This window comes from Natronorubrum texcoconense, assembly GCF_900100335.1.
GTDB classification, from domain to species: domain Archaea; phylum Halobacteriota; class Halobacteria; order Halobacteriales; family Natrialbaceae; genus Natronorubrum; species Natronorubrum texcoconense.
The window spans coordinates 783,520-839,079 of sequence record NZ_FNFE01000002.1; the positions used below are offsets into that span (position 1 = coordinate 783,520).

The 55,560-nt window shown below is 65.6% G+C and carries 53 protein-coding genes (2 of these 53 cut by a window edge); 28 read left to right on the top strand and 25 right to left on the bottom strand.

The window, feature by feature from the left end; translation table 11 throughout:
* Both icd and BLT08_RS10195 read right to left on the bottom strand, forming a co-directional pair.
* Positions 1 to 515, bottom strand: the 5' portion of a protein-coding gene (icd, locus tag BLT08_RS10190) for an isocitrate dehydrogenase (NADP(+)) (RefSeq protein WP_090305851.1). It extends 748 nt beyond the left edge of the window; only the first 515 of its 1,263 coding nucleotides appear in the window; the start codon lies at positions 513 to 515; its stop codon lies beyond the left edge, outside the window.
* Positions 516 to 755: 240 nt separating this feature from the next.
* The gene (locus BLT08_RS10195) at positions 756 to 1,037 is read right to left on the bottom strand and encodes a hypothetical protein (RefSeq protein ID WP_090305854.1); all 282 of its coding nucleotides are present in this window, start codon (positions 1,035 to 1,037) and stop codon (positions 756 to 758) included.
* Between the two features lie 100 nt (positions 1,038 to 1,137).
* Between BLT08_RS10195 and BLT08_RS10200 the strand changes: the two genes are divergently transcribed.
* The 3 genes from BLT08_RS10200 to map all read left to right on the top strand — a co-directional run bounded on the left by BLT08_RS10200 (position 1,138) and on the right by map (position 3,228).
* The gene (locus BLT08_RS10200; RefSeq protein WP_090305857.1) at positions 1,138 to 2,064 is read left to right on the top strand and encodes an isoaspartyl peptidase/L-asparaginase; all 927 of its coding nucleotides are present in this window, start codon (positions 1,138 to 1,140) and stop codon (positions 2,062 to 2,064) included.
* A gap of 65 nt (positions 2,065 to 2,129) precedes the next feature.
* Positions 2,130 to 2,264 (top strand): hypothetical protein, encoded by a 135-nt coding sequence (locus BLT08_RS23585; protein WP_281245260.1) that lies wholly within the window; start codon positions 2,130 to 2,132, stop codon positions 2,262 to 2,264.
* Between the two features lie 67 nt (positions 2,265 to 2,331).
* The gene (gene map, locus BLT08_RS10205; protein WP_090305860.1) at positions 2,332 to 3,228 is read left to right on the top strand and encodes a type II methionyl aminopeptidase; all 897 of its coding nucleotides are present in this window, start codon (positions 2,332 to 2,334) and stop codon (positions 3,226 to 3,228) included.
* Between the two features lie 155 nt (positions 3,229 to 3,383).
* Here the strand turns inward: map and BLT08_RS10210 are convergent, their stop codons facing one another.
* Entirely contained in the window at positions 3,384 to 3,584 is a 201-nt protein-coding gene (locus tag BLT08_RS10210; RefSeq protein ID WP_006088794.1) for a DUF7835 family putative zinc beta-ribbon protein, read from the bottom strand.
* Positions 3,585 to 3,835: 251 nt separating this feature from the next.
* Between BLT08_RS10210 and BLT08_RS10215 the strand changes: the two genes are divergently transcribed.
* Entirely contained in the window at positions 3,836 to 4,378 is a 543-nt protein-coding gene (locus BLT08_RS10215) for an HIT family protein (protein WP_090305863.1), read from the top strand.
* A 140-nt stretch (positions 4,379 to 4,518) separates the two neighbouring features.
* Positions 4,519 to 4,923, top strand: a complete 405-nt coding sequence (locus BLT08_RS10220; RefSeq protein WP_090305866.1) for a cupin domain-containing protein — start codon at positions 4,519 to 4,521, stop codon at positions 4,921 to 4,923.
* A 64-nt stretch (positions 4,924 to 4,987) separates the two neighbouring features.
* Here the strand turns inward: BLT08_RS10220 and BLT08_RS10225 are convergent, their stop codons facing one another.
* Positions 4,988 to 5,224: a glutaredoxin family protein gene (locus BLT08_RS10225; protein WP_090305870.1), complete on the bottom strand. Its 237-nt coding sequence runs from the start codon at positions 5,222 to 5,224 to the stop codon at positions 4,988 to 4,990.
* 127 nt (positions 5,225 to 5,351) lie between these two features.
* On the opposite strand from BLT08_RS10225, the gene BLT08_RS10230 reads away from it, so the two are divergent.
* A complete protein-coding gene (locus tag BLT08_RS10230) occupies positions 5,352 to 5,831 on the top strand; it encodes a redoxin domain-containing protein (RefSeq protein ID WP_090305873.1) in 480 nt (159 codons plus the stop codon).
* 22 nt (positions 5,832 to 5,853) lie between these two features.
* Here BLT08_RS10230 and BLT08_RS10235 read toward each other — a convergent pair whose 3' ends face one another.
* Both BLT08_RS10235 and BLT08_RS10240 read right to left on the bottom strand, forming a co-directional pair.
* A complete protein-coding gene (locus BLT08_RS10235; RefSeq protein WP_090305877.1) occupies positions 5,854 to 7,107 on the bottom strand; it encodes a tRNA (N(6)-L-threonylcarbamoyladenosine(37)-C(2))-methylthiotransferase in 1,254 nt (417 codons plus the stop codon).
* Between the two features lie 161 nt (positions 7,108 to 7,268).
* Positions 7,269 to 8,390, bottom strand: coding sequence for a glycoside hydrolase family 26 protein (locus BLT08_RS10240; protein ID WP_090305880.1), 1,122 nt, complete (start codon positions 8,388 to 8,390; stop codon positions 7,269 to 7,271).
* 105 nt (positions 8,391 to 8,495) lie between these two features.
* Here BLT08_RS10240 and gatD point away from each other — a divergent pair, with 105 nt between their 5' ends.
* The 3 genes from gatD (at position 8,496) to BLT08_RS10255 (ending at position 12,261) form a co-directional block, all read left to right on the top strand.
* Positions 8,496 to 9,746 (top strand): Glu-tRNA(Gln) amidotransferase subunit GatD, encoded by a 1,251-nt coding sequence (gene gatD, locus BLT08_RS10245; RefSeq protein ID WP_090305883.1) that lies wholly within the window; start codon positions 8,496 to 8,498, stop codon positions 9,744 to 9,746.
* Positions 9,747 to 9,888: 142 nt separating this feature from the next.
* Positions 9,889 to 10,851 carry a GNAT family N-acetyltransferase gene (locus BLT08_RS10250; protein ID WP_090305886.1) on the top strand — a complete coding sequence of 321 codons (963 nt, stop codon included), beginning with the start codon at positions 9,889 to 9,891 and terminating at the stop codon, positions 10,849 to 10,851.
* A 144-nt stretch (positions 10,852 to 10,995) separates the two neighbouring features.
* Positions 10,996 to 12,261, top strand: coding sequence for a sulfite oxidase (locus tag BLT08_RS10255; RefSeq protein WP_090306157.1), 1,266 nt, complete (start codon positions 10,996 to 10,998; stop codon positions 12,259 to 12,261).
* 32 nt (positions 12,262 to 12,293) lie between these two features.
* Here the strand turns inward: BLT08_RS10255 and BLT08_RS10260 are convergent, their stop codons facing one another.
* The 4 genes from BLT08_RS10260 to BLT08_RS23590 all read right to left on the bottom strand — a co-directional run bounded on the left by BLT08_RS10260 (position 12,294) and on the right by BLT08_RS23590 (position 15,387).
* Entirely contained in the window at positions 12,294 to 12,575 is a 282-nt protein-coding gene (locus tag BLT08_RS10260; protein ID WP_090305889.1) for a ubiquitin-like small modifier protein 1, read from the bottom strand.
* A gap of 31 nt (positions 12,576 to 12,606) precedes the next feature.
* Positions 12,607 to 13,923, bottom strand: coding sequence for a TrkA C-terminal domain-containing protein (locus BLT08_RS10265; protein WP_090305892.1), 1,317 nt, complete (start codon positions 13,921 to 13,923; stop codon positions 12,607 to 12,609).
* Positions 13,920 to 15,182 carry a DUF8167 domain-containing protein gene (locus BLT08_RS10270; protein ID WP_090305895.1) on the bottom strand — a complete coding sequence of 421 codons (1,263 nt, stop codon included), beginning with the start codon at positions 15,180 to 15,182 and terminating at the stop codon, positions 13,920 to 13,922. Before BLT08_RS10270 ends, BLT08_RS10265 begins: the two co-directional genes overlap by 4 nt.
* Before the next feature lie 70 nt (positions 15,183 to 15,252).
* A complete protein-coding gene (locus BLT08_RS23590; RefSeq protein WP_281245261.1) occupies positions 15,253 to 15,387 on the bottom strand; it encodes a hypothetical protein in 135 nt (44 codons plus the stop codon).
* A 55-nt stretch (positions 15,388 to 15,442) separates the two neighbouring features.
* Here BLT08_RS23590 and BLT08_RS10275 point away from each other — a divergent pair, with 55 nt between their 5' ends.
* The 3 genes from BLT08_RS10275 to BLT08_RS10285 all read left to right on the top strand — a co-directional run bounded on the left by BLT08_RS10275 (position 15,443) and on the right by BLT08_RS10285 (position 19,157).
* Positions 15,443 to 16,678 (top strand): RNA-guided endonuclease TnpB family protein, encoded by a 1,236-nt coding sequence (locus BLT08_RS10275; protein ID WP_090306160.1) that lies wholly within the window; start codon positions 15,443 to 15,445, stop codon positions 16,676 to 16,678.
* Positions 16,679 to 16,935: 257 nt separating this feature from the next.
* The gene (locus BLT08_RS10280; RefSeq protein ID WP_090305898.1) at positions 16,936 to 17,907 is read left to right on the top strand and encodes a patatin-like phospholipase family protein; all 972 of its coding nucleotides are present in this window, start codon (positions 16,936 to 16,938) and stop codon (positions 17,905 to 17,907) included.
* 50 nt (positions 17,908 to 17,957) lie between these two features.
* A complete protein-coding gene (locus BLT08_RS10285; protein ID WP_090305900.1) occupies positions 17,958 to 19,157 on the top strand; it encodes an NAD-binding protein in 1,200 nt (399 codons plus the stop codon).
* Between the two features lie 239 nt (positions 19,158 to 19,396).
* Here the strand turns inward: BLT08_RS10285 and deoC are convergent, their stop codons facing one another.
* Positions 19,397 to 20,032, bottom strand: a complete 636-nt coding sequence (gene deoC, locus BLT08_RS10290) for a deoxyribose-phosphate aldolase (RefSeq protein ID WP_090305903.1) — start codon at positions 20,030 to 20,032, stop codon at positions 19,397 to 19,399.
* A 72-nt stretch (positions 20,033 to 20,104) separates the two neighbouring features.
* Here deoC and BLT08_RS10295 point away from each other — a divergent pair, with 72 nt between their 5' ends.
* The 5 genes from BLT08_RS10295 (at position 20,105) to BLT08_RS10315 (ending at position 24,257) form a co-directional block, all read left to right on the top strand.
* Positions 20,105 to 21,082: a ribose 1,5-bisphosphate isomerase gene (locus BLT08_RS10295; RefSeq protein WP_090305906.1), complete on the top strand. Its 978-nt coding sequence runs from the start codon at positions 20,105 to 20,107 to the stop codon at positions 21,080 to 21,082.
* A 137-nt stretch (positions 21,083 to 21,219) separates the two neighbouring features.
* Positions 21,220 to 22,041 carry a DUF63 family protein gene (locus BLT08_RS10300; protein ID WP_090305909.1) on the top strand — a complete coding sequence of 274 codons (822 nt, stop codon included), beginning with the start codon at positions 21,220 to 21,222 and terminating at the stop codon, positions 22,039 to 22,041.
* 37 nt (positions 22,042 to 22,078) lie between these two features.
* Entirely contained in the window at positions 22,079 to 22,957 is an 879-nt protein-coding gene (locus tag BLT08_RS10305) for an ATP-dependent ribose-1-phosphate kinase (RefSeq protein WP_090305911.1), read from the top strand.
* Positions 22,958 to 23,097: 140 nt separating this feature from the next.
* The gene (locus BLT08_RS10310; RefSeq protein ID WP_090305914.1) at positions 23,098 to 23,400 is read left to right on the top strand and encodes a HalOD1 output domain-containing protein; all 303 of its coding nucleotides are present in this window, start codon (positions 23,098 to 23,100) and stop codon (positions 23,398 to 23,400) included.
* Between the two features lie 128 nt (positions 23,401 to 23,528).
* Complete coding sequence (locus tag BLT08_RS10315; protein ID WP_090305917.1) at positions 23,529 to 24,257, top strand: nucleoside phosphorylase; 729 nt, start codon at positions 23,529 to 23,531, stop codon at positions 24,255 to 24,257.
* Positions 24,258 to 24,354: 97 nt separating this feature from the next.
* Here BLT08_RS10315 and BLT08_RS10320 read toward each other — a convergent pair whose 3' ends face one another.
* Positions 24,355 to 25,209: an HNH endonuclease gene (locus BLT08_RS10320; RefSeq protein WP_090306165.1), complete on the bottom strand. Its 855-nt coding sequence runs from the start codon at positions 25,207 to 25,209 to the stop codon at positions 24,355 to 24,357.
* A gap of 136 nt (positions 25,210 to 25,345) precedes the next feature.
* Here BLT08_RS10320 and BLT08_RS10325 point away from each other — a divergent pair, with 136 nt between their 5' ends.
* On the top strand, positions 25,346 to 26,026 hold the full coding sequence (locus BLT08_RS10325) for an amphi-Trp domain-containing protein (RefSeq protein ID WP_090305920.1): 681 nt from the start codon (positions 25,346 to 25,348) through the stop codon (positions 26,024 to 26,026).
* 3 nt (positions 26,027 to 26,029) lie between these two features.
* Here BLT08_RS10325 and BLT08_RS10330 read toward each other — a convergent pair whose 3' ends face one another.
* A complete protein-coding gene (locus BLT08_RS10330) occupies positions 26,030 to 26,764 on the bottom strand; it encodes a DUF547 domain-containing protein (protein ID WP_090305924.1) in 735 nt (244 codons plus the stop codon).
* A 115-nt stretch (positions 26,765 to 26,879) separates the two neighbouring features.
* Here BLT08_RS10330 and BLT08_RS10335 point away from each other — a divergent pair, with 115 nt between their 5' ends.
* The 3 genes from BLT08_RS10335 to BLT08_RS10345 all read left to right on the top strand — a co-directional run bounded on the left by BLT08_RS10335 (position 26,880) and on the right by BLT08_RS10345 (position 30,138).
* Positions 26,880 to 27,905 (top strand): AI-2E family transporter, encoded by a 1,026-nt coding sequence (locus tag BLT08_RS10335; protein ID WP_090305927.1) that lies wholly within the window; start codon positions 26,880 to 26,882, stop codon positions 27,903 to 27,905.
* 118 nt (positions 27,906 to 28,023) lie between these two features.
* Entirely contained in the window at positions 28,024 to 29,085 is a 1,062-nt protein-coding gene (locus BLT08_RS10340) for a DUF7972 family membrane protein (protein ID WP_090305931.1), read from the top strand.
* 84 nt (positions 29,086 to 29,169) lie between these two features.
* Positions 29,170 to 30,138, top strand: a complete 969-nt coding sequence (locus BLT08_RS10345) for an AAA family ATPase (RefSeq protein ID WP_090305934.1) — start codon at positions 29,170 to 29,172, stop codon at positions 30,136 to 30,138.
* On the opposite strand, the gene BLT08_RS10350 is transcribed toward BLT08_RS10345, so the two are convergent.
* Genes BLT08_RS10350 through BLT08_RS10370 form a run of 5 tightly spaced genes read right to left on the bottom strand, consistent with a single transcriptional unit; the run spans position 30,124 to position 36,275 of the window.
* Positions 30,124 to 31,515, bottom strand: a complete 1,392-nt coding sequence (locus BLT08_RS10350) for a hypothetical protein (RefSeq protein ID WP_090305937.1) — start codon at positions 31,513 to 31,515, stop codon at positions 30,124 to 30,126. The genes BLT08_RS10345 and BLT08_RS10350 overlap by 15 nt on opposite strands.
* Entirely contained in the window at positions 31,512 to 32,849 is a 1,338-nt protein-coding gene (locus tag BLT08_RS10355; protein WP_090305940.1) for a DUF58 domain-containing protein, read from the bottom strand. Before BLT08_RS10355 ends, BLT08_RS10350 begins: the two co-directional genes overlap by 4 nt.
* Complete coding sequence (locus BLT08_RS10360) at positions 32,846 to 33,532, bottom strand: DUF7269 family protein (RefSeq protein ID WP_090305944.1); 687 nt, start codon at positions 33,530 to 33,532, stop codon at positions 32,846 to 32,848. Before BLT08_RS10360 ends, BLT08_RS10355 begins: the two co-directional genes overlap by 4 nt.
* On the bottom strand, positions 33,529 to 35,190 hold the full coding sequence (locus BLT08_RS10365) for a DUF4129 domain-containing protein (protein ID WP_090305947.1): 1,662 nt from the start codon (positions 35,188 to 35,190) through the stop codon (positions 33,529 to 33,531). The genes BLT08_RS10360 and BLT08_RS10365 overlap by 4 nt, the downstream gene beginning before the upstream one ends.
* Positions 35,187 to 36,275, bottom strand: a complete 1,089-nt coding sequence (locus BLT08_RS10370) for a M48 family metallopeptidase (protein WP_090305949.1) — start codon at positions 36,273 to 36,275, stop codon at positions 35,187 to 35,189. The genes BLT08_RS10365 and BLT08_RS10370 overlap by 4 nt, the downstream gene beginning before the upstream one ends.
* Positions 36,276 to 36,452: 177 nt before the next feature.
* On the opposite strand from BLT08_RS10370, the gene BLT08_RS10375 reads away from it, so the two are divergent.
* Together BLT08_RS10375 and BLT08_RS10380 are read left to right on the top strand one after the other, a co-directional pair.
* Complete coding sequence (locus BLT08_RS10375; RefSeq protein ID WP_090305953.1) at positions 36,453 to 36,770, top strand: hypothetical protein; 318 nt, start codon at positions 36,453 to 36,455, stop codon at positions 36,768 to 36,770.
* A gap of 186 nt (positions 36,771 to 36,956) precedes the next feature.
* Complete coding sequence (locus BLT08_RS10380; protein ID WP_090305956.1) at positions 36,957 to 37,130, top strand: DUF1059 domain-containing protein; 174 nt, start codon at positions 36,957 to 36,959, stop codon at positions 37,128 to 37,130.
* A 125-nt stretch (positions 37,131 to 37,255) separates the two neighbouring features.
* Here BLT08_RS10380 and BLT08_RS10385 read toward each other — a convergent pair whose 3' ends face one another.
* Together BLT08_RS10385 and BLT08_RS10390 are read right to left on the bottom strand one after the other, a co-directional pair.
* Positions 37,256 to 40,330 (bottom strand): FAD-binding and (Fe-S)-binding domain-containing protein, encoded by a 3,075-nt coding sequence (locus BLT08_RS10385; RefSeq protein ID WP_090305959.1) that lies wholly within the window; start codon positions 40,328 to 40,330, stop codon positions 37,256 to 37,258.
* Between the two features lie 900 nt (positions 40,331 to 41,230).
* Positions 41,231 to 42,115 (bottom strand): 3-hydroxyacyl-CoA dehydrogenase family protein, encoded by an 885-nt coding sequence (locus BLT08_RS10390; protein ID WP_090305962.1) that lies wholly within the window; start codon positions 42,113 to 42,115, stop codon positions 41,231 to 41,233.
* Positions 42,116 to 42,458: 343 nt separating this feature from the next.
* Here BLT08_RS10390 and BLT08_RS10395 point away from each other — a divergent pair, with 343 nt between their 5' ends.
* Positions 42,459 to 43,601, top strand: coding sequence for a thiolase family protein (locus tag BLT08_RS10395; RefSeq protein ID WP_090305965.1), 1,143 nt, complete (start codon positions 42,459 to 42,461; stop codon positions 43,599 to 43,601).
* Between the two features lie 149 nt (positions 43,602 to 43,750).
* Here BLT08_RS10395 and BLT08_RS10400 read toward each other — a convergent pair whose 3' ends face one another.
* From BLT08_RS10400 to BLT08_RS10415, 4 genes are all read right to left on the bottom strand, one after another.
* Positions 43,751 to 44,890 (bottom strand): acyl-CoA dehydrogenase family protein, encoded by a 1,140-nt coding sequence (locus BLT08_RS10400; RefSeq protein WP_090305969.1) that lies wholly within the window; start codon positions 44,888 to 44,890, stop codon positions 43,751 to 43,753.
* Between the two features lie 222 nt (positions 44,891 to 45,112).
* Entirely contained in the window at positions 45,113 to 46,669 is a 1,557-nt protein-coding gene (locus BLT08_RS10405) for a long-chain-fatty-acid--CoA ligase (protein ID WP_090305972.1), read from the bottom strand.
* A gap of 60 nt (positions 46,670 to 46,729) precedes the next feature.
* The gene (locus tag BLT08_RS10410; protein ID WP_245724191.1) at positions 46,730 to 48,991 is read right to left on the bottom strand and encodes a TRAP transporter permease; all 2,262 of its coding nucleotides are present in this window, start codon (positions 48,989 to 48,991) and stop codon (positions 46,730 to 46,732) included.
* 75 nt (positions 48,992 to 49,066) lie between these two features.
* Positions 49,067 to 50,143 carry a TAXI family TRAP transporter solute-binding subunit gene (locus BLT08_RS10415; protein WP_090305978.1) on the bottom strand — a complete coding sequence of 359 codons (1,077 nt, stop codon included), beginning with the start codon at positions 50,141 to 50,143 and terminating at the stop codon, positions 49,067 to 49,069.
* Positions 50,144 to 50,436: 293 nt separating this feature from the next.
* On the opposite strand from BLT08_RS10415, the gene BLT08_RS10420 reads away from it, so the two are divergent.
* The 3 genes from BLT08_RS10420 to rdfA all read left to right on the top strand — a co-directional run bounded on the left by BLT08_RS10420 (position 50,437) and on the right by rdfA (position 53,434).
* Positions 50,437 to 51,600, top strand: coding sequence for an acyl-CoA dehydrogenase family protein (locus BLT08_RS10420; RefSeq protein ID WP_090305981.1), 1,164 nt, complete (start codon positions 50,437 to 50,439; stop codon positions 51,598 to 51,600).
* Positions 51,601 to 51,823: 223 nt separating this feature from the next.
* A complete protein-coding gene (locus tag BLT08_RS10425) occupies positions 51,824 to 52,588 on the top strand; it encodes an IclR family transcriptional regulator (RefSeq protein ID WP_090305984.1) in 765 nt (254 codons plus the stop codon).
* A 228-nt stretch (positions 52,589 to 52,816) separates the two neighbouring features.
* Positions 52,817 to 53,434 carry a rod-determining factor RdfA gene (rdfA, locus tag BLT08_RS10430; protein ID WP_090305987.1) on the top strand — a complete coding sequence of 206 codons (618 nt, stop codon included), beginning with the start codon at positions 52,817 to 52,819 and terminating at the stop codon, positions 53,432 to 53,434.
* 512 nt (positions 53,435 to 53,946) lie between these two features.
* Here rdfA and thrC read toward each other — a convergent pair.
* Positions 53,947 to 55,122 carry a threonine synthase gene (thrC, locus tag BLT08_RS10435; protein ID WP_090305992.1) on the bottom strand — a complete coding sequence of 392 codons (1,176 nt, stop codon included), beginning with the start codon at positions 55,120 to 55,122 and terminating at the stop codon, positions 53,947 to 53,949.
* Between the two features lie 105 nt (positions 55,123 to 55,227).
* Between thrC and BLT08_RS10440 the strand changes: the two genes are divergently transcribed.
* Positions 55,228 to 55,560 carry the 5' portion of a universal stress protein gene (locus BLT08_RS10440; protein ID WP_090306170.1) on the top strand. The gene runs 93 nt beyond the window's last position, so 333 of the gene's 426 nt are visible here — the first part of the coding sequence; the start codon lies at positions 55,228 to 55,230; the stop codon falls past the right edge of the window.

Consider the following 55,560-nt stretch of genomic DNA (forward strand, 5'->3'; position numbering starts at 1 on the left):
TGGACTTCGTCGGTACCGGCTTCCCACTCGATGCCGGCGTAGACGTCTTCCGTGTTCTCGCGGAAGGTGACCATGTCCATCTCTTCGGGGTCCTTGACGGGCGACGGGACGCCGTCCATGTGGTAGGTCGGTCGAACGTTCGCGTAGAGGTCGAGCAGCTTTCGCAGGCCGACGTTCAGCGAGCGGAAGCCGGCGCCGACGGGCGTCGTCAGCGGACCCTTGATCGCGACGCGGTGTTCCTTGATGGCCTCGACGGTCTCGTCGGGCAGGTTCTCGTCGTACTTCTCGCGGGCGGACTCGCCGGCGTAGACGCGCATCCAGTTGATATCGCGGCCGGTCGCCTCTGCGGCAGCCTCGAGCACCTTCTGTGCGGCAGGACCGACGTCACTGCCGACACCGTCGCCGTAGATAATCGGGATAATCGGGTTGTCAGGCACCTCGAGTTCGTCCTCGGTACCCTCTTTCAGCGTGATCTTCTCCCCGTCTTCCGGGACCTCGATCTTGTCGTAGCTCATCTCGTCTGTACGGTTCTTCGACGGGGGTAAAAGGTCTACCATTTCTATCGACGGACGACGAAATGTCGACGGTTCAAAACCGGATCGGGACGGCGGTTCGACGCGACAGCCGATCGTGGCGGATACAGCCGCTCGGCACGCTGTCGGCCCCTGAAGCGGAAACTCCACCAGATTGAAGCGACGAGTTCGCTCGTCGCCGAGTCTCCCGCTCCGTCGTGTCGCTGGCGACCGATACCGATCCTACGAACAGTTCGGCTCCGGGGGATCGTCCCAGTAGCGGACCATCAACACGACCCCGGCACCGACGAGACACGCACCGAGGAGACCCAGCGTCCCCCGTCCGACCGACGTCAGCCACCCCTCCTCGAGTGCGGTCCACAGGGCGGCCAACACGGTAATTCCGACGACGGTGAGCGCCGAGCCGACGTCGACCCGGTCCCGGCGGTCGTCGGTCGCCAGTCGCCAGACGGCAATGGCAGCCATCGTCGCACAGAAGGCAGCAAGTACCGCGACTGGCGTCATTGTCGTCAGCGGTACACAGGCTGCCGTCGTAAGTGTACGGGATTTGGTCCCGCCGTTCGATCACGAAACGCTCTCCTATACCGCGTTCGCTGGAGAGCGTATGCAGGTACTCGTACACGGCGGAGCCGGTAGCGATCCCGAAGAGCCCGAACCCAGACAGGGCGTTCTCGAGCAGGCTGCCGACGCCGGCGCGGCGGAGTCGGACCCCGTCGACGCGGTCGAAGCGGCGGTGGCGGTTCTCGAGTCCGATCCGCGGTTCAACGCCGGCGTCGGAAGCGCGGTCCAGAGCGACGGCGAGATCCGAACCGACGCGGGGCTGATGACCGACGATCGATCCGTCGGCGCCGCCTGTTCGATGCCGAGCGTCGAACACGCGCTGCGCGTCGCTCGCGTCGTCATGGAGGAGACGCCCCACGGGTTCGTCTCCGGCGATCACGCCGTCTCGCTGGCCGACGCGTACGGTGTCGAGACGGGCGTCGACCTCTGGTCAGAACGCACGCGTGAGAAGTGGACCGATCTCGAGCCCCCGACCGGCGATTCCAGGGTCCACCTCGAGTGGATCCGCAGTCGGTACGGCGATTCCGATCCGGACGGCCGGGACGAAGATGGAAAATCGGTCAGGGATCCCGAACGGCCCGACAGCGACCTCGACCACGACACGGTCGGCGCCGTCGCGTTCGACGGCGACTCCCTCGCGGCGGCAACCTCGACCGGCGGCCGGTGGCTCGCGCTCGCCGGCCGCGTCGGGGACGTGCCGCAGGTCGGCTCGGGCTTTTACTGTTCACCCGCCGCGGCGGTCAGCGCGACCGGCGCCGGCGAAGATATCGCCCGCGTGACGCTCTCGAGACGGGTCGCCCGCCACGTCGAGCGCGGCTGTGACGCCGACGAGGCGACCTCGCTCGCGATCGAGGAGTTCGGCGAACTCACCGGCTCGCGGGCCGGTGTCATCGCGATCGATTCCGACGGGACGCTCGGCTCGGCGTACAACAGCGACGCGATGCAGACGGCTCGAGCGGACCGGCGGTAGTCCGGCGAAATTTCGACGATTGACGTGAGGTACTTTTAATATCGTCGTGACCATCGTCGCACTCGATGCTCGAAGCCCCATACCACGCGGCCCGGCACTGTCCGGAGTGCGCCTCGAGGCTCTCGAACGTACAAGGTGTCGACGCCTGTCCGGACTGCGACTGGGTTGATACCGACCGTTCGACGACGCCACCGGCCTGAGCGGCGCCGCCGACGGGAGTCGACCGGAGACGGAACCTCTTTTTGTCGACCGGTACAACCCCGGTGCATGGCCGAATCCGAGGTGGACCTCGAGTCCGAGAAGTACGAAAAGCACCGTGAAGCGGGGGAGATCCTCTCCCAGGTTCGCACAGAGACAGCCGAGCGCGTCGAGGTCGGCGCGAGCCACCTCGAGGTAGCGGAGTACGCCGAGGATCGCATCCGCGAACTGGGCGGGAAACCGGCGTTCCCGGTCAACATCTCGATCGACGAGGAGGCCGCCCACGCCACGCCGTCGATCGACGACGAGGAGACGTTCGGCGAGGAGATGATCAACCTCGATATCGGCGTCCACGTCGACGGCTGGCTGGCCGACACCGCGATCACCGTCGACCTCTCGGGTAACCCCGAACTGGCCGAGGCCTCCGAGCAGGCCCTCGAGGCCGCGATCGACATCATCGAACCGGGCGTCGACACCGGCGACATCGGCGCCGAGATCGAGGACGTCATCACCGGCTACGGCTACAACCCGGTCGTCAACCTCACCGGTCACGGGCTGGGCCACTGGGAACAACACACCAGCCCCAACATCCCGAACCGCGCCGTCTCGCAGGGGACGACGCTCGAGGTCGGCGACGTCGTCGCGATCGAGCCGTTCGCGACCGACGGCGGCGGCAAGGTCACCGAAGGCGCCAGCGAGGAGATCTTCTCGCTCGAGCGCGAGGGATCGGTCAGAAACCGACAGGCTCGCGACGCACTCGAGCAGATCACCGAGGAGTTCCGCACGCTTCCCTTCGCGACCCGGTGGCTCGAGACCGACCGCGCCGAGATGGCGCTGCGTCGGCTCAAGCGCAACAACATCGTCCACGGCTACCCGGTGCTCAAGGAGGACGACGGCTTCCTCGTCAGCCAGAAAGAGCACACGATCATCATCACCGAAGACGGCTGTGAAGTGACCACGGCGTAGACGGAAGCGAAGATCGGTACTTCTCGAGCGTCAGGAGTTGATTAGTTCGAAAGCGAGTGAGCGTCGGCCCCGGACGGCGCCAGACGTCGAGAGAGCGAGAGCGCGGTATCGAGAAATCCGTTCCGTCCGTGCTGCGTGCGAATCGAGTCTCGCGTTCAGGCGTTGTTCATCCGCTGGCTCGTCCGGTTGCCACAGCGCTGGCACTCGGCCACGCGGTAGGGTTCGCGGGAGAACTGGGCGTTCTCTTTCTTGAGGCTCTCGGTCCGAATCTGGACGGACACCTCGTGGAGCGTGTCCAGATCGCAGTCGTCGCAGTGCTCGGTCATCCCGTTGACGGAGTCGTCAGTCGTTGCCATTAGCGGACTCCTTTCGTCAGTACGGTCTTAAATCCCTGTTTCATTTCGAGCGCTGAGTCGAACAACTGGACGAAACCTCTCTAGATCCCCTCTCCGGCCACGAGAGCGTGTATTATCGTTCATTCAGGACTCCCTGTAATTCGCTTTCGAGCTACAGTCATTGATTGGAGGAGTACAAGGACCGTTTACGACGGGGCTCGGAGCGGAGCCGGGAGTGAAACGCTTTAGGGCCGTCTCGAGTGGGCATCGGTATGGAGCAGGTGTTCGCACCGTGGCGGATCGATTGGATCAAACGCGAGGACAAGAACCCCGATATCGACGACTGCGTCTTCTGTGAGCTGCCGGAGCAAACCGCTGATCGCGAGAATTTGCTGCTCGCACGGAGCGAGCACGCCTTCGTCATGCTGAACAACTACCCGTACAACCCGGGCCACGCGATGGTAATTCCACGAACGCACACGGGAGACTACCGGGACCTCACCGACGAGCAACTGCTCGATCACGCCCGCTTGAAACAGCGAACGTTCGACGCCCTCGAGGTCGCCCTCGAGCCGAACGGCTTCAACGCCGGCTTGAACCTCGGTGACGGGGCCGGCGGCTCGATCGACGACCACCTGCACACGCACGTCGTCCCGCGCTGGGAGGGCGACACTAACTTCATGCCCGTCCTCAGCGACACCTCGGTGATCGTCGAGGCGCTCGAGGAAACGTACGACCGCGTCCGCGAGGCGTTCGCCGGACAGGAAGAGGCCATCGTTCCCGGCGACGAGGACGAGGCAATCAGGTTCGAGTGACGAGTAGGATCGGCTGACGAGCCCGGATCGACTGACGAGAGCGCGGATCAACTGACGAGCGTCCGCGCGCTGGCAACTACCGGCACGATACCCCGGCCGACCATACGTTTTTGCGGCGCTGTCGCGTGCTATCGAGCGTCATGGAGTACGAGGTCGTCCACACCGACGACGTACCGAAGACGGATCTTTCCGAGATAGACGAGGTTCCGCCGGACCTCCAGATCCGGGCGTTAGACGAGGTGCTCCCCACCGAGCACGTCCAGCTCAAGCTCTGGTACTTCGAGCCCGGCGAGGAGATCCAGTACCACGCCCACAGCGAGCAAGAGGAGCTCTACTACGTCCTCGAGGGCGAGTTCTCGGTAAAGCTTGGCCGCTCCGGCGAGGAGGAGTACGTCGACGCCGAACCGGGGACGTTCTGGATGGCGCGGCCGGAGATCGGCCACGGCCATCGCAACGTCGGCGACGAACAGGGTGTCGTCCTCGCGATCGGAGCGCCCGCCGTCGAGGATCCCGGTCTCGACCCCCACGGTCTCGAGGACGAGTAGCGGGTTCCGGCGACGTAATCAAGCGTCACTCGCGTCGATATCGAGCGACGAAGTAGCGGCGCCGTCAGGCGTAGTTCGCCTCGAGATAGTCGAGAATGCGTTCGGATTCGGGCATCGTGACGCCGCGCTCGTCGTCGACGATGACGGGGACCTGCCGCTGGCCCGAAACGCGCTTGACCTCGTCGCGCTTCGAATGCAGCCCCTCGGTCCAGACGCTCTCGTAGTCGACCTCGAGTTCGTCGAGGCGGTCGGCGACGAGTTCGCAGTACGGACAGCCCTCGAGCTGATACAGGGTAACCATATCCCCCCTTTCGGCTCGGGTCGACAAAAGCGTGGGTGCCGACCGCGTCCGCGGAAGTGCCGACGCACGTCGTTGGGGGTTCTGCCGCGGAACGGAGGTTTTTGTCGCTTCGCGGGGGAGACGGGGTATGCCACCGACCGAGGGCGACACCGTTCCGGCGTTCGAAGCACTGTTGTGCGACGGCGAGACGTTCCGTTCGACGGCGCTCGAGGAAGCGCTCGGGGATCGGGGCGGCGTCCTGATCTGTACCGGCTTCGCGTTCAGCGCGATCGCACAGAACTGGTGGAAACAGTTCGTTCGCGCGGGCTGGGGCGAGTTCGAGGACGTCTCGGTGCTGGGCGTCAGTCGCGACGGGCCCTACGCGCAAAACGAGTTCCTGCGCTGGCTGGACGAGCCCGCGTTCCGCTTCTTCGCGGACGTCGACGGCGCGGTGAGCGAGTCGCTCGACCTGCTCGCCGACCGCGATCACATGGCCAACGTCTCGACGCCGTGGCGATCCGCGTTCGTCCTCGACGCCGACCGGGAGGTCCAGTACGCGTTCGTCGCGGACGACTGGATCTCGCCGCTGCCGCGCGAGGAGATCGAAGCGGCTATCGACGAACTCTGAGGAAAAACGGCCCGCAACTGACCTACACTGGCTTCCCGAACGCGTACATCGTCTCGTGGGCCGTCACCTCGAGGTCGACGAAGTCGCCGGGCTCGAGACCGTACTCGCTCGCGTTCTGGACGATGAGCTGCCGGTACGCCGAGTCGCGGCACTTCACCGAATCGGCGGTGCCCTCCTCGACGACCAGTACGTCCTCGCGCGTCTCGCCGACCATGTCGGCGTAGGCTTCGCCGACGATCTCGCGTTTCGCCGCGCTCATCTCCTTCGAGCGCTCCTTCTTGAGCGTCCCGCCGAGGCCCTTCATCTCGGCGGCGTCGGTGCCCGGCCGCTTCGAGAAGCGGGTGACGTTGACCTTCTCCGGACGCGTCTCGCGCAGCAGGGCCATCGACTGTTCGTGGTCGTGGTCCGTTTCGGTCGGGAAGCCGACGATGAAGTCCGTCGAGAGCGTCCAGTAGTCGAGGGCCGCATCGAAGCTCTCGATGACCTCGAGATACTCCTCGACCTGGTGCTGGCGGCGCATGTCGCCGAGCACGTCGTCGCTGCCCGACTGCACCGGCGCGTGCAGGAAGTCGTAGAGTTCGTCGTACTCGGCGAAGACGTCCGCTAGCTCCTCGCGGATGCCGTGGACGCCCTTCGGGTTGGCCATCCCGACGCGAACGCGGAACTCGCCCTCGAGTTCGCAGATCTCGGAGAGCAGCCGGTGCAGTTTGCGTTCGCCCTCGTCCCAGCCGTAGACGCCGGTGTCCTGACCCGTGATCCGGATCTCCTTCGCGCCGGCGTGGATCAGCGCGCGGGCTTTCTCGACGTTTTCCTCGATCGGGGGCGAGTCGATCTTGCCCGTCGCGTGCTTCGTGATGCAGTACGAGCAGTCGGACATACAGCCCCGCGCGATAGGCAGGATGCCGACGACGCCGTCCAGAATGGGTTCGGCGTCGGGCGTCGTCGTCGGACACTCGCCGTTCGTGACCGCCTCCGGCACCTCGTCCCAGTGGAGCACCTGCCCGTCGACCTCCGCCTTCGCGAACTCCTCGCCCTGGGCGAGCGCCATACAGCCCGTGATGAACAGGTCCGCGGTCTCGTCGGCCAGTTCCTCGGCGCGGCGGAGCATGTTCCGCTCGGTCTTCTCGACGACGGTGCAGGTGTTCAGGATGGCGACGTCCGCCTCGTCGGCCCCCTCGACTCGGTAGTGGCCCGCGTCGCGGAGCCGTCGCTCGATCTCACGGCTCTCCCCGCGGTTGGACGTACAGCCGTACGTCTCGATGTGGTACCGGGCCATTCGTTGCTATACGCTCGTCCGGTCCGAACGGCCAAAAGCCCGACGGATCGGGGCAGACCACCCTAGCGGACGTCGGGATCCGCGCTCGAGGCCTCCTCGACGAACCGGTGACTCGAGTATCGACGGCGACCCCAGTGCGCTCATCGTCGGACGCGATAAGGCTAAAACTCGCCTCGAAACTGTGCGTCGGAGAGAACTCCGGGTCGCCCCGTGCTCCCGCCCACGTACTCGCCGCGTTGGACTCGTTCGCGAAAGGCGTCGTAGACCCGATACCGCTCGCCGTCGCGCTCGTCGTCGAACGTATCCGTCCCGCGAGCGCCGCCGAACACCGTCCAGTCGGTTTCCTTGTCGATATTGAACCAGCAGGCCATTCGGACGTCGTTCGCCTCGATATAGTCGAAGACGTCCTCGATCCACTTGCGTTTGGCCTGCATGTCGGGTTCGCCGTCCCGGATCGACGTGGTCCCGAACTCGGGGAGCGACAGGGGGCGGCCGGTGAGATCGACGAGTCTGGTTCGCATCGGTTCGAAGATCGAGTCCGGCGACCGCCAGCCGTCCCCCATCGGGCTGTCGCCGAAGTTGTAGCCGTCGATGCCGACCCAGTCGACGTATGCGTCGCCGGGGTAGCTCGCCTCCGTGGGCACCTCCCCGTGTTCGGTCGCGTTCGGGTTCCAGAGCCACTGCACCCGATCCCGCGGATCGCCCGCACCGATCGCGGCGACGGCGTTCATCAGCCGCTCGTGGACGTACCGCCAGGCGTCGACGAAGGCCTCGGCGTCGCCGTCCTCGAGCACGCTCCAGGGGAGCCAGTCCCCGTTCATCTCCGGAAACGGTCGGAAGTAGAGCCGTCGCGGCCCGTCGATCGCCGGATCGTCGGTCGCCAACCACGCCGCGAGTTCCGCCACCCACCACTCGAGGACGTCGTCGTACTCGCCGTCGCGAACCTGCCGCGTGATCGTCGACGGCGTGTCGGTCTCCGAGCCGGTGTAGGAGAGCCAGGTCACCATCGGCACGTGACCGGTCTGCCAGACCTCGGTCATCCCGGAGAGAAACTGCCGACGCACGCGCTCGTCGTCGTCCGCGTTCACGTACAGCGTAAGCACGCCGAAACGGGTCTCGAGCCACCGCTCGAATGGGCGGAACTGCTCCGGCGAGGCGGCGTTTTCGCCCGGATACGCGCCGAGAATCCGCCGGCGTTCGTTGGTCGTCGGCCCGGCACAGCCGCTGATCGAACTCAGAAGCGGGACCGTGCCGACCGAACAGAGGACGTCGCGTCGTCGCACGGGAGTGATACGGCGCGAGCGGGCATACGTATCGCGGACGGTCGCGGACGATCGCGGGCGCGCCGAAAGCGTGCCTTCAAGTCCGACCCCGCGCAACGCCACCACATGAACCCAGGCGATCGCGTTCGCGTCGACCGCGCGGATCGCACGTACGAAGGCGTGTTGCTCCCCTCGAGTACCGACGACCACCTCGTCGTCAAACTCGAGGGCGGCTACAACGTCGGCGTCGACCGGGACGGCGCCGACGTCGAACTGCTCGAGGAAGACGTCTACGAGATCGACGGCGACACCGCAGGTGAGGAAGGGAGCGTCTCCGAGATCGAGTTCGACGACGACTTGCCGACGATCTCGCTGATCTCGACGGGCGGCACCATCGCGTCGACGGTCGACTACCGCACGGGCGCCGTGACGGCGCAGTTCGACGCCGAGGACGTCCTACGCGCGGTTCCGGATCTCGCCGGTCGGGCGAACTACCGCGGGAGAGTCGTCGCGAACATCCTCTCGGAGAACATGGAGCCGCCGCTCTGGCAGGACCTCGCGCAGGCGGTCTCGGAGGAGATCGAAGCCGGCGCCGACGGGGTCGTCGTCATGCACGGCACCGACACGATGCAGTACTCCGCGTCGGCGCTCGCGTTCATGCTCGAGACGCCCGTCCCGATCGTCTTCACGGGCTCCCAGCGCTCGGCCGACCGACCCTCCTCGGACAACGTGATGAACGCCGTCTCGGCCGTCGAGGCAGCCAAGAGCGACTGCGCGGAGGTGCTGGTCTGCATGCACGCCTCCGAGAGCGACGATATCTGTGCGCTGCACCGCGGGACGCGCGTCCGGAAGAACCACACCTCGCGTCGCGACGCCTTCGAGACCGTCGGCGCCGAACCGCTGGGCGAGGTCGAGTACGAGACGGAAGACGTCACGTTTCGACGAGAGTACCAACAGCGAGGCGAGACCGACCTCGAACTCGCCGACGCCCTCGAGAGCGACGTCGAACTCCTCAAGTTCACGCCCGGAATGGACCCCGCCTTCCTCGACGTCGTCGAAGGGGCGGCGGGCCTGGTCATCGAAGGCACCGGCCTCGGCCACGTTCAGACCGACCTCATTCCGCGGATCGAGGGGCTCGTCGAAAACGGCACGACGGTCGTGATGACGAGTCAATGTCTCGAAGGTCGGGTCTGTGACCGGGTCTACGATACGGGTCGGGACTTGCTCGAGGCCGGCGTCGTCGAGGCCGGCGACACCCTCCCCGGGACGGCGAAAGTGAAGCTGATGTGGGCGCTCGAGCACAGCGAGAACGTTGAAGAGGCGATGGGGACCTCGCTGGCCGGCGAGATTCAGGAGCGATCGGTTCCCTGGGAGTAGCCGCGAAATCGACCGTCCCGACAGCGTCCCGGGGCGTACGCTCCGTCCCGCCACCCCGTCGAGGGTATGCGATTTTACGGCACACTGCGTCCGTCTGAAAAGCGCTTTCCCGCGTGACTGCCTCAGATGCGTTCAACGAACCATGGTTCCCAATCTGGAGACCGAGACGCCGGTCGAGATCCGCCGGGCGACCCACGACGACTACGAGGCCGTCGTCGACTTTACGAGCGACATCTGGCCGGATCGCGGCGGCGATTACATTCCGAAAATCTACCACGACTGGCTCGAGGACGACGGAGACGACAGGAAAACGTTCCTCGCGACGATCGACGGCGAAGCCGCAGGCATCGTTCAGGCCGTCATGCTCACCCCCGACGAGGCCTGGTTCCAGGGGATGCGAGTCTCCGCAGACCACCGTCGACAGGGCGTGAGCCAGCGGCTGAACGAAGCCTGCTTCGAGTGGGCGCGCGAGCGGGGCGCGACGCTCGCCCGCGTCATGATCTTCTCGTGGAACGCGGTATCGATCGGCGCGGCCCGCGCGAGCGGCTTCGAGCCGATCACGGAGTTCCGGTTCGCCCACCCGACCCCGGACCCGGACGCCGAGGGACCGTATCGCGTCTCGGGCGATCCGACGGCCGCCTGGCGCTACTGGACCCACAGCGACGCCCGCGAGCACCTGTCCGGGCTCGGGCTCGATCCCGAGGAGTCGTGGGCCGTCCGCGAACTCACGCGCGAGGACTTCGAGCGCTTCGCCGACGAGTCGGCGGTGTTCGCCGTCGCGGGCGACGACGGACTCGCGGGGGCGGCCTACCGGAGCCGAACGTACGAGCGAACCGTCGAGAATGATGGCGACGCCGATTCGGGCGACGACACGGAACCCGAAACCGAGACGTGGGCCGAGTACGGCGTCGGCGCGTGGGAGGACGTCGATGCCGCCCGCTCGCTGTTCGCGGCGATCGCTCGAGACGCGGCCGACTGCGGAGCCGACGAGGCGCGTGTCCTGATCCCCGAAACCGCCCGATACGTCTGTGACGTCCCGTACGCCGGCGCCGGACTCTCCGACGAGCCGGATTTCGTGCTCGGGATCGATCTCGCCGCGAACTGACGGGGGTTGGCCGTCGATTCGTTTCTACGAGAGATCGATCGTCGGGTCGTCCGCGTTTTCGAAGCCCGCGAGACGCCGTTCGTTCAGCGGGACTGACGGGTGAGCTACCCCTACTTGGTGCGTGCTAGCGTGAGTGAAGACGAGATGGTCGCCGAAACCCCGCGGGAGAGCCGACACGACGAGATCGAGGCGATACTGGAGTCGAAGGCGAGCGGCGTGAAACCGGTACGAGACGAGGTGGACAAGTACACGGTCGTCGGGCCAGCCCGGCGAGATACCTTCGCGAACTGGGTGACGCCAATCGAGGAGCACTTCGTCTGCCACCGGAACGATATTCCGGACGGCGACGCCGACGCGTGGACCGTCTCGCTCACCGGGCAGGTCGAAGCGGAGCTCTCGGTGAGCGAAATCGCGGACGGATACCCCACCGTTGCCGTCGCCCACACCATGGAGTGTGCGGGAAACGGCCGCGGGCAACACGACCCCGAAACGGGAAGCGTCCAGTGGGGGTTCGAGGCCGTTGCTACCGCGATCTGGACCGGCGCGCCGCTCGAGTCGATCCTCCGCGACCACGGCGTGGCGGCCGCCGAGGGGACGTGGCTGACCGCGGTCGGCGGGGACCCCGCAGACGGCGACGACGTCTTCGCGCGGTCGATCCCGCTCGAGAAAGCGATCGACGACTGCATCCTCGCCTTCGAGATGAACGGCGAGGCGCTCCCGCGGGAGCACGGCTATCCGGTGCGGCTGATCGTTCCCGGCTGGTACGGCGTCAACAACGTCAAGTGGGTCGAGGAGCTCCGAGTCACGAACTCGATGGTGGGCCAGGGCTCGCTCGACCGGCCCGGCGAACACGCCTACTGGCAGCAGGAGGCGTACCGGATCCACCCGCGAAACGCTCCCCCCGAGGCGAACGAGACGATCGAGACGGTCGATACGTGGGAGCAACTCGAGGGCGCGGTCGATCACCCCTACACGTTCGACGCGAACGCGATGTCGGTGATCGGGACGCCGGACGGGGAGTCGCCCGTGACGCCGAAAGCGGACGGAACGGTCGAAATTCGGGGCGTCGCCTGGGCGGGTGACGACGCGGTAGCGCGCGTAGAGATCTCGACCGACGGCGGCGCAACGTGGGACGACGCGGAGCTGTTCGGCCCCGACTACGCCGGCGCGTGGCGGCTGTTCCGGTACGACTGGAACGCGGAGGCCGGCCGCCACTCGCTGGTATCACGGGCGACCGACGAACTCGAGCGACGACAGCCGGCGACCATCTCCGCGCCAGACGCGTGGCGCGACGCCCTCGAGAACGACGAGTTCCCCTGGAACGAGGGCGGATACGCCGCGAACGCCTACGAACCGAACGGCGTAACGGTCGAGGTCCGTCCCGCGGATGGCTCGACGAAAAACGAGTGAGGCGAACGAGACGAACCGCGGCTCGACGACCGCTACCCGCCGCTGACCGGCGGAAACAGCGCCAGCTCGTCGCCCTCCTTGAGTTCCGTCTCGAGGCCCTCCTCCTCGACTAAGACGTTCGTTCCGTTTCGAAGCACGTTGATCTGTGAGCGCAGGTCGCCGTCGTCCAGGACGCGCTCCTCGAGCTCTGATCGGTCCGCGACGAGTTGCTCGAGGGCGTCTCCGACGGTATCACCGGCCGACGCGTCGACGGTGACGTGTTTGTCGCCTGCGCGCTCCGCGAGGTCGGCAAAGAGCTTCCACTCCGTAGGCATACGTGGCGATATCGGTGCCGACGGCAAGTAGCTACCGCTCCCGTGTGCGGTTCGCCGGCGACGCCGACTCCGCTGCCGGTGGCTCTCCCGCGGCTGCAGCCGACTCCGTATTCGATTCGCGCGTCTGTGCGATCTCGGACACCCGCCGGAGCGCCTCCGGACGGCCGAGCACGTACGCCGTATCGCCGGCCTCGAGTTGGGTCTCCGCGTCGGGCAACGCGAGGTGGTCGGCGGCGTCGGCCGGCGACTCGCCGCGCTCGACGGCGACGACGAGCACCGGGAGCGAGCCGACGGTCGCCCCCGCGAGCCCGTCGCCGGCTGCGACGGGAAGCGTCGTCACCGTTTCATCAGCCGCCCGCAGGAGGGAGACGAGGTCGCGCTCCGCGCCCGGGCTCCGGGGCAGGGTCACGAGTCGGTAGGCGGCGTCGGACTCGAGTGACTCCGCGTCGTCGGCGTCGACGGCGACGGTCGCGACGTCGTCGGCCACGCCGCGGAGTTCGCCGCCGGTCACCCGTCGCAGCGAGTCGCCCTCGCGCCGCCAGATGCGAACCGCGTCGCCCGGACTGGCGTCGGGTGCGGGGTCGCCCCGGATCGCGACGGCGACGCTGCCCGGCGCGAGCGTCGGCCCGATTCCGGCCGGCCGGCTGCCGAGGCCGAGGTGGGAAATCGTGCCGTCGTCGGCGAACTCGACATCGACGTGGCCGATGCCGTGGTCGCGCTCGAGGCGATCGATCAGCCGCTCGCGGAGCCGATCGGTGGTGAGCCGCCGCGGGAAGAGGAACGTCTGACCCGCGAGTTCCGCCTTCGTGGTGGGATCGACGGGATCGTAGCCGTCGACGTCGGCGATGGTCTCGGGGAGCTCGACGGTGACGACGCGGCCCGCCGAGCGGACGAGTTGGCCGACCTCCGTCATCGTTCGGGGAGCCGTCGCGGCGAACACGTCCCGCGCGAGGTAGTCGCCCGCTCGGCGGCCGCCGTCGGCGGCGATCGCACTCGCGGTGAAGGCGGCGACGGTGTAGACGGCCGTCGCGGGCTCGAGAAGTCCCGTATCACCGATGATCGCGTCCTGGAGGGCGGACTGCGTGTTCAGCCAGATCGCGACCATCGTGACGCCGAGCAAGATCGCGATGCCCTCGGGAATCTCGTCCGCGCTGTACCAGCGAAAGACGAACGCCACCGTCGCACCCGTCCCGGCTGCGAGCAGCCCGAAGCCGAGGATGCGAACGACGGCGTCTATCAGCGTCTCCGAGGGGAGCGTCTGGGCGACGACGGGATCGAGGGCGAACGGCGGGACAACGGCGGCGAGGACGAACAACGCGGCCACGGATTCGACGTATGCGGCGCTCATTCCTCGAGCCCCTCCACGAACTCGTCGATCGCCCGCTCGGGGCCCGCGACGAACAGTTCGTCGCCCGCCTCGAGTCGCCGTTCGATACCGGGACCGAACACCCAGCCGTGGCGGCGACCGCTCGTCTCGCTCCCGTGGCGGCGAATCGCGAGGATCGTCACGGTTCCCGAGGAGACGGCGTCGGCGGTCGAATCGCCGGCTCCCGCCGGCCCGACGGTGACGCGCCGGATCGCGTACCCGGCCCGCCTGACCAGAGCGAACGCCTCGAACTCGCGACTGGTGCCGCGCGAGCGGACCCGGATCCGCGGCCGATCGGTCTCGAGCAGTGCTTTGGCGTCTCGGCGGGCGACGGAGACAGTGACGCGGCCGACGCCGCCGGCGCTCGCGGTCGTCGGTTTCGGCTCCGAATCCAGCGCCGGTGCGTCCTCGCCGCCGTCGGTGACCGCCGTTCCGGACGGTTCGTCCCCAGACTCGTCGGTCACGCTCTCGGCGCGTTCCGCGTCGATTTCGGTTCGCGCACTCAGGACCGTCCCGGAAATCGTTCGCTCGCCGGCGCTGACGGTTACCTCGTCCCCCCGGGCCAGCCCCGTCGGGACCAGCGTCGCGAGCGAGACGGCGCGCTGGCCGTCCGGGACCCGCCGCGAGAGCCCGCCCGACGGCGGCGCCGCGACGATCGTCGCGCGGGCCTGTTCGTCGATCGAAACGTCGACGTCGGCCAGATCGTGATCCGTCCGCAGGCGTTCCTCGAGGCGGATCTCGAGCTCCGAGAGCGGGATGTCGGCGGGGAGCTTCCACGAGCCGTTCTTCAGCGTTCCGCGGAGATCCGGCGAAAGCGGGGGGTAGCCCTGCATGTCCCGAATTTCGCCCGCCGGACGGACCGTGACCTGCCCCATCGTGCCGACGAGTTCGACGACGTCGGCCGAGAGCGTTCGCTGGCGAAGCGAGGTAAAGGAGAGTCGACGCGGGAGTTCGGAACCGAGTTTGTCGCCCTGACTGTGCGCGTAGAGCGCGAGCATGAGGACGACGAGCACCGCGACCAGCAGCCGCGGCGACTGCGCGATGTCTGGTTCGACGAGACCCAACAGCCCGCCCTGCACGCTGGCGATCGAGAGCGCGAGGACGACGACACCGAACCCCGGCAGCGTCACGCCCGTAAAGTAGCGGACGAGAAATCCGAGCGAGCCGGCGACGAAGGCGGGAACGATTCCTGTCAGGAGACCGAGATAGAGCCCGAGCAGGACTTCGACTGGAAGCGTCATCTTGCAGTAGCGAGGAAACCCCGTCCCTTGGGGCGGGGAGGAATCGCGTTCGTTCGTGTCTCGACTCGGCCTACAACGGCCCTTCGGTGTCCAACGATCTCGCACCTTGGAGCAACATTCCTTTCCAAGTGAGGCCGTGTGCGTCTTTGATTTCGCTCAGGCGGTCGTACTCGTCTTGATCGACTTCGATGTTCAGGTTGGGCATCTATGCACATGATTATCTTTTCATTAGTTTTAACTATTATGCTCTCGTACTTGTAATCGTGATGACCGCCACGAAAACGCTCGAAGCAACGCTTGCTCCGCCCACCACGGGTAAAGAGCAACGTCTCGAGCGAACGGTGGCGACCTACCGACGTGCGCTTTCGGACGCCTTCGAGAGTGGCGCAGACACGCAGACGGCGGTCAACGATGTCGTCACGCCGTACACACTCACGTCCTACGCCAAGGACGCGCTCAAGAACTACGTCCCAAAACTCCGGGATACATATAACGCGTCGGAGTTGGCTGAGGACCACCCGGTTCGGTTCACGAACCGTGGGTTCAGTCTCGACCATTCCGACGAACGTGCGTACGAATTCTGCTGGCGCGTTCCACAGGCCGGGCATGGCAACGCCTTCTGGATTCCGCTTCGGATCAACCCCGAACAAGAATCGCTCTGGTTTGACCTGCTCGACGAGAGTGCGACAGTCGGCGAGTTCCGACTGCAACAGCACCGAACGAATTGGGTGCTGCACGTCACCGTCGAGTACGACGTGGTCGATCCAGAGATTCCGGACGACCCGACTCGAATCGGCTTCGATATCGGCGAGTCCAAGCTGCTGACGGGCTGTGCCTGTCAGAACGATACTCCGACTCAACCGTACATCTACGACGGCGGTCGAGCACGAGCACTCCGTAAGGAGATGTACACGACGTTGAAGCGCCTCCAAGAGCGTGACGCCGCTGAGTGGCGCGCCGATGAACGATTCGACCACTACCAGAACGCCCTGACGGATATCGTCGAGAAGGCGTCTCGAGAAGCCGTCGAGTACGCCGCGTCCTTCGAGGATCCAGTGATCGTACTCGAGGATCTGTCGTACATCCGCGAGAATCTGGATTACGGCAAGTACATGAATCGGCGTTTGCACTCGTGGGCGTTTGCCCGCCTCACTGGTCGCATCGAGGACAAGGCCCTCGAAGCCGGTATCCCGGTCGAGTTCGTGAATCCGCGCTACACATCCCAGACCTGCCACGAGTGCGGTCACATCGGTCGGCGTGGTTCGCAAGCCGAGTTTCGGTGTACGAAATCGGAGTGTTGGGTCACGGAGTACCAAGCAGATATCAACGCGGCCGCGAACATCGCTGGTCGTTTTGATCCGTGGGGAGAGAGCGTTCCTTGGAAACCGGAACGCAATGACTCGCCACGGAACGGGAGCCGTTGTGACACGGCCGCAGGACACCGCACGCCGAGTCGGATATCCCGACAAACGACGCTTGCGGTCTTCGAGTCCTGAAACCTCCCTCGACGCGAGGCTTCCCTTGTAGGAAGCCCCGCCGTTTACGGCGGGTGAGGATGTCACTGGTGGCGACAGGCCCGGGAACAATAAAGGCGTACCGACACCGGGCGTGTGTAGGAGGCAGACCGACGCCGGGAGCGCAGTTTCGCCTCGAGGATCGTCGCAAATTCGGTCTGATCGAACGCCGAGGCCGCGACCGAGAGCGAAGCCGTCAGGCCGAACGAACTTGACGACGGACGCCGAACACCCGTCAAATGAGTCGCGACTCCGATCCGACGCCAGTCGCCATCGCCTGCCAGGGCGGTGGCAGTCACACGGCCTTCACCGCCGGCGTTCTCGACCGCCTGCTGAGCGATCCCGTCCTCGAGCGCGAGATCGATATCGTCGGCTTTAGCGGGACCTCCGGCGGCGCCGTCTGTGCGCTGCTCGCGTGGTACGGCCGTGAACACCCCGATCACGAGCCGGACGAACTGCTCGCCGACTACTGGGCCGATCTGGCGGCCGAGGGGCCGATCGACCGCACGGCCAACAGCGCGATCCGCTGGACCAGCCAACTCGAGCGGATGGGCGTTCCGCTTCCCGACGTCAGCCCGTACCACTCCCCGGCCGCCTACTGGGGCAAACGGGAGTTTCTGGACCTGCTCGAGCGCCACGTCGACTTCGAGGCGATTCCGCAGTTGTTGGACGGGACGGAGCCGGCGCTGTTGATCAGTGCGATCGACGTGCTGACCGGCCAGTTCAAGCTCTTCCGTGAGGACGAGCTCTCGCCCGAGGCAATCTTAGCCTCGGCCGCGATCCCGTACGCGTTCAAAGCCGTCGAAGTCGACGGCAGCTACTACTGGGACGGGCTGTTCTCCAAGAACCCGCCGGTCAAAGACTTCGTGACGAATCGCGAGACCCCGGATCCCGACGAGGTCTGGATCGTCAAGATCAATCCGGAGCGGCGAGACCGCGTGCCGAAATCGTCCGACGGCATCGCCGATCGGCGCAACGAACTTTCCGGGAACAAGTCGCTCAACGCCGAGGTGAGCTTCGTCGAGCACATCAACGACTGGATCGAGGCGGGCTACCTCCCCGAGAAGTTCACCCACACCGAGATCGAACGAATTCGGTTCGGCCGGTCGGATCTCGGCTGGCGGACGAAACTCGAGCGCAGTCCCGAGTTCGTCGAGTCGTTGTACGCCGACGGCGAGGACGCGGCCGAAGCGTTCCTCGAGGCCCGATGAAACCGTCCGAAGACGGAGCCGTTAACTAACGTCGCAGCACACCGGTGGGTATGGCTGAGGTCCGAGCGTGGCAAGATCGGCTTCCCGACAACTGGCGACGGATCCTCTCGACCCGGGCAGCCGTCGCGCTCGCGCTGACCGTCGCGCTGCTCTCGGTTGCGACCGCGATCGTCAACATCGGTACCGACGTCGTCTACGGCCCGCTCGCGCCGTACCTTCCCGACGCCGTCCAGGACGCGGCTGGCTTTACCGGCGCGCTCACGGGCTTTCTGATGGTCGGCAGCGCGCTCGCACTGCGCCGCGGACTCCGCGTCGGCTGGTGGGCGACGTTTCTGCTCCTCCCGCTAACCGCGGCACAGGGGCTCCTCCAGGCGAGTCAGTACTCGCTGCCGCTGATCGTGGTCTCGCTCGTCGCGATGCCGGTGCTCCTCGTCAGTCGAAAACGGTTCAGGAAGCCGCTCGAGCTCGGGACGACCGAGATCGCAGCCGGATCGGCCCTGCTCGGCGTGCAGCTGTACGGAACCATCGGCGGCTACGCCCTTCGAGACCACTTCGAGGGCATCGACAGCATCCTCGACGCCTTCTACTTCACGATAATCACCTCGAGTACGGTCGGCTACGGCGATATCACGCCGGATCCCGACTCGACCGAAGCGATGCTGTTCACGATGTCCGTCCTCGTCCTCGGCGTGGCCAGTTTCGGTATCGCCGTCGGGGCGCTGGTCGGACCGGCGATTCAGGCGCGGATTACGAAAACACTCGGAAAGATGACCGACTCACAGCTCGAACTCCTCGAGGACCACCTTCTCGTCCTCGGCTACGGCGAACTGACGGAACCGATCGTCGACGAACTCGCGGCCAGCGACCGGGAGTTCGTCGTCGTAACGAACAACCGGGACGTGGCGCCCGCGCTCTCCGATCGAGGAATCCCGGTGGTCACCGGCGATCCAAGCGACAAGGGACCGCTCCGACGGGCGAAGATCGAGCGCGCGAGGGCGATTCTGGTCGCGACGAATCACGACGCCGAAGACGCGCTCACGATCCTCACCGCCCACCAACTCGCCCCCGAAACCCGCATCGTCGCCGCCGCAACCGACCGCGAGAACACCGAGAAACTCGAGCGCGCCGGCGCGGACGCGGTGATCAGTCCCTCGGTTTTGGGGGGCCACCTGCTGGTCCGATCGGCGCTCGGCAGCGACGACACCGAACTGATCGATCGGATCATCGGCACCAACGATAGTAACAACTGAAACGGTTTACAGACCGATCGCATAGCTCGCGGGCCACTACGTTCCCCGTTCGCTTTTCCGCGGTTCTCGCTCACTTCGTTCGCTCACGGGTCGCTTGCGCTCCCCGTTCGCTTTTCCGCGGTTCTCGCTCACTTCGTTCGCTCCGAACCGCGCTCCCGTCCTGCGATCGAGTGTGCAGTGACGTTCGGTGGCTACTATCGGTTTCAGAACAGTCTCAGTCGGTGACGGAGCGCTCGATCCTACTCCGGCGCGCCCTCGAGAATATCGACTCCGCTCGAGGCCCCGATCCGTTCGGCGCCGGCCTCGAGCATGGCCATCGCTTCGTCGTAGCTGCCGACGCCGCCGCTGGCCTTGACGGGGCGGTACTCGCTCATGAGTTCGACGTCCGCTATTGTGGCCCCGCCATCCGCAAAGCCAGTAGAGGTCTTGACCATCGACGCGTCGGCCGCGACAGCGGCCTCGCAGGCGCGGTGTTTCTCCTCCTCGGTCAACAGCGCGGTCTCGATGATCACTTTGACGGGAATCGGCACCGCGGCGACGAGTTCGGCCAGTTCGGCCCTGACGGCGTCGTCGTCGCCCGCCTTCAGGCGGCCGACGTTGATCACGACGTCGAGTTCGTCCGCGCCGGCCTTCCAGGCGAGGACGCCCTCCCGCCGTTTCACGTCGTGATCGTTCTGCCCGTGGGGGAAGCCGATCACCGTCGCGAGCGTGACGTCGGGGGCGTAGTCGTCGGCCTCCTCGAGGGCGTACGGCGGAATACAGGCGTTCATGCCGTGTTCTGCCGCCTCGTCGAGGACGGTTCTGACGTCCGCCATCGTCGTCTCCGGGCCGAGGACGGTGTGATCGATCATCGGCGCGAGTTCGCTGTGGTCCATACGGAGGGGCAGTCACCGGATCATCAAAAACCCGCCCGATCACTTTTGACCGCTCGAGTGCAACCGGTTGGCATGGACGACAGTCTGCCTGCCGTCGATCCGGACGTCGCGGCGACCGCCGCCGACATCGCCGAGATGGAGATTCGCGGCGCGGCGACCATCGCCGACGCGGCTGCCGAGGCGCTCGCGAAACAGGCCGAGCGATCCGAGGCCGCGAGCCCGAAGGAGTTTCGCCGCCAGCTTCGCGCCGCCGCGAAGACGCTCTACGAGACCCGACCGACCGCAGTGAGTCTGCCGAACGCGCTCCGGTACGTCCTCCGCGGGATGAGCGGCGAGACCGTCTCGGAGCTGCGGGCGTCGACCATCGCCCGCGCTGAAGAGTTCCAGGTGGATCTGGCCCAGGCCCAGTCGAAACTCGGCGAGATCGGCTCGAACCGGCTGCGCGACGGCGACGTGGTGATGACCCACTGCCACTCGACGGACGCGCTGTCCTGTCTCGAGGCGGCCGTCGAGGACGGCAAGGAGATCGAGGCGATCGTCAAGGAGACCCGCCCCAGAAAACAGGGCCACATCACGGCTCGGCAGTTACGCGAGTTGGGGGTACCGGTGACGCTGGTCGTCGACAACGCGGCCCGTCGGTATCTCGACAGGGCGGATCACGTGCTCGTCGGCGCGGACAGCATCGCCGCCGACGGCAGCGTGATCAACAAGGTCGGCACCAGCGGGCTGGCGGTCAACGCCCGCGAGCGCGGCGTGCCGGTGATGGTCGCCGCCCAGACGATCAAGCTGCATCCGGATACGATGACGGGACACACCGTCGAGATCGAGATGCGCGCGGAACGCGAAGTCGTCTCGGACGAAGAACGGGCAGATATCGCCGGCGAGCAATCCGACGACGGACTCACCGTCGAGAACCCCGCCTTCGACGTCACCCCGCCGCGGTACGTCGACGCGATCGTCACCGAGCGCGGACAGTTCCCGCCGGAGAGCATCGTCATCCTGATGCGAGAGCTGTTCGGCGAGACGACCGGCGAGCCCTGGGCGCCCTGAACGACGGCCGTCGACCGCCGTCAGCGACGAGCGATGACGGACCAGACCGAGACGCGAGTACTGCACCGAAGCTGTCTCGTCCGAGCGAATAATTGACAACCGGAAAGTGTTAGTCGCTGGTGTGTGCCACTACCCATATGGTATTACCCGAGGGGTTCGTGCTCCCGCCGTGGTACCTCCTCGTTCCGATTCTCGTGGTACTGGCAGGGGTCATCGCACTGCTGTGGGCACTCGAGCCACCGGTAACCGATCAGACGGTGCTGGCGTTCGTCCCGTGGATGATGTTCGGCTCGGCCCTGCACGTTCTTCACCGGCTCGAGGCGTATCCGGACCAGTTCGAAACGCTGTTCGCGACGCCAACGGTCTATCTCGTGACGGCGATCATCGCCGGCGGCAGCTGGATCGTCGGGATCTTCCTCTACGCGGGCGGGTTGCAGTCGACGATCGAGCGGTTCGTGGGCGTCGCCGGAACCGCGTTCTTCACCGTCTTCACGATGGTCATCCTCAACATCGGCTGGGAGGAGGGGACGTTCGAACTGTTCTGGCCCGTCATCAGCGTCGTCGTCGCCGGAATCGTCACCGCGGTCGCCTGGATCGCGCTCAGTCTCTGGTTCACCGACGTCGCCGCGACGACGAGTGCCACCGGCGCGCTCGTCGTCTTCGGACACGCCTTAGACGGCGTCTCGACGGCTATCGGCTACGACGTCCTCGGCGCGGCCGAAGACGTCCCGCTCTCGCGGCTGATCCTCGAAGCCGGCGAGTCGCTGCCGACCGCCGAGTACGTCGGCGCGGGCTGGCTGTTCATTCTCGTGAAGGTCGTCCTGGCGCTCGTGATCGTCGGACTGTTCAAAGAGTACGTCGAGGAGCGGCCACAGCAGGCGCGAACGATTCTCGCGCTGGTCGCTGCGGTCGGACTCGGCCCGGGCGTTCACAACGTCCTGCAGTTTATCGTCACCTAGATTTTTTTCGGACGGCCCCGTCTTCTCGCTCGTATCGATGGATCCTCACGTACTCACCGCCGGCCACGTCAACTGGGACGTCACGTTGCGCGTCGATCGACTCCCCGAGGCCGACGGTGAGGCGACGATCCGCTCACAGCGCCAGTCCGGCGGCGGCAGCGCCGCGAACGTCGCCGCCGCGCTCGCCGGGCTCGAGGTCGACACGGGCCTGATCGGGAGCGTCGGCGACGACGACAACGGCCTGCTCGCCAGGCGCGAACTCGAGGACGCGGGCGTCTCCTTGTCGGGACTGCAGGTCGTCGAGGGCGCCGATACGGCCGTCAAGTACCTGCTGGTCGACGATACGGGCGAGGTGTCGATACTCGGCAACGACGGCGTCAACGAGGCCGTTCGACCATCGGATCTCGACGCGTCCCGGATCCGGTCGGTCGACCACGTCCACCTCACGAGCCAGCGACCCGAGACGGCCAACGCCATCGCGACCATCGCCGCCGAAGCCGGCGTCACCGTCAGTTTCGATCCCGGTCGGCGGGTCGGCGACCGCGACTACGGCGAGACGCTCGCGGTCGCCGACGTGCTCTTCGTCACCGACCGCGAGGCGACGGCGCTCGACGGCGACGCCGACTACCGATCGGACGGCCAACTCCTCGCCATCACGTCCGGGGACGACGGCGCGGCGGTTCGGACCCCCGACCGCACGTACACCCACCCCGGGTTCGACGTCGAAGCCACCGACACCGCGGGCGCGGGCGACGCGTTCGCGGCCGGTTTCATCGCGTCGCGACTCGAGGGTGCGGGGTTCGACCGGGCGCTCGAGTACGCGAACGCCTGCGGCGCGCTCACCGCGAGTCGAGACGGGGCCCGAAGCGCGCCGACGGCGGTCGAGGTCGAACGATTTCTCAGTAACCGATCGTGACCGACACACAATTATTGTGGTTCCTTGTAGTCGACACCTTCGCAACCGGTCGATTCTCACCCATCGTCGTCTGACGGTAATTATATAGGCGACGCCGTTGGCCACTCGAGTAGAAAGTCACGGAGACGTGACGGAGAGACATGACGCAACGAAGGATCAGCGAGTCCCACGGATGCGAGTTTAAACGCCGCACCCGGTACGAGCGAGACACGACCGAACCGCCGAGTATCGCAACTGCAACGGCGCTGGCGGAGTTCCACGGTGAGGACGTTGCAGCGAGCAGTACCCGACTGTACGACTACATCGATCCCGACGCGCTCGATGCGCTCTTCGCGGAGACACACAGCGGCACCGCTCGAGCACCGGGTACCGTCGAGTTCACGGTCGAAAACGTGGCCGTGACGGTCGAGTCCGATCGAGTGACGGTGGAGCCGGCGGACTGACTGCTGTCCAACGGCTGGTGGCCAGTAGCCAGCGGGGGCGGGACGGGAGTGGCGCAGGTCGCCGAGACGATGGACGCTCGGGACCCGTCCTCGAACCTTTTTTCTCGCCGCCACGGAAACGGAGGGGTATGGCAACGCAACCGCACCTGCTGGTAGACGACGGCGATCTGACCGATCGAGTTCTCATTCCGGGCGACCCCGGTCGCGTCGACCGCATCGCCGGCCACTGTGACGAGCACGAAACGATCGCCGAAAACCGCGAGTACAAGGTCGTCAACGCGACCTACGAGGGCCAGGAGCTGACGATCTGCTCGACCGGAATCGGCTGTCCCTCCGCGGCCATCGCCGTCGAAGAGCTCGCGAACGTCGGCGTCGAGAACTTCATCCGCGTCGGCACGACCGGCGCGCTCCAGTCGGACATCGAGATCGGCGACATGATCGTCGCGACCGGCGCGGCGAAAAACGAGGGGACCTCGAAGCGCTACGAGGCCGTCGAGTACCCCGCCGTACCGGACTACGACGTGCTCTCGGCGCTCGTCGATTCAGCCGAAGCGAACGACGAGGAGGTCCACGTCGGCCCCATCGCCTCGGACGACGCCTACTACGCGGAATCCGACGAGGCCGTCGAAGATTGGGAGGCCGCCGGACTCCTCTCGGTCGAGATGGAAGCCGCCGCCGTCTTCTCGCTGGCCCGCCGCAAGGGCCTGCGCGCCGGCGCGATCTGCACCGTCGACGGCAACCTCGTCGAGGGCACCCAGAAGGGCACCGACACCGAGGACGACGAACTGCCGGACAAGGCCAAGAACAACGTCGGTCGCGCGATCGATATCGCGCTCGAGGCCACGACCCAACTGTAACGGCCGCTCGTCGCTGCTTCAGCCACTCGATTTTTCGTCGAAGCTCCCGCCCGATAGCGTCCGCTCGACTCCGGACACTCCTCGAAAAACTGGCGTCTCAGTCGTCGGAAAGCTGTGCTGCGAGCGCCGTCGCCCGGTCCGTGAGGTTTTCGGTCGTCGTGGACGCGTTCTGCAACTCGTCGTTGATCGCCGCAAAGAGCCGATCCAGCGCCATCTCCCCGTTCTCTCGCTCCCAGTCGGCCGTCTCGAGCGTCTCGAGTCGACAGGTCGAACAGCGCTCGCCCTCGAGCGTATCGAAACAGCCGTGACAGCGCTCGAGCCCGGCGAGGACCGTTTCGGATCGCGCGACGACGGTTCGAAGCGTCGACTGCAGGTCCGTCGCCGACGTCGAAAACGCCTCGACCGACGACCGGACGTCGGCGTCGAACGCCGCCTCGTCGATCGCTGCGAGCCGCTCGAGCCGTGCGTCGGCGATATCGATCGCGAGCAAGACGTCCTGACGGATCTGACGGTACTTCGCGGCGGTCTCGTCGGCACCGGGCTGTCCGGCATCAGCCCCAGTGCCGGCGTCGGTCTCGTCGTCGCCATCAGCCTCGGCGAGCGTCGTCGGAAGCGAGGTCGCGAGGGACGCAAAGGAGGCGACGTCCGAAATGGCCCCACCCTGCGTGCGGGTCGTCTCGCGGACGTAGTCGAAGAGAGCCTCCCGCGAGGACGGTGGGTCGGGGGCTGTACTCGAGCGGGGAGCCGAGGACGCCAGCGACGCGAAACAGTCGGTACAGACGGTCACGAGCGCGCTCTCGTGGACCGTCCCGTCGAGCGGCGCGGCACCGACGGGGTGTGTTCTGCAGTCCGTCGGATCGGTGGCGTCGCCGACCGCGCCGCAGTGTCGACACGTGTGGTCGTCTCGGTCGAAGACGGCTCGGCGGTCGGCCTGCCAGTCGCGGGAAGTCACGAGCGAGCGAAGACAGCGCGACGACAAAAACGCACCGGCTCCGCGGGTGGACGGGAAGAACGAGCCGTCCAACGGGTGGGATCCGCCCGTCCAACGCCACCTCAACCACTAACCCGCTGGCCGTCGAACGCGACGTATGGCCGATTCGACCGACGACGATGAAGACGAGTTCGACGACGAGTTCGAACTCGAGCGCGCGTACGACCGAGACGAACTCGCCGCGGTCCTCCGAGAGTTCGCGACCGCGCTGGCGGCCGACCAGCCGCTGCAGTTGAGCGACGGCGAGCGAACCGCCACCGTTACGATCCCACAGCGGGTGATCGCGGAGTTCGAGGTCGAGCGCGACGCCGACGCCGAACCACCCGTCGCGGAACTGGAGGTCGAACTCGAGTGGGACGACGCCGACGGCTCGAGCGTTCGACTCGAGGAGCACGACGGCGCGGTCTCAGATAGCGCGGGCGCCGACGCCGGCGAGAGCGACGATGGAGCAAGTGGAGGCGACGATGGAGCGGCCGAAGCTGACGACGAAGCGAACGGAAGCGACGACGAGGCGTCCGAGAGCGGCGACGGATACGTCGAATCCGAGTCGGACGAGGAGACGGTCACGGTACGGGCGGGAGAACGGAGCGGTCGAACCGGGCGATTCGAGATCTACGAGGACCGCGCCGGCGAGTGGCGCTGGCGGTTGGTCCACTGGAACGGGAACATCGTCGCCGACAGCGGCGAGGGGTACACCTCCCGATCGAACGCCAAACGCGCCGCGCGCAGCGTTATGGACACGGCACCTGCTGCGAGTATCGAGGATCTCTCGGACTGACGCTCAGGGTCGAAGCTCCTCGAGTTCGACGTCGAACTCGAGGTCCGGCGGCCCGCTGACCTTCTCGTACTCGAGCGACGGTCTCGCACCGGCCGGAATCCCGTTGTACTCCCGGAGAAACTCGATGATGCCGCGAGCCCCGCCGAAGTCACCGCGGTAGCGCCGGAACAGCCGCGGAATGGTGGCGACGTCGCCCTTCGGGTCGTATCCGACGTTCTCCTCTAAGAACCACTCGACGGCGATATCCAACTCCGCGTCGACGTCGGCCGGCGAGTAAACCGTTACCGGCGGACAGTGCTCGGCACCGTGACTGATCGCGAAGTGGATTCGCGGATCGCACGCGGGCAGCCGAAACGCTCGTTCGAACGACGAGGGGAGCAGCCGTGGCAGATAGCCGAGCCCCCAGGGGTGTTTCGAGCACCGAAGCAGCCCGTGTTCGATATCGTTGAGACTCAGCCAGACGCCCCCGATCGGGATCCGATCGCGGGAGACGAACTTCCAGCGCTGGAGGAGACTCCCCTCGAGCGACGACGGATCCGCCTCGAGGAGCAACTGCGCGTAGGCGTTGTAACAGTTGAGCCAGAAGGCGAGTTTTCCCTCGCGGCTGGTAAGCGCCCGGCTCAGGTGGGCCTGCTCGAGCGTCGCGAGGTGGTCTTGCAACCAGTCGGTATCGCCCTCGGTCTTGACCGCGTACAGCAGATCCGCCGAGAGGGAGAGGGGATCGAGCTGGGTCGACATTCAGTGGTGTGTTAGCGTACCAGACCCTTGAAGACGTGTGGCGAGTGAGTACGACAGTCCCGACGCTGGATATGTCTGGTTCAGTTTTATCCGGTAGGTCGTGGTCGAACCCCCTGTGAACCTGAGTAGAGGCTATCTCCTGGCGCTCTTTCTCGTCTTCGCGTACCTGTCGTGGCAGCTCGTCACGCCGTTCCTGCAGTACGTCCTCGGTGCCATCCTCATCGCGTTCGTCCTCTATCCGCTCCAGGGTCGCCTCGAAAACTACGTCTCCTCGACGGTCGCCGCCTTTACGCTCGTACTCCTCGCGATCGTCGGTTTCGTCGTTCCGTTCGTCATCGTCGCGGTAGCGGTCGCCGACGACATCGCCGACATCCTCCAGAGTATCGATCCCGAATCCCTCCAGCTAGCCGATCTCGAGGATCGCATCGCGGCGGAGACGGGATTCGAAATCGACATCACGGAGCAGTTGGCCGGCTCGGCGGAACAAATCGGAACGATGCTCCTCGAGCAGACGACCGCGTGGTTTAGCGCGCTCACCCACGCCCTGATCGGGCTGGGGCTCATGCTGTTCGTGCTCTACTACCTGCTCAAGGAGGGCGACTCCCTCATGAGCTGGCTCCGGGAGATGACGCCGTTACCGGAGGACGTGCAGGACGACCTTTACGGCGAACTGAACGAGGTCATGTGGGCGGTGTTGGCCGGTCACGTGCTGATCGCCATCATCGAAGGCGTCATCGCCGGACTCGCGCTGTTCGCGACCGGGATCCCGAACGCGGCGTTCTGGACGTTCATCATGGTGATCCTCTCGCTGGTGCCGCTGATCGGCGCGCCGCTGGTGTGGATCCCCGCGGCGATCTACCTCTTCGCGATCGGCGAACCCGTCCTCGCCGTCGCGCTCGCCATCTACAGCGCCATCGTCGTCGGTATCGCCGACGACTACCTGCGGCCGATCGTCGTCGACCAGTTCGCCGAGATCAGCCCGGCCGTTATCATCCTCGGCGTGCTCGGGGGGATCTACGCCTTCGGCATCATGGGACTGTTCTTCGGGCCCGTCATCCTCGGTGCACTGCTCGCGGTGGTCGACGTCATCGACGACAACTACGACCGACTTGGCGAGGAAGGTGGGACGACCGAGACGTGAGCGACGGTCCGACGGGACGCCCTCTCGCGGCAGATTCCGGTCACGCAACACGAAACGACGTTCGGTGGAACGAGCCGGTAGCAGCTATTTATCCGTCGAGGCTGTCGGTCATCCATCGATGGCAGACGGCGACTCCGTACTCGAGTCCGTCCGGAACCGTTTCGGAACCCCAGAGCGACGGATCGACCGCTCGAGCGAGAATCGAATCAAACGCTGGATCCTGTTCGACGGCAACCGCGAGCGCGTCGCGACCGCGCTCCTCGTGACCGTTTTCACCGTGATGCTCGTGTTGGGCGGGCTCTGGCCGGTCGGCTACCAGGAGCTGCTGGCCGAGACGACGACCGTCCAGACGGTGTTCAACACGCTTCTCTCCGGAACGATTCTGCTGGTGTCGATCGTCGTCTCGATCGCGGCCGTCGGCATCTCCCAAGAACTGACCTCGCTCGGCAACCAGTCCGAACGCGTCGACACGATCGTCGAGTTCCAGGAGGAGATCGAAGACGACGGCATCGTCGACGTGAGTCCGGCCCGACCGGGGCAGTTCACGGCCGTCGTCCTCCGATCGATCAAGCAGCGAGCCGACGAGCTACAGCAGATTGACGGCGCCGCAGGCCAGGAGTATCGAGACGAAGTCGACCGGCTCCAGAACGACATCCACTCGAACACCGAGGAGGTGCTGACGACGCTCTCTCGGGTCCCCGACGGCACCACCGACGAACTCCTCACGGGATTGAACTACGACTCCTCGTGGCAGCTCTACCAGTCGCGGCGCATCTTGAGCAAGTACGACGACGAACTCACGGCCGAGGAACGGGAGATCATCGAGGACATCAGGGAGACGCTCCACAAACTGATGGTGAGCCGCGAGTACTTCAAGACGCTGTACTACAAACTCGAGCTCTCCGACCTCTCGACGACGCTGCTGACCGTCTCGCTGCCGATCATCGTCTTCATTACCTACGTCCTGCTCGCGCTCAACTCGGGCTTTTTCCCGGACGTCACCGTCGCGGGGTTCACTCCGCTGACCGTCTTCATCAGCCTCGCCTACACCATCGCCTTAGCTCCCTACGCCGTGCTCACCGCCTACGTGCTGCGGGCTGCGAACGTGACGAAACGGACGCCCGAGGAGGGGCCGTTCGTTCTGGACGGCGACCGCGAGACCGCCTACGACCGGCAGTAGCTGGGATCGAATCCGCCCGACCCTCGAGCGAGCGTTCGTGTCGGCTGTCGTGAACTATAAGTCCCCGCAGGACGGGGAGACGGTATGTCAGTTGCCGACGCCGCATCGACCGCGGAAGCCGTCGTCGACGAAATCCGTTCTGCAGTTGTCGCCGATCGAACCGTCCTCGAGGAGGTGATCGCCGGCGTACTCGCCCGCGGGCACGTGTTGCTCGAGGACGTCCCCGGAACGGGCAAGACGCTGACGGCCCGCTCGTTCGCCACTGCCCTCGGCCTCGAGTTCTCCCGCATCCAGTTTACGCCCGATCTCATGCCCGCGGACGTCACCGGATCGTACGTGTTCGAGGAGGACACGGGCGAGTTCCGCTTTACTCCCGGGCCCGTGTTCGCGAACGTCGTCCTGGCCGACGAGATCAACCGCGCGCCGCCGAAGACCCAGTCCGCGCTGCTCGAGGCGATGGAAGAGGGACAGGTAACCGTCGACGGCGAGACGCACGACCTCCCCGACCCATTCGTCGTCATCGCGACGCAGAACCCGGTCGAACAGGAGGGAACGTTCGAACTGCCGGAGGCCCAGCGCGACCGATTCATGGTGAAGACCTCGCTCGGCTACCCCGACGCGGACGGAACGCGCGAACTGATCGACCGCCGCGCGGACCGCGACCGACCGGATCCGACCGTCGAACCGGTCGTCGACCGCGAGGCGGTCCTCGAACTGCAACGGGTCCCCGAATCGATCACCGTCGACGGCCCGGTCCGCGACTACATCGGCGGGATCTGTCGGGCCACGCGCCGGGACGGTCGCGTCGACGTCGGCGTCTCGCCGCGGGGCGTCCAGCGGCTGTTCGAAGCGAGTCGGGCGGCGGCCGTCCTCGACGGCCGGGACTACGTGGTGCCCGACGACGTCACCCGAATCGCCGGCCCCGCACTCGCTCATCGGCTCGTCTTGCATCCCGAAGCGAGCGTTCGGGGAACCGCTCGACGCGCAGTTATCGAGTCCGTACTGGACGACGTCGACGTTCCGTCGATGGAGCCGCCCTCACCGGAGCAGTAACCGCGCGCCGACGACGATCGTCACGACGGCAGTGAGGACCCCCGCCGTCGCCGGCACCGACAGCGTCGGAGAAACGACCGTTGCCAGCCACAACCCGCCTGCGGCGATGGGAACAGCGACCGTTGCGACGATACCGCTCCAGCCGATCCGGGCGAGCTGTGGCCGTCGCGACGCGCCCGCCGAGCCGATTTCTCGCGCGAGAACTCGCCCGTAACGGCCGACGTCGTACGCGAACAGCCCCGCCGCGAGTGCGACGAGCGACGGCACGGCCGTCCGGGCTGCCTCGACCCCCGTGGCGGGCGAATCGGTACTCGCGGCGATAGCGACGACACCGACCGCGAGCCCGGCGGCGATCGTACTCGCGGGATCGGGGGTGCCGACCGTCTCCATCGTTTTGGCGTACCACCACAGCACGAACCATCCGCCCCCGAGAACGACCGCCGTCGCCCCGAACAGCACCGTGGCCTCGCCCGATCCGATCGGACCGGCGCGAGTACCGATACCCGCTGCCACAGCGGACGCTCCGACCCCGAACGCGGATCCGACGACGACCGCGACGACGGCGTTCCCTCGCTCGTCCGTTCGGTACCACGAGTTCCGGGCGACAGCGCCCAGAACGGTGAGCACAGCCCCCGAAACAGCTATCACGACGGTCAGTCCGCGAACGACGGTACTGCCGGCGATCCCTTCGAGGAGCGACTGGATCGGTGGCACGAACGCGGCGACCAGTGCCGTCAGCACGAGTCCGACGAGCAGCAGGATCGCGCCGATCACGAGCCGCCAGAGCAGCAGTCTTCGCAGCGCAACGTGTCCGTCCCGGCGTCGCGGTTCGGTGAACGCAGCCGAGGGGACGACGAGCAGGCCACCGGCCAGGAGGAGGCCGGCGATGACGATCCAGCCGAGCAGGCCGGCGATACCGTGGCCGGTGGCCCACAGCGCCGCCTCGAGCATCGGCTGGATACCGCCGACCGTCGCCGTCCAGAACAGGAGTACAACGGCGATACAGGCGGCTATCCCAGCGGACATCGCGGCCGTTCCCGTACGCAGCACCACGGACTGCGTCGGCCACGCCGCGTCGATGTATCCGAGGGCGACCCCGACGACCGTTCCCACGAGCAACAGGGCGATACCGAGGGCCCCGGTTGCGCTCCCGAAGGCGGCGACCACCCCGAGGACGACCGCTGGCAGTACCGCCGACGCGACCGTCACGCGCCAGAGCGAGCCTGCAAACCCGCGCATCGTCGCCGCGAGCGCGAGGCCGGCCACGATACCGACGGCCGCCATCGGATCGTGCACGGTCAGCGCGAGCGTGCCGACGACTGCGGCGAACACGACCGCTCGCGCCGTCGTCGACGGGAGCCGTTCGTCGACGCTCATCGATCACCCGCCTCCCCGATGGCATCGTGCAACACCAGCCCGAGCGGTCGCTCGAGTTGCCAGTCGACGACGCGAGCGCCGGTCGCCCGGACGCGGGCGAGCCGATTCCGTCGATCGAGCGCTTCCAGTCGCGTCGCGACGTCGTCGCTACCGGTAGTGACGTCGGGTGAAATGACGCGGACAGCGTAGCCGCGTGCCCAAAGAACCTCGACGAGTTCGGCCGGCATATCGTCGACGAACGAGGAAAACAGGTACACCTGGGCCTCGCCGGGGAGTAGCCGGGGAAGGGTCTCGACCGGGTCCCCCTGTCGCAGTCGGGCGCTGGTCGTTCCAACGGAGTCGGCTCCCCACGTCGCACGCAGCAGATCCACCGCGCGCCGTCGCGTCGTCGGATCGGCCCCCGGTGAAACGGTCGACAGCTGATGGTCGTGAACGCCGACGACGCCGGTCGGATGGCCCCCCGCCACGAGCGTCTCGAGGGTCCGTTCGGCGGCGGTGCCCGAGAGTTCGATCGCCGAAAGCTGTCCGGTCGTCGCCGCGCGAAACTGGCTGGACCGAGCGTCGACGACGCAGACGATCCGAGTCGCCCGCTCGGCCCGGTACTCGACGGTCGCCAACTCCCGCGTGCCGGCGTACCGACGCCAGTCGATCGCGCCGACCGGGTCGCCCGACTGGTACTCCCGGACGGCGTAGAACTCGACGCCGCTGCCGCCCTCGTCGGTCGGCACCTCGCCGGCGTAATCGTTCGTCCCGCCGCCGAGGGGCACCGTCTCGACGGGCGGCGAACAACGAACCGTCTCGTCGCCGGCCACGCCCGCCGTCCACGTCTCCGCTACCGTCCCCGTGAGATCGCGGGTCCGGATCGTCGCGTCGCCGAACGCGTGCTCGCCGCGGCACAGTTCGACCGCGTACTCGACGGTGGCCTCCGCGCCCGGCTCGAGGGTAACACACGCCCGGGGCGATCCCGAGACGACCGACAGCGCCTCCGGAACGCCGTCGACGACGCGCAGATCGACGATCGGCTCCGAGCCGACGTTTCGGACGGTCGTTCGCACCGTGACGGTGTCGCCGGGATCACTGGAGCCGTCGTCCGACCCGGTGTCGAAGCCACCTGACTCGCCGTCGAAACCGTCGTCGACGGCGAGTTCCCGCCGGAGGCGCACCGTCGCGTCCTGCTGGGTCCCGACGACCGCGGCGACGACGTACCACAGGGGTACCGTGGCAGCGGCGACGAGCAGCTGGCTGCCGACGACGAGACCGATTCCCGCGAGCGATAACGCGACGACGAGTCCCCACTCGCCGCGGTCGAGTCGATCGGTTTCGCGCTCGCTCACGGGTCTGCCTCCTGCCGACCGGCCACACGGGTTCCGGTCTCGATCGCGTCGATCGCCTCGAGCGTGCGCCGCACACGACGGTGATGGGCTGCGCCGGGATCGACCGCGCCGCGCAGTCGCTCGGGGATCGGCTGCCCCAGATCGTCCGCGAGAAACGCCGCGGCGACCGGATCGTCGGTCCACGTCCCCGAGCGGACGGCCTCGCGGGCCGCCCCGGGCTCGAGTCCGCGTCCGGTGCTGACGACTCGAACTGCACCCTCGGCGAGGCGGTCGTGGATTGCCGCGGTCCCGTCGTTCGTCTGACACCGATACCAGCCGCGAGCCGCGGTGTCGAGTCGCCACCCCGTCTCGCGGCCGACCTGCCGCTCGGTACGCGTCGTAGCAGCTTCAGGAGGGGGGCCCGTGACCATCGTCGGGATGGTCGGCTGGGCGCTCCCCCACGCCCACCAGAGCGCGGCGATCACGATCGCGCCGCCGATCGCCGGAAGCAGGAGCGCGATCGGGTACAACAGGCCGGTGAGCGGTCCGCCGATCGGGACGAATCCGCCGAGTAGTACCGTTCCGGCCGCCAGCGTGACGCCGCTCGCGATTAGCACGACGGCGACCCGCTCGGGATCAACCGAGGCGATCCGATCGGTCAGGTCGCGCCACGACCCGGTGAGCGATCGTCGACGCCCGCTCATTCCGATCCCTCCTCGTTTTCGTCCGAACCGACCTCGTGGTCGATCAAGTCGTCCGCCGCGGCCCGCGCCGCTTCGACGCGATCCGGCGACGGTTCGCGATCGCCGTACTCGACGTCGCGGAAGATCGAGACGAGTCGGTATACGCTCGCGGCCGGAAATCCTGCGGCGAGCGCGTCGCGGGCGACCTGCCCCGGCGTCCGCGTCTCCCGCTCCTCGACGCCCAGTCGGTCGAGGAACGCGTGCCACGCCGTTCGGACCTCCGCGCGCGGGCCCCGCGGTGCGAGCGGTTCGTCCGCCAGTTGCGGACGGAGACGATCGTCCGCGGACTCACCCGCGTCTTCGCGCTCGTCGTCGAACCCGAATCGGTCACGGAACAGCGACCCGATGGAGTTCTCCGATCGGTTCGGCCCGCGGAGGAGCGACCCGAACGACGGCAGCGTCCCGAACGCGGTGCCGAGCGACGAGAGGGCAGTGCCGAACGAGCGAAGCCCACCGCCGATGTCGGGGCGTGGAATCGAGACCGACGGCATCGGTATCGACGTTAGCGACGGCAGTCGGAATCGGCTGAACGAGTTCGCGCGCCGTCTTAGTGCGTCTGAGAGCGCCGCGAGCAGGTCCGCGAGTCCGACGAAGATTCCGGTCGAGATGCGATTGCGACGGGGCTCGTGGGTGGCGGCGAAGCGCAGATACGTCACTGCCCCGCCGATGAGAATTCCGGGACCGAACACGACCAGCACCGTCAACCGGAGGTAGAGGTTCTCGACGCTCGTCGTCGCGGTTTCCTCGCCGACCTCGACGGAGACCGTCGCCGCGTCGTCGATCGGCAGCCACACTCGCGTCTGGCCGCTGCCGTCGGTCGTCGTCGACCCGCCGCCCTCGAGCGACACCGTCGCGTTTGGGACGGCGGCCCCGTCAGCCGACACCTGAACGGGTGCGGGGGAGCCCGGAAACAGCACCGGGGAGGTGAATCCGATCTCCGGTTCGGCGACGTCGACGGTGCGCTCGCCCTCGACGGGACCCCGTTCGACGCGGAGGTCGACTGGACGGGCCGTGTCGGGAAGCGGGACCGTCGCCGTCCCGTCCTCGTCGGTGGTCGCGACCGAGTCGCCGTCGAGGAAGACCGTCGCGTCCGAGACGGGCGTCGAACCGACCGCGACGGCCACCTCGAGGTCGCGAGCCGGTGCGGCCCCGTCGTCCGGCTCGATCGTCGCCGCGGTCTCGACGTCGACCGTCCGCGACTGGTCCGTGTCGGGAACGGTTACGTTCATCTCCGCCGCGTAGGGGACGACGACGCTGACCGAGCCGAACTCCGTCTCCCCGACCGATTCGCCGTTCACTTCGACGGCTTTCTTGTCGAAGTGGCTGGTGCCGTCGAGCGAGACCCTGACCTCGTTCCCCGGTTCGATATCCCCCTCGATCTCGATATCGTGTGTGTCGTCGTCGGTACCGCCGTCGTCGTCCCGATCGGCGTCGGTATCGGTTGGGTCATCGGTCGGGTTCGGCGAGGGCGCGACCGACTCCCAGTCGCCGGCGGACGTCCCGCCGTCCACCGAGCCCGGCGACTCGAGTCGGGGATCGGCCGCGGGCAGCGCGCTGGCGACGACGAGCAGACAGCACATGCAGCCGAGAGCGAACAGCAGTCGACGCGTTCCCGTCACGATACGTCCTCCAGTTCGGTCGCGACGGCGGAGAGTCGCCGCACCCGTTCCGCCACCGGCGGATGCGTGTCGGCCGAATCGATCGACTCACGGAACGCGGGCGTGCGCCCCTCGAGCCACCCGGTGATCCGTTCGCGGCGCTGCTCGGACGTGGCGGGTCGCCGAATCGTGGGCAGCGAGGCCGTGTCGCGGCCTGTGACAAGTTCCGACGGGATGATACACAGGGCGCGGGTTCTGGCCCGCCGAAGGTCCGTCGCCGGGGTTTCCGTCGTTTCGGCGAGCGTCACCAGCGCGGTTGCAAGCGCCAGCGGCGCGCCCGTGATTCGGGCCGCCGCATCGTCGGCTGCGAACTCTCGCGTCTGCGAGAGCGTCCGGGTCGCCCAGTCGGCGACGATCGGGAACAACCAGATCACGGGTGCGACGAGGACGTACGTCAGCACGACCAGCGGGAGAAACCACTGTAGCGCGACCCGCCCCTGGCCCGACAGCGCGCGCCGATCGTAAACGGCCCGCCGTGCGAGCCGCGCGGCGTGGTACGTTCGGTCGGCGATCTCCAGAAACAACGTCGTGATCGTCATCAGGGTCACGTCGCGGTTAGCGATGTGGGCGATCTCGTGGGCGAGGACCGCTTCCAGTTCGTCGGCATCCAATCGGTCGATCAGGCCCGTCGTGACGACGATCGTCGCGTCGGTCAGTCGACCGATCGTGTAGCAACTCGCCACCTCGTCGTCGACGACGCGAACGGCCGGTTCGGGGACGTCGACGGTCATCGCTAGTCGTCGCACCGTCCGCGCGACCGCGTGCGATTCGTCACCGTCGGCGCCGCTCGTGCCCGAGAGCACACGCCGATAGCCGTAATACGCCTGCGCCGCCAGAAACCCGGCGACCAGTACCAGAGACGTCGACCACGAGACGGGCAGCCGGACGAGGTCGACGCTGACGGTCCCGTGTTGGAGCAACACGATGGCTCCACCGACGACGCTGGGGAGCAACACGCCGTAGGCCCACAGCAGCGCGAGCACGAACAGGGCGTTCATCCCGACAAACACCGCGAGGACGCCACAGATCCGCAACCGGAGACTCATGGAGGGGTATTGATGTATGCTCTCGAGTCCGTAACTAAAAATTTTCCGTGTGATATCATATTCCTCGGTTACGCATCCGCGAGGGTTCGCGGCCCGTATCGTGGCGACGACTCACCCGGCACCAGCGTTCCACGCGAAGACTACAGCGTTCAAGGACGGCGATGTCGTACCCCGACCATGCGCGTTCTGACCTACATCTACAACGCCGACACTGCCGTCGAACACGTCGACCGGGTGCTCGAGCGACTTGCGGCCCGCGACGAAGACCTCGAGTACCAGAACGTCGCTGCGGCCGAGAACCGCGACGACGCCGTCCGGGAGGCGACGTTCGCGATTCGGGAGTCCGTCCGGATCGGGCGAGGTCCCGACGAACTCTACGACGACGAGGGGAGTCCCGACTTCTCCGCCGGCGCCCTCATCACGCAGGCGCCGACGGGTCGGCGGACGATTCACGTGGGGGCGGAAGCGCTCGAGGCGCTGGTCGACGACGAATAACGTTCTCCACCCCGTGGCGTTCTTTGCCCCGTCGTCTTCGGAACGGTCTCGGCGACCCGACCGACGGAGTCAGTATTCGAGAACAATGAAGGCCGTCACGTCGTGCCCGCCGTGCAGTCGGTGGCGATCCGTCACGAGGTGGCGCTATGTAACTGCGTCCCATACTGAGACGAGGGTGGCAAAATCATGGTAGAAGCACACAAACTCGATTGCGAATCGGTGTCGGACACGTGTCGATTCATCGTCCAATCGGAAGACGAGGACGAAGCGGTCGAACTGGCCAAGAACCACATGTCGGAGATTCACGGGCAGGAGTTGACGAGCGAGGAGCTTCGGGACGAGCACCTGCAAATCGTCTAACGAACGCGCGATGCCGGTCTGCTGCCGATCTTTTCGTTTCTCTCTATCTCTCTTGCTTTTTTAACGGATTGCGGATGGAACGGCGCCGGCCCACAGCGTGCCACTGACGCAAGTCCCGCCCCCACTCACTCGAGCGCCGCGTCGACGAACTCGATCGGCGTCGGCGGCTCCTCGGCCGCGCCGGGTCGGTTCTCGAGTTGGGTTCGACAGGACGCGCCGGGGGCGACGACGCGCTCGCCGTCGCTCTCGTCGACCTGCTCGTAGAGGATCGAGGCGATGGCGTCGCTCATCGAGGCATGTTCGGCCTCGTAGCCGAAACTGCCGGCCATCCCGCAACAGCCCGAGTCGAGCGGCTCGACAGCGTAGCCCGCCCGCCGGAGAACGCCGACCGCGTGGTGGTCCTTCCGGGTCGCCTTCTGGTGGCAGTGGCCGTGGTAGGTGAGCGACGTCCCTGCAGCGTCGGCGTTGAAGGCGATCTCCTCGTCCAGCCGGAAGGCGTCGATATACTCGCAGACGCCGTAGGTCGCGTCGGCCACCTGCACCACGCGTTCGTCGGTCAGCAGGTCGCCGTAATCGAGTTGGAACATGACCGCGTCCGAGGGCTCGACGACGACGATCTCCCAGCCCTCATCGACGAGCGGGGCGAGCTTCGAGACGTTCTCGTGGGCCGTCTCCCGGGCCGTCTCGAGGAAGCCCTTCGAGTACGCCGGCCGACCCGTATCGCCGAGTTCGTCGGGGACCGTGACGTGGACGTTCGCGGCCTCGAGGACGCGAACGGCGGCCTTCCCGGCCGCCGGGTGGTTGTAGTTGGTGTAGGTGTCGGGGTAGACGACCGCCTTCCGATCGGCCTCCTGTTCGCTAATCTGCGCGCCGCCGCGGTGGTCGAACCAGTCTCGGAACGTGTTCGCGTGGAACGTCGGCAGCGAGCGACTCGAGTCGATCCCCACCGTCGCCTCGAGGAGTTTCCGCGCCCCGGGGAGCTTCGACGCGGTGTTCGAGAGCGGCGCGAGCCGCGAGCCCCACGCCGAGAGGGTCGCGACGTTCGCGAAGAGCCGATCCCGAAGCGTCGAGCCGTTGCGCTGGTGGTACTCGTGGGTCACTTCGGCCTTGATCTTCGCCATGTCGACCTCGCTCGGACAGTCGATGGCACAGCCCTTACAGCCGATACACAGCCCCATCACCTCCTCGACGAACTCGTCGGTGAAGGCCTCGCCGGGCTCGAGATCGCCGCTCATCGCCTGCCGGAGCCCGTTCGCCCGCCCGCGAGTGGTCGTGATCTCCTCGCGACTCGCGCGGAAGGTCGGACACATCACGCCGCCGGTCGTCTCCTGTTCGCCGCGACAGCCGCCACAGCCGTGACAGAGTTCGACCATCCCCTGCATCCCGTTGTCGTTTTCCCAGACGAGTTCCGGCTCGAAGCCCGCATCGAACTCGTAGTCGGGATCGAACCGCAGGTGTTCGCGCAGGTCGGTCGGATCGTCCTCCCGGAAGACGACCTGTCCCGGATTCAGGAGCCAGTCGGGGTCGAACGCCGTCTTCAGATTCTGGAAGCTCCGCCAGAGGTCGTCGCCGTAGAGCTTCTGGTTCCACTGGGTTCGGGCGCGACCGTCGCCGTGTTCGCCCGAGACGCTCCCCCCCAGTTCGACCACGAGGTCGGTGACGTCGTCCGCGATGCCGTGGAGCTGGTCGATGCCGATCTCGGACTTCGTGTTCACCAGCGGGCGGATGTGGAGGACGCCGGGACCCGCGTGGGCGTAGAAGGCGGCGTAGGTGTCGTGGGCTTCCAGGATCGACTCGAAGCCCTCGACGAACTCCGGCAGCTGGGCCGGCGGAATCGCGGTGTCTTCGATGAACGAGATGTGTTTCTCGTCGGTCGTCCGCGAGAGCAAGATCGGGAGTCCGGACTTGCGGAGTTTCCAGAGCTGTGCGCGCTCTTCTTTCTCGTAGGCCTCGAGCGCCTCGATGGCGAGCGTCTCGGCCTCCGTTTCGGGCGCGTCTGCGGACGGCTCCCCGGCGGGCGTCGCCGACGGGTGGCGGTCGGCGAGCAGGCCTGCTACCTGCTCTTTTCCGTGGTCGGCATCCTCGGCGTAGAACTCGACCAACAGGACGGCGTTCGTCCCGTCGGGGAGGATCTCGGTGACCGGCCCGAACTCCGCCGTGTCGCGGGCCAGATCGATCAACACGTCGTCGAGCACCTCGACTGCGGACGGGTCGTGGGCGAGGATCGGCTCGACGTCCCGCATCGCGTCGTGAAGGTCCGAATAACACAGCAGGGTGACGGCTTTCGTCTCGGGGATGGGCTCGAGCGAGACCGTCGCTTCGGTGACGATGGCGAGCGTCCCCTCGCTGCCGGCCAGCAGGCGAGCGAGGTTGACGGTGCCGGGCTCGCCGGTGTCTTCGCCTCCCGGCATCGTCTTTCCGCGAGCCTCCGCGACGAGTCGGTCGAGGTTGTAGCCCGAGACGTTGCGTTTCAGGTCGGGGTAGGCCTCCTCGATCAGGTCGCCCTCCTCCTCGAGAATCCTGTCGATTTCGGCGTAGATCCGACCCTCAAGGTCGCCGTCCGAATCGGCGCGGTCGGAGATTTCCTCGAGCGTAACCTCGCCGAACGTGGTCACGGTCCCGTCGACGAGGACGGCTTCGACCTCCTCGATGTAGGCGTCGGTCTTGCCGTACTTCAGCGAGTGTGACCCCGTCGAGTTGTTGCCGATCGCGCCGCCGATGGCGCTCTTATCGCCCCAGGCGGGGTCGGGCGCGAACTTCAGGTCGTGGGTGGAAAGCGCCTCGTTCAACGTCCCGAGAATCGTTCCGGGCTGGACCGTCGCCGTCCGTTCGTTTGGGTTGATCTCGAGGATCTCGTTCATGTGCCGCGAGAAGTCGAGCACCACCGCGCGGTTGACCGTCTGTCCGGCGAGACTCGTTCCGCCGCCCCGCGGGAGCACCGGTATCTCGCGCTCGGCGCAGTACTCGAGAATTCCGGTCACGTCGGCCGTCGACTCCGGGAACGCGACCGCGATCGGCGTCAGCTCGTAGGGGCTCGCGTCGGTCGCGTACAGTTCGCGGGAGTAGGAGTCCGCGCGGACCTCGCAGTCGACGAGGGTCTCGAGGTCGTCGACCAGCGCCGGACGATCGACGTCGTCGCTCCGATAGTCGTAGTTCGCGCGTCGGTCGGCGGCCGGGTCGGCGCTCGGCTCCAGAGACATACCACATACTAACGCACAGGCGGCTAAAAGCATCCGGCATTAGCCGACCCTCGCTCGCCGGTATTGCCGGCCCCTCGGTCGCGTCCGGACGGAAACGCGGCCGCTACGGACGAATCGTGTCGGTATCCGAGACTGACTCGCGATGTCGGCTGGCCGTCCGCGAGTTTGCGATTCGCTCGAGCGAACGGTATCCGTCTCTCGAAGGGCGTAGTAACGGGAAGTCGGCGTTCTGGTGCGATGAACCGACTGGCCGATCGGAGCGGATCTCGAGGCTCCTGATCGCCCGTTAGGGGTGGCTCTGGTGGTGATCGAGTTGAAACGGCCCCGTCGTTTTCCCACAGACGCCCCCGGGGCCACCGTCCAGTCAACGGACGGCACGCTCTTTTGGCTGTCAACGCCAACAAGCGATGTGCCTTACTAGTTGGGGTATCCGGAACCAGAGTCAGCGGCTGGGAACACCCTCTCAGGAACTCCCACTTCACCGCCGAGAAATCGGCTGGAAAACCTGCGTTTCGATTTTGATATCACATTTTATATTATTCTATCCCCCATATATAACGATTTTACAGTAGGTTTGGAAGTATTGCTAACGTTTACGGCAGAATTCCCTGATAGAGCGTTAAAACACTGTTAGCGAGCTTTCAGAGACGATTCGATCGGGAACTGCGGGCGGTGTACAGGTTCGGTGGACTACCTCGAGGTGCCGAGTCAAATCACCGCACAGATCGTCAGGAACGAAGGATTTGGGGTCATTGTCCGCGGGACCGAGTTCTCGTTGCTACCGATCAGCCTGATATCGGATAGGAGAGTGGTTCGTAGATAGGTCAGGTCCAACACAAACATCGTTGCGCCGAACTCGCTAACAACGAGTGGACGATACAGACCGTCGAGCGTCCGGGGTCAGTCGTCGCCCCAGTCGCCACTCATCCCGACGCGTTCGCCGTCCTCCCAGACGTAGTAGCCCTCGCCGGTCTTCTTGCCGAGATTGCCCGCACGGACCTTCCGGCGCAGCGACTGCGGCGGCTTGAACCGCTCGCCCAGTTCCTCGCGGAGGTGTTTGGCGATGTGCAGTCGGACGTCGAGGCCGACGTGATCGGTCAGCTCGAGCGGCCCCATCGGATGCCCGTAGCCGATCTCCATCCCTTCGTCGATGTCTGCGGGGCTGGCGACGCCCTGTTCGACCATCCGAATCGCCTCGAGACCAAGCGCGATCCCCAGTCGCGAGGTCGCGAAACCGGCGGTGTCGCGGACGACAACGTCCTCCTTCTCGATGTCCCGGACGTAGTCGACGGCGAACGCTTCGGTGCGTTCGTCGGTCTGCTCGGCGATGATAATCTCCACCAGATCCATGATGTGAGGGGGATTAAAGAAGTGGAGTCCGACGGCGCGCTCGGGGTGCTCGAGCGCGCTGGCCATCTCCGTCACCGACAGCGAGGAGGTGTTCGAGGCGATGACGGTGTCCTCGCTCGCGGCGTCCTCGACGTCCGAGAAGACGTCCTTTTTCAGGTCCATATCCTCCGGCACGGCCTCGACGACGAGGTCGGCGTCCTCGACGGCCGCCGCGAGGTCGGTCGTCCCATCGATGCGCTCGAGGGTCGCCTCCATCTCGGCTTCGGTGAGCTTGTCCCGATCGACGCCACCCTGGAGGTTACCTTCGATTCCCTCGAGGCCGTCCTCGACGAACTCCTCTTCGATGTCCCGCAGGACCACGTCGTGGCCCGCCATCGCCGACACCTGCGCGATCCCGTGTCCCATGCTTCCGGCTCCGAGCACAGCGATTTGCATACGTGTGGAGTCTCCAGTGCTGATGAAAAGCGTTCCTCTCTCGAGACGGGCGGCAACATTCGCTCGAACGCGATTCGTGACCACTGCGGCGGAGCGAGACGGATACCCGTCGGCGCGCTGAGCCGCGACAGCGTCGTCGCGGCTCGAACTGCGAGGGATGAGCGAGTGAACGGGGAGGAACGACCCGTGAGCGAGTGAATCGGTTGGGGAGGGTGTGGAATCCCTAGTCGCCAGTGTCAGCAGTGTGTTCTGCTCGGTGATAGTCTCAATTTCAGTATACACGTCCCACAACGAGGCGCAGAGAACGGAGCTACTTTACTCCCGAACGACGAGAACAACTAGCATGAGCAACCGGCAGCCAGTTATCGTCGATGCAGTTCGCACGCCACAGGGCAAACACGGCGGCGTCTTCGCCGAAACCGGCAGCGAGGAGCTTTCGGTCCCGCTCGTCAACGCGATGCTCGAGCGAACCGGACTCACCGGCGACGACGTCGACGACATCCGCTGGGGCTGTGCGAAGCAGGTCAACGAGCAGAGCAACAATATCGCACGCGTCATCGCGCTCTGCTCGGATCTCGGCGAGGAGGTTCCGGGAACGACTATCGACCGGCTCTGTGCCTCCTCCGCCGAGGCGATCATGAGTGCCAGCGATGCCATCCGAGCGGGCCAGCGCGACGTCATCGTCGCCGGCGGCGTCGAGAACATGTCCCGCAACGAGCGTCGGAAAGGGATTGGCTCCTACGACGGCATCGCCGAACAGTACGACGCCGCGGGGCTCCAGATGGGCCAGACCGCCGAAAAGGTCGCCCGCGAGTACGACATCTCCCGCGACCGACAAGACGAGTACGGCGCCCGGAGCCAGCAACGCGCCAACGAAGCCACGGAAGCGGGCAAGTTCGACGACGAAATCGTCCCGATCGACACCGGTGAGCAAGTCGTCGAGGAAGACGAGGGACTGCGACCCGGCACCACGAAGGAAAAGATTTCGGGGCTCCCGCCGGCCTTCGAGGAGGACGGCACCGTCACCGCCGCCAACGCCTCGCAGGTTTCGGACGGGGCCGCGGGCGTCCTGCTCACGAGCCGGGAGTTCGCCGAAGACAACGACCTCGAGATCAGAGCCGAAATCGAGGATCACAACGTCGCCGGCGTCGATCCGACCGTGATGGGAATCGGCCCGGTTCCGGCCGTCCGCGGCATCTGGGAACGCAACGGCCGCTCCGCGGCGGACTACGACCGCGTCGAACTCAACGAGGCGTTCGCCAGCCAGACGCTGTACTGTCAGGACGAACTCGGCTTCGACGACGACCAGTTCAACGTCAACGGCGGCGCCATCGCCATCGGCCACCCGCTGGGCGCCTCCGGCGCCCGACTGCCCGTCTCGCTGATCCACGAACTCGAGCGCGAGGGCGGCGGACTCGGCCTCTCGACGATGTGCGTCGGCTACGGGCAGGGGGCGGCCGTGGAGTTCCGGGTTCCGGAACAGTAACGGCACGCAGTGGGACTCGAGGCCCGTTTTTTGCGCACTGCGACTGAGCACCGGTCGTCGAATCGCTGGACGCGCTGGAGACACTCGAGCGGGGGCGAAACGGGGCGCTGTCCGGCGAGAAAAACGATAGAATCGACGCGGGATCCGCTCTACAGGATCTGGTCGGCGATGATGTTCTTCTGGATCTCCGAGGTCCCCTCGTAGATCTTCGTGATGCGGGCGTCGCGGTAGTAGCGCTCGGCGGGGTAGTCCGTGACGTAGCCCGAGCCGCCGTGGACCTGGACGCCCTCGTCGGCGACCTCGACGGAGATTTCGCTCGCGAACAGCTTCGCCATGCTCGAGTACTGCGCGGCGACGTCCTGGTTGTTCTTCTCGACCTGGCTGGCGGCGCGGTAGGTCAGCGAGCGGGCGGCTTCGACCTTGGTCGCCATCTCGGCGAGCTTGTGCTCGATGGCCTGGAACTCCTTGATCTTCTGGTCGAACTGCTCGCGCTCGTTGGCGTACTCGATCGCGGCGTCGAGAGCACCCTGGGCGGCGCCGACGGCCTGTGCGGCGACGTTAGTTCGGCCGGCGGCGAAGAACTCCATCAGCTGGTAGAAGCCCTTGTCGACCTCACCGATGACGTTCTCCTCGGGAATACGGACGTCGTCGATGACGACTTCGGCGAGATCCGACGCGCGAATACCGAGTTTGTTGTCGATCTTTTCGGTCTTGATACCGTCCCAGTCCATCTCGACGAGGAAGGCGGTGATGCCGCGGTGGCCCTCGCCGGGGTTCGTCTTCGCCATGAGGACGCCGACGTCGGCGACGGTCCCGTTGGTGATCCACATCTTGCTGCCGTTGGCGACGTACTCGTCGCCGTCCTTCTCGGCGACGGTCTCCATTCCGGCGACGTTCGAGCCGTGTGCGGGCTCGGAGATCATGGATACGGACGCGGTCTCGCCGTTTGCGATCTTTGGCAGCCACTCCTCTTTCATCCACTCGTCGCCGAACTCGATGACCATGTTCGATCCGAAGCCGGCACTACCGATGGCCGAACCGATTCCCGGGTCGGCACGCCAGAGTTCCTCGGTGACGATGGTACTGGCGATCTTGTCCATCCCGGCGCCATCGTACTCGAGCGGGATACTCGGTGAGACGAAGTCGTACTCGGCCGCCTTCTTGCGGAGTTCTTCCGGATACTTGTGTTCCTGGTCGTGTTCCTCCGCGACCGGTTTTATTTCGTTTTCACCGAAGTCGCGAACAGCCTCGCGAATTGCGTCGTGCTCGGCGGACAGCGTGAATGCCATATATCACGGTTGTTGTCCGGTACCAAAATAGCTTCGATGTATTCAACAGTTGCAACGTATGGTCAACTGATTTCGAACGTTGTAAATCGAAATGCGGAGTGGAGAAGCGTCTGCTGCGATATTGAGCGACCAGCTCCCCCTCTGCATTTACAGTGGTAAGCCGCGTGGCGATAGCGATCTCGAGCGAGCCGTCCCACTCCCCACTGTTTTACAGCGTGCGGGCTACTCGTCCTCGCCGCGGATCTTGAACTTCTGGACCTTGCCGGTCGTGGTTCGTGGCAGTTCCTCGACGAACTCGACCTCGCGTGGATGTTTGTACGCGGCCATGTTCTCGAGGCAGTACTCTTTGATCTCCTCGGGCGTCGCGTCGGCGTCCGGCGTCGGAACGACGAGAGCCTGGACGGTCTCGCCGCGTCGGTCGTCCGGTACGCCGACGACCGCGGCGTCGGCGATATCCTCGTGCTCGAACAGCAACTCCTCGACCTCGCGCGGGTAGACGTTGTAGCCGCCGGTGACGATCATGTGCTTCTCGCGGTCGACGACGTAGTAGAAGCCGTCCTCGTCCCAGTAGCCGATGTCGCCGGTGTGGAACCACGTCTGGCCGTCCTCCTCGGTAAAGGCCTCCTCGTTGGCTTCGGGCAAGCCGTAGTAGCCCGCCATCACGTTGGGGCCGGAGACGACGAGTTCGCCGGTGATCTCGGTCAGATCGGTCTCGCCTTCGTCGATCGGTCCCTCCTCCACGCGGGAGACGGTCTCGAAGTCATCGTCGACGACCTTCGCGTCCATCCCGTCGAACGGCTTGCCGATGCTGCCCTTGCGGCGCGCGTCGGGCCCGTTCGCGTGCGTCGTCGGACTCGTCTCCGTCAAGCCGTAGCCTTCGTAGAGGGTCGGCCCGAAGAGCTCCTCGAAGCGTTCGAGCACTTCCATCGGCAGACTCGAGCCCCCGGAGTTGACGAATCGCAGCGAAGAGAGATCGAACTCGTCGGCCTCGGGGTGGTTGATCATGTCGTTGAACATCGCCGGCACGCCGAACATGACGGTGATGCCCGCGGACTCGATCATCGTCATAACCTCGGTGGAATCCCACTCGGGGACCGGGTAGTAGGCCGCGCCGTTGAACAGGGCTCCGTTCATCACGACGGACATGCCGTAGATGTGAAAGAGCGGCAGCGTGCCGATCAGTTTGTCCTCGGGGTCGATGCCGCCGATCAGGTCGGCGTTGGCCGTGGCCGTCCACGCGAGGTTGTCGTGCGTGAGCAAGACCCCTTTCGGCGTCCCCGTCGTGCCGCTCGTGTAGGGCTGGACGGCGATATCGTCGTCCGCGCGGTCGACGATCTCGAGGGTGTCCTCGGCGAGGAACGCCTCGAAGTCGGTCGCCTCCTCGACCTCGTCGCCCACGCTGATGACCTGTTCGACGTCGGTTTCGTCGACGACTTCGGCGACTGCCGGGACGTTTTCCGAGAGCGTGACGACGGCTTTCGCCCCGCTGTCGGAGAGGAGGTGGGAGATCTCTCGAGCCTTGTACTGCGGGTTCATCGGGACGACGATCCCGCCGGCTCGCAGCGTTCCCTGAAACGCCGTCACGAACTGCGGGAGGTTCGGCAGATAGATCGCGACGCGGTCGTCGGCACCGATATCGTGGTTCGCGAGTGCCCGGGCGAACCGTCCGGCACGTGTCCAGAACTGCTCGTAGCTCAGTTCAGCGTCGTCGAAGACGACCGCCGGCGAGTCCGGCCGTTGCTCGACACTCTCGGCGACGTTCGTCACGAGATTGGTCATGGTACGTGAATCATCCCAAACCGCCAAAACCGTTGCGAATCGTGATGTTCGCCCGCGTCGTCAGTCAGACGCTGACGGACTGCGGACGCGATCGACGTCGTAGCCGATCAGATAGCGCGCTCGCAGGAGCAACAGCACGATCGTTGCTGCGGCGACGGCTTGGATGGCCATCCCCACGGTTCCGCCAACGACGGTACCGAACATGGCCGCGAATCCGGCGACTACGTAGAACGCGCGAACGGGCAGCGATAGATCCTGCGCACCGTCGAAACCGACCGTCCCGACGATCAGCCCGATCGTGCCGGCGAGGACGACCGGGAACGCGAACAGCGTCATCGTACTCCACTGGATCAGACTGTTGTTCGCGACGAACGCGAACGGGATAACGAACCCTGGAGCACCGATTCGCAGCGCCTGCACGCAAGCCGTCATGAAGCTCGTACCGGCGATCCGTGACCCGACGGCGACGGAGATCGCCACCGGCGGCGTGATCGCGGACAGCATCGCGAAGTAGAACACGAACATGTGAGTCGTAATCTCGGGGACGCCGAGCTCCGTCACGGCGCTCGCGATCAGGAACGCGACCAGAATGTACGCCGCGGGCGTCGGCATGCCGAGGCCGAAGGCGATACTCGCGATCATCGCGAGCACCAGGACGAGCGCCAACCCGCCGGTAAAGCCCATGATCGACACGTCGGCGAATCCGATAATTCCCGCACCCAGACGTCCCGTCATTCCGCTCGTCTCGAGCAGTTCGACGATGAGTCCCATCGCCGCGAGGACGCCGACGAGTGGGGCCATCTCGAGGCCGCCCTGATACAGCCCGTCGACGGTCTGTTTCGACGTTTTCACGAGCGACCGATAGGAGGACGCGCCGACTCCATCGGTCGTCGAATCGACCGACTGAACATCTCCGTCGGTCGTTCCATCCGAATGGGTGTTCTTGCGACCCAGTTTGGATTGGACCACCTCATCGATGCTGAAGACGTCGATAAGGAAGTTCCGAACGAAGATGATGGCGACAATCGACAAAATGGTGTAAAAGCCCGCCGTCAGGGGCGTAAACCGCAGGATAATGAGTGTGTACAGCAATACGCCCAGCGGAATCAGGAAGTGCAAGCCGCTCAGGAGCACCCGCCAGTCGAACGGCGAGAGGTCGGACGTCGTCCAGCCGAACTTGAGAATGCTGAAGTGAACCGCCAGACAGACGCTCAGGTAGAACAGCGCAGCCGGGATCGTGCCGGCCTGAACGATATCCAGGTACGGGACCTCGATGATGTCGGCCATGAGGAACGCCGCGACCCCCATCACGGGCGGCAGCATCTGCCCGCCGGCGGAGGCGACGGCCTCGATCGAGGCCGCGTAATCGTCGCGAACGCCCTGGTCCTGAATCATCGGAATCGTGAAGCTCCCGGTCGTCGCGGTGTTCGCCGCTGCGCTCCCGGTGATCGACCCCATGATCATACTCGAGATAACCGCGATCTGGACGACGCCGGTTCGCAGCGTCCCGCCGAGTTCCGTGCCGACTTCGCGGATGTAATCCATGAGGCCGTACGCCTTGGCGATCCCGGCGAACATGATGAAGATCGCGACCCACGTCGAGCCGATCCCCATGATCGTGCTGTCGTAGATACCGGACTGTACGCCGAGGGCCGCCTCTTCGATGATCCCCGTGACGTCTTCACCCGACCACGCGAGTAGGTCGGGGAGGAACGGCAAGGTGCTCACGGCGGCGTGGGAGTAAACGATCGCGAAGATGGCGACGGACGCGATGATCATCCCGAACGCTCGTCGCGTCGCGTCGGTGACGAGGACGATCAACGCCGCACCGATGATGTGATCGGTCGTCGAGAACCCGAGGATGTGTGCATCGCCGTCGAGGCGGTCGAACGCCCCGAAGATGTACGCCATCGTGACGAGCGAGAGGACGGCGAGTCCGATCGCGAGATACGGATCGAACCGGCCGTAAACCCGTTTGAACCGCTGTGTGGCACGCGACAGTCGTTGGCTCTCGAGACCGAGGTCGTCGAGCAGCGTCACTTTCTCCGGCGGTTCCTGTGGTCGCTCCGAGTCCGCATTGTCGGCTGCCGCCGGATCGTCGACAGCTGACGAGTCGCCCAGTCGCTCCCTGAACTGCTGGCGAGCATAGTCCAGGTAGTAGACCGCCAACCCCCAACCGGTAAAGAGCACGACGTACTCCGCCCGCTCGGAGAACACGAGCTCCGGCGGAATGAACGCTCTGAGGGAGATTCCGGCGAGAGATAGGTTCGTGAGGATGTAAAACGCGTAGTAGATGGTGAAGGCAGTCAGTGCTGCTGCCATGGCGTACGTAATACCGTCTAACAGCCGGAGCGGTGTCAGTCGGCCGAAGCGAGAGCGTTGGGTGGACATCGATCGTTAGTTATCCAGCGCGTGTTCCAGTGCGCGCTCGAGACCGGGCGCGGTACCGGAGCCACTCGGCGTCGGCGAGACCGTCATATCCGACTCGATGTCGGAGAGGGTCTCGAGATCCATGTTGTTCGTGATGAAGAACCACGGCAGGTCGTAGTAGTGGAAGATCTGTGTCATCTGGAAGTCGAGTTGGTCGAACGGCTCGACACCCTCGCGGAACTCGCGCGCCGTCCAGTTCTGGAGGAAGCCCATCTCGATGCTTTCGTCGGCGATGTCGCCGATGTTCTCTTCCGTGCCGTCGCTCGTCTGGGCTTCGATGGACAGATCGTCCAGATGACCGTTCATGACCGACGCCAACGCCTCGTTCGCGGCGTGGCCCGTCGTCCCCTGCTCGGACGTTTTCATCCGGATCGTGTCGACTTCAAACGTGTCGTCGGGTTCGTCTGCGCGCTCGAACTCGTCGCTCCAGACGTCCAGTTCCTCCTCGTAGAAGTCCGCAGCGGCCGGGTGGAACGGAATCCCTTCGTAGGCATTCTGCACCCAGAACTCCGGATCTTCGTGAAACGCGAAGATGCCAAACTCGTCGGCCAGCTCCTCTCGAACCTCCCACATGGTCTCGAGGTACGTGTAGACGACGTCGTAATCGAGTGCCGCCTGGGAAACGAAGTTGTACGAGAACGATGGACACGGAATCTCACCGGGTACGTCCACGTCGTCGTTATCAGCACCCTCCATCTCGTCCGTGTCCAGATTCTCGATGAGGAGCGTCTCGTCGTCCTGCCACGCCTCGTTCGTCTCGTCCGTGACGTCGAGCACGCGGAACTCGTCGACCGACGCCATGGCCTCCTGCAGCCAGCCGGGCGTGATCGAGAAGTTCATCATCGTGCCGACGCCGACGTCTAGCTGTCCCTCGTTCAGGGCTCCGCCCTGTTCGGAGAAGCTCACGCTGATCCGTTCGTATCCGGAACCGTCGTCGTCCTCGCCGAAACAACCGGCGAGCGCCGTCGCGGTGCCGACGCCGGCCGCCGCGAGGAACGATCGTCGAGTCTGTCCGCTGAAGCTACTAGTGGGTCTCTCTACCATGAGACCAGAATCAATGCTATAAGGGTATAATAGTATCTATATTTGTTTGGTACTATTCATCAGATAGCTAAACACTGTTCGGATGACGTACAGCAAAGACTACGACTGCAACCCGAACCCACGTCGAGGACCGCTTTCGACTCGAGCGGTTCCGGATCCCATCGTTCGGGGACGTTCTGCGGATCTGTCGTCGATAACCTGTTCACGTGCCGACACGCTACACAATCACGTGTAACCGGAAAGACAACACGAAGACCACAATACCTATTGTGCCTTTAATGCTCCTAGAAGGTATGTTGGACTTCGTCAATCTCGAAGCAGACCTCGACCAGGAAGAGCGCATGATCCGGGACACGGCCCGGGAGTTCGTCGAGGAACACGTCAAACCCGATATCGGCGAGCACTTCGAAAACGGGACGTTCCCGAAAGAGCTCATCGACGAGATGGGCGAACTGGGCTTTTACGCGCCGAATCTCGAGGGCTACGGCTCGCCCAACGTCTCCGAGACGGCCTACGGACTTCTGATGCAGGAACTCGAGGCCGGCGACTCGGGGCTGCGATCGATGGCGTCGGTGCAGGGCGCACTCGTCATGTACCCCATCCACGCGTACGGAAGCGAAGAGCAGAAAGAGGAGTGGCTTCCGGCGATGGGGCGCGGTGAAGCGATCGGCTGCTTCGGCCTCACCGAACCCGAACACGGCTCGAACCCGACGGCCATGGAGACCTACGCCGAACGCGACGGCGACGGCTACGTCCTGAACGGCTCGAAGACGTGGATCACGAACTCGCCGATCTCGGACGTCGCGATCGTCTGGGCGCGCGACCGCTCCGCCGAGGACACCCCAGTCCGCGGCTTCCTCGTCGAGACCGACCGCGACGGCGTCAGTACGAACAAGATCGACGAGAAGCTCTCGCTGCGCGCGTCGATCACGGGTGAGATCGGCCTCAACAACGTCCACGTGCCCGAGGAGAACGTCCTGCCGGGCGTCGAGGGCATGAAGGGGCCGCTGTCCTGTCTGACCCAGGCTCGCTACGGGATCGCCTGGGGGGCCATCGGCGCCGCTCGAGACTGTTTCGAGGAGGCCCGTCAGTACGCCAAAGACCGCGACCAGTTCGGCGGTCCGATCGGTCGATTCCAGCTCCAACAGCGCAAACTCGCGGAGATGGGAACCCAGATCACCCTCGCTCAACTGCTCGCCTACCGGCTCGCCGAACTCAAAGAGCGCGGCGAGATGCGCCCGCAGCACGTCTCGATGTCCAAGCGTAACAACGTCCGTATGGCGCGCGACCAGTCGCGGATCGCCCGCGAGATGCTCGGCGGGAACGGGATCACCACCGACTACTCCCCGATGCGCCACATGGCCAACATGGAGACGGTCTACACCTACGAGGGGACCCACGACATCCACACGCTCGTCCTCGGCGAGGAGTTCACCGGCATCGCGGCCTACCAGTAACGTCCCGTCCGTTCCGAACCGCATCTTTTCGTCGTCGCAGGCGTCCACTGCGAGTGTGCGACCATCTTCCACGTCTCGAGCACTACCGAGACCGAGAGAAGTCTCTGTTTCACATAGCGGAACAGCGGATCGGTACGCCGATCGGAGAACGGTTCGTTCCGCACAGCGATAGTTTCGTTTTGTTATCCGGAACATTGATTGAGATCGTGACGTATACCCCAGTATGAGCACGCACGGGGAAGACGAAACCGACGCCGGGGTCTCGACGACACGGAAGACGTTCGAGATCCTCGAGGCGCTCAAAGCGGAGGAGGGGGTGACGATCACGGAGCTCACGCGACGAACGGGGTTGAGCAAGAGCACCGTCTATCGACACCTCGCGACGCTCACCGACCTGGGGTACGTCGTCGAACGCGACGGCGGCTACTACATCGGGTTTCGGCTCCTCGAGATCAGCGAACAGGCTCGAACCCGGAAGACGGGATACACGGCCGCGAAGCGAAAGGTGTTCGAACTGGGTCAGGAAACCGACGAGCGGGCCGTCTTCATCGTCGAAGAAGAAGGGGAGGGCGTCTACGTCCACCGATACGGCAGTCTCGCGGACACGATGATCGGCAAACGCCGACCGCTGCACTCGCTGGCCTCCGGCAAGGTTATTCTCGCGGAGTGGAACGACGACGCCGTCCGCGAGTTCGTCGCGGAGAACGGACTCGAGGCGATCACGGACAACACGATCACCGACCCCGACGTTCTCCACGACGAACTGGACCGGATCCGCGAGCGCGGCTACGCCGTGAACAATCAGGAGCACATGGACGGCCTGCGTGGCGTCGCCGTCCCCGTCTACACCCCCGACGACGAATTCCTCGGCGCACTCGGCGTCTTCGGCCCGGCGAGCCGATTCAAAGACGACTACCTCCACGAAGAGTTGCCCAGCCTCCTCTGGGACAAGGCGGGCGAAATCAAAGTGACCTTGGCTTACGGCTGAGTCGGGCGTCCGAATACCGAAACGCCGTTTTGGCGATAGTGACAGCGGTGTCCACCGGTGACCGACGATTTCACCCCTTCTGTCACCCTGTGCAGCCGTTCGTGGCGCCGAACGTCCCCGGTTCGTTCGCCTCTCCCAAAACGACGGTAACCAGCCGACGTCCGCATGGTGAAACAGAACGCATCGCCATCGAAACGACTTTCCACGGTTCACGAGTAGCGACGCGCTATGGACGAGCGAAACAGGAGTCCCGGACCGAGGCCGAAAGTCGCTCGACTGATCGAGGAGTACGACCTCACCGGCGTCGGCGACGAACTCGAAGCCCAGTGGACCCACCCGGACGACCGCAAGAGTCTCCGAACGCTCGCCGACTCGTTCAACGAACGCCTTCTCAGAGCCTCGCTCGAGGCGGAGCGAGTCGACACGCTCACCGAAGACGTCGGCCACCTTTACGAGTTGCTCAGCGAACAGACGGGCAGCCGCGGCGAACAGCTTCAGGCCAGACGACGCCTCGAGCGAGTCGGTATCGACGTCGAAATGCTGATCGACGAGTTCGTCTCGTACGGTGCGGTTCGGTCGTATCTCACGGGCTATCGCGACGCATCGCTTCCGGAGACGACCGACGGCGACGTCCGCCGAACGGAACGGAACGCCATCGAAGGGCTCCGTCAGCGAACGGTGGCGGTAACCGAGAGCAAACTGGCCCGACTCCGAGCGACCGACCGACTGGATATCGGATCACACCGCGTGCTCACGAACGTCCAGGTCGTCTGTGAGGACTGCCACAGCCAGTACGACGTCTCCGAACTGCTCGAGGCCGGAGGCTGTGACTGTAACGCGCCGTAGCGTTCGAGTCCGAACCCGATCGACGGCACCGCCCGCGAGTGACTGTTCAGAAACATATAACAAAAGTACGGTTGTTACGGGTTGTGCGCCGTCGACGGGATCCGGCTGCCGTTTCAGTTCGCAGAACCGTGCGAGCTACCAGTTTCCGGAGAATGTAAGCTACCATATGTCGTGGTGGCAACCGTTCCGTTCGGTAGCTGGTATCGAAACGGCGAGAGACGATACAACACGCGTTTCCGGCCGAGCAACGCCCGCCTACGTGCGATAATTCGTTGGTTCGCGTAGCCGTAACAGATATACCCGTGTGACGGCGTTTAGTCGGCCGTAACACCCGTTAGCCGATACTATCAGGAGACACAGATCACTCATTCCACATGACATTGTTGAAACTGCTTTTCAGAACGTACGGATTTCGGATTAGTTATTCGACGAACGGGCGGGCAGCGAGTGATCTCATCCGTGGCAGTAACGTGCCATTCCGATCCTGAGAACCGCGACGAGAGCGCGGGCCCTCACCCGACGATCGCCCCGAGTTCCCGTTCGAGTCCGTCGAGATCGATCGTTCGGCTCCGGACGTCGGTCTCGTACCGCTCCTTGTACCCCGATCCGGTCAAAATGGCGACGACGTCGTCGTCCGGTTCGATGGCGCCCGATTGCGACAGGGTCCGGATCCCGGCGATAGCGACCGCACTCGAGGGTTCGACGGAGACGCCCACCGTCGTCGACAATCGATCCATCGCGTCGCGGATCTCCGCGTCCGGGACGGAGACGACTGCGCCGCCGGTGTCTCGAGCGGCCGCGAGTGCGCGCGTTCCGCTCGGCGGGTCGCTGTTCGCGATCGACACCGCGATCGTGTCGCCGGCCGTTACCGGCGACACGCTCGCACACCCCTCGCGATAGGCCGTCGCCACGGGATCGCACGCGGCCGCCTGCACGAGATAGAGTCGTGGGACGTCGTCGACGAGCCCCGCACGGTTCAGCTCCCGGAGCGCCTTCCAGACCGCGCTCGCCTGCCCGCCGCTGCTGACCGGCAAGGCGATCGCGTCCGGCGTCTCCGGCGAGCATTGCTCGAGGATCTCGTACGCGACCGTCTTCTGTCCGGCGACGCGAAACGGCGTATCTGAGTTGACGAAGGCGACGTCCGCCTCGAGCGCGAGCGTCTCGTGGTAGAGTTGCCCGTAGTCGCCCTCGACCCGGAAGAGGTGCGGATCGTGTCGCGCGATCAACTCGAGTCGTTCGGCGGGCGTGTCCGCCGGGACGAACACCGCACACTCGAGGCCGGCGTTCGCGGCGTACGCGCTCGTACTGAGCGCCATGTTTCCGTGCGAGACCGTTCCGACCCACTCGTAGCCGGCCCGGGCCGCGTAGCTGACACCCACCGCACTCCCCCGATCCTTGAAACTCCCCGTGGGATTCTGGCCCTCGTGTTTCAGCGAGAGCGAACAGCCGGCGTACTCGTCCAACCTGTCCGCGCGAACGAGCGGCGTCGTTCCGGGGGGAACGCCCGACGGCTCCGACACCGGAAGGACGTCGGCGTAGCGCCACATGCCGCGACTCCACTCGGCGTCGGGCCACTCGAAGTCGCTCGGATCGGTCTCGATCCAGAGGGGTTCGCCGCACGAACAGCGGCTCCGGTCGTCGATTCCGTACGTTCGTCCGCAGTCGTAACAACACAGCTGTCCGTTCATCTACGATAGCGGTCTCGCCGGAGCGACAAAACGCTTCCTTCGATCCGACTCGAGGGACGTTTCGAGGGCCAAATAGTTACGTGGCTGGTGGTACAAGAAGAGAACATGTATCGCGTCGTACTTCCCGTCGGGTTGGACGAGCAGCGGACCAGAAAGGCCGTTTCGGTTATCGAATCCCTCCCCGGCGAGCCCGACGCACTCGAGGTAGTGGCGCTGAACGTATTCAAAGAGTTCGACGTGACCGACGAAGGCGGGCGGGTCAGTTCCGCGGATTTCTACGACGAGGACGCGTTTCCCGGTCGTACAGAAGCCGCCCTCGAGTCGCTCGAAGAAGCGGGCGCGACGGTCGTGAAACGACGGGAGCACGGCGACCCGGCCGAGAAGATTCTCGAGGTTGCGGCGGACGTCGACGCGGACACCATCGTGATCTGCGGACGG

What these genes read in the sequence shown, in the direction of transcription:
- BLT08_RS10255 (WP_090306157.1), top strand. Translation starts at nt 10,996, where the DNA reads ATGGTCGCCGAAACCCCGCGGGAGAGCCGACACGACGAGATCGAGGCG.
- BLT08_RS10330 (WP_090305924.1), bottom strand. Translation starts at nt 26,764, where the DNA reads ATGTCGACCCAGCTCGATCCCCTCTCCCTCTCGGCGGATCTGCTGTAC.
- BLT08_RS10400 (WP_090305969.1), bottom strand. Translation starts at nt 44,890, where the DNA reads ATGGCATTCACGCTGTCCGCCGAGCACGACGCAATTCGCGAGGCTGTT.
- BLT08_RS10235 (WP_090305877.1), bottom strand. Translation starts at nt 7,107, where the DNA reads ATGGCCCGGTACCACATCGAGACGTACGGCTGTACGTCCAACCGCGGG.
- BLT08_RS10300 (WP_090305909.1), top strand. Translation starts at nt 21,220, where the DNA reads ATGGTATTACCCGAGGGGTTCGTGCTCCCGCCGTGGTACCTCCTCGTT.
- BLT08_RS10265 (WP_090305892.1), bottom strand. Translation starts at nt 13,923, where the DNA reads ATGAGCGCCGCATACGTCGAATCCGTGGCCGCGTTGTTCGTCCTCGCC.
- BLT08_RS10220 (WP_090305866.1), top strand. Translation starts at nt 4,519, where the DNA reads ATGGAGTACGAGGTCGTCCACACCGACGACGTACCGAAGACGGATCTT.
- BLT08_RS10420 (WP_090305981.1), top strand. Translation starts at nt 50,437, where the DNA reads ATGTTGGACTTCGTCAATCTCGAAGCAGACCTCGACCAGGAAGAGCGC.
- BLT08_RS10280 (WP_090305898.1), top strand. Translation starts at nt 16,936, where the DNA reads ATGAGTCGCGACTCCGATCCGACGCCAGTCGCCATCGCCTGCCAGGGC.
- BLT08_RS10210 (WP_006088794.1), bottom strand. Translation starts at nt 3,584, where the DNA reads ATGGCAACGACTGACGACTCCGTCAACGGGATGACCGAGCACTGCGAC.
- BLT08_RS10395 (WP_090305965.1), top strand. Translation starts at nt 42,459, where the DNA reads ATGAGCAACCGGCAGCCAGTTATCGTCGATGCAGTTCGCACGCCACAG.
- map (WP_090305860.1), top strand. Translation starts at nt 2,332, where the DNA reads ATGGCCGAATCCGAGGTGGACCTCGAGTCCGAGAAGTACGAAAAGCAC.
- BLT08_RS23590 (WP_281245261.1), bottom strand. Translation starts at nt 15,387, where the DNA reads ATGCCCAACCTGAACATCGAAGTCGATCAAGACGAGTACGACCGCCTG.
- BLT08_RS10425 (WP_090305984.1), top strand. Translation starts at nt 51,824, where the DNA reads ATGAGCACGCACGGGGAAGACGAAACCGACGCCGGGGTCTCGACGACA.
- BLT08_RS10260 (WP_090305889.1), bottom strand. Translation starts at nt 12,575, where the DNA reads ATGCCTACGGAGTGGAAGCTCTTTGCCGACCTCGCGGAGCGCGCAGGC.
- BLT08_RS10380 (WP_090305956.1), top strand. Translation starts at nt 36,957, where the DNA reads ATGGTAGAAGCACACAAACTCGATTGCGAATCGGTGTCGGACACGTGT.
- BLT08_RS10350 (WP_090305937.1), bottom strand. Translation starts at nt 31,515, where the DNA reads ATGAGCGTCGACGAACGGCTCCCGTCGACGACGGCGCGAGCGGTCGTG.
- BLT08_RS10345 (WP_090305934.1), top strand. Translation starts at nt 29,170, where the DNA reads ATGTCAGTTGCCGACGCCGCATCGACCGCGGAAGCCGTCGTCGACGAA.
- BLT08_RS10200 (WP_090305857.1), top strand. Translation starts at nt 1,138, where the DNA reads ATGCAGGTACTCGTACACGGCGGAGCCGGTAGCGATCCCGAAGAGCCC.
- BLT08_RS10310 (WP_090305914.1), top strand. Translation starts at nt 23,098, where the DNA reads ATGACGCAACGAAGGATCAGCGAGTCCCACGGATGCGAGTTTAAACGC.
- BLT08_RS10215 (WP_090305863.1), top strand. Translation starts at nt 3,836, where the DNA reads ATGGAGCAGGTGTTCGCACCGTGGCGGATCGATTGGATCAAACGCGAG.
- thrC (WP_090305992.1), bottom strand. Translation starts at nt 55,122, where the DNA reads ATGAACGGACAGCTGTGTTGTTACGACTGCGGACGAACGTACGGAATC.
- BLT08_RS10230 (WP_090305873.1), top strand. Translation starts at nt 5,352, where the DNA reads ATGCCACCGACCGAGGGCGACACCGTTCCGGCGTTCGAAGCACTGTTG.
- gatD (WP_090305883.1), top strand. Translation starts at nt 8,496, where the DNA reads ATGAACCCAGGCGATCGCGTTCGCGTCGACCGCGCGGATCGCACGTAC.
- BLT08_RS23585 (WP_281245260.1), top strand. Translation starts at nt 2,130, where the DNA reads ATGCTCGAAGCCCCATACCACGCGGCCCGGCACTGTCCGGAGTGCGCC.
- BLT08_RS10225 (WP_090305870.1), bottom strand. Translation starts at nt 5,224, where the DNA reads ATGGTTACCCTGTATCAGCTCGAGGGCTGTCCGTACTGCGAACTCGTC.
- BLT08_RS10315 (WP_090305917.1), top strand. Translation starts at nt 23,529, where the DNA reads ATGGCAACGCAACCGCACCTGCTGGTAGACGACGGCGATCTGACCGAT.
- BLT08_RS10285 (WP_090305900.1), top strand. Translation starts at nt 17,958, where the DNA reads ATGGCTGAGGTCCGAGCGTGGCAAGATCGGCTTCCCGACAACTGGCGA.
- BLT08_RS10360 (WP_090305944.1), bottom strand. Translation starts at nt 33,532, where the DNA reads ATGAGCGGGCGTCGACGATCGCTCACCGGGTCGTGGCGCGACCTGACC.
- rdfA (WP_090305987.1), top strand. Translation starts at nt 52,817, where the DNA reads ATGGACGAGCGAAACAGGAGTCCCGGACCGAGGCCGAAAGTCGCTCGA.
- BLT08_RS10410 (WP_245724191.1), bottom strand. Translation starts at nt 48,991, where the DNA reads ATGGCAGCAGCACTGACTGCCTTCACCATCTACTACGCGTTTTACATC.
- BLT08_RS10305 (WP_090305911.1), top strand. Translation starts at nt 22,079, where the DNA reads ATGGATCCTCACGTACTCACCGCCGGCCACGTCAACTGGGACGTCACG.
- BLT08_RS10295 (WP_090305906.1), top strand. Translation starts at nt 20,105, where the DNA reads ATGGACGACAGTCTGCCTGCCGTCGATCCGGACGTCGCGGCGACCGCC.
- BLT08_RS10375 (WP_090305953.1), top strand. Translation starts at nt 36,453, where the DNA reads ATGCGCGTTCTGACCTACATCTACAACGCCGACACTGCCGTCGAACAC.
- BLT08_RS10250 (WP_090305886.1), top strand. Translation starts at nt 9,889, where the DNA reads ATGGTTCCCAATCTGGAGACCGAGACGCCGGTCGAGATCCGCCGGGCG.
- BLT08_RS10325 (WP_090305920.1), top strand. Translation starts at nt 25,346, where the DNA reads ATGGCCGATTCGACCGACGACGATGAAGACGAGTTCGACGACGAGTTC.
- BLT08_RS10385 (WP_090305959.1), bottom strand. Translation starts at nt 40,330, where the DNA reads ATGTCTCTGGAGCCGAGCGCCGACCCGGCCGCCGACCGACGCGCGAAC.
- deoC (WP_090305903.1), bottom strand. Translation starts at nt 20,032, where the DNA reads ATGGACCACAGCGAACTCGCGCCGATGATCGATCACACCGTCCTCGGC.
- BLT08_RS10415 (WP_090305978.1), bottom strand. Translation starts at nt 50,143, where the DNA reads ATGGTAGAGAGACCCACTAGTAGCTTCAGCGGACAGACTCGACGATCG.
- BLT08_RS10370 (WP_090305949.1), bottom strand. Translation starts at nt 36,275, where the DNA reads ATGAGTCTCCGGTTGCGGATCTGTGGCGTCCTCGCGGTGTTTGTCGGG.
- BLT08_RS10195 (WP_090305854.1), bottom strand. Translation starts at nt 1,037, where the DNA reads ATGACGCCAGTCGCGGTACTTGCTGCCTTCTGTGCGACGATGGCTGCC.
- BLT08_RS10340 (WP_090305931.1), top strand. Translation starts at nt 28,024, where the DNA reads ATGGCAGACGGCGACTCCGTACTCGAGTCCGTCCGGAACCGTTTCGGA.
- BLT08_RS10405 (WP_090305972.1), bottom strand. Translation starts at nt 46,669, where the DNA reads ATGACCAATCTCGTGACGAACGTCGCCGAGAGTGTCGAGCAACGGCCG.
- BLT08_RS10390 (WP_090305962.1), bottom strand. Translation starts at nt 42,115, where the DNA reads ATGCAAATCGCTGTGCTCGGAGCCGGAAGCATGGGACACGGGATCGCG.
- BLT08_RS10270 (WP_090305895.1), bottom strand. Translation starts at nt 15,182, where the DNA reads ATGACGCTTCCAGTCGAAGTCCTGCTCGGGCTCTATCTCGGTCTCCTG.